Raw genomic sequence first — 57,671 nt, forward strand, 5'->3', positions numbered from 1 at the left:
ATCCGCGACCTCGCCACCGACGAGGTCCGGTGGACGGCCACCTCGGTCGACCTGATCTTCGGCTCCAACTCGCAGCTGCGAGCGCTGTCGGAGGTCTACGGCAGCGAGGACGCCCGCGAGAAGTTCGCGACCGACTTCGTGGCGGCCTGGACCAAGGTCATGGAGCTCGACCGCTTCGACCTCGCCTGAGCACGAGTACTACCGCCTGACCGGAGCCCGGTCGACCCGCACGGGTCGACCGGGCTCCGTCGTGCTCGGCCCCGGTGTGGCGTGGCACACCAATCCGTACCGCACCTGGTGGCGAATCACCTCTTGACAAAGGCGCTCGACCGAGCGTCCTTCCCAGTCGAAGGAAGTGCTCCCATGCGCACCAACGCAAGCCCGTTCAAGCGCAGCCTCGCCGGCGTCGCCGGCCTCGCCCTGCTCGCCGTCCCGCTCGTCGCCTGCGGTTCCGACGACTCCGGCTCCGACTCGTCGAGCTCCTCCAGCTCCTCCAGCGCCAAGCCCCAGGCCGTGGCCGCGATCGAGGAGCTGACCGGCAAGGAGACCGCGATCGCCCTCGACAAGGGCTTCACCGACGCCCTCGCCGCGCTGAAGCTGACCCCCGGCGTGACCGGTACGGCCAAGCTCGAGGACGGCTCGCTCATCTTCCCGATCAGCGGCGGCAACGTCAGCGTCTTCGAGCCGGACGCCGTCGACCCCTACGTGATCGGCCAGGTCCAGCACGAGGGCTCCGGCCTGTCCCTGACCGCCGGCGACACCACCGTCCAGCTGGTCAACTTCAACGTCGACCCCGGCGTCTCCCGGGTCTACGGCGACGTGACCGTCAACGGCGAGGTCGCCGCCACCAGCGCCTTCCTCTTCCAGCTCGACGGCCGCACCCTGAAGCCGCTCCAGACCGAGGGGAGCACGGCGATCCTCGAGGGCACCGAGGTCAAGATCTCCGACGTCGCGGCACCGCTGCTCAACGACACCTTCGGCACCGACAAGGTCAAGCCCGGCCTGCTGGTCGGCGTCGCCAAGATCACCGTCGACGTCCCTGCCTGACGGAGGCACCCACGCCCCTGATCGAGCGCCGAACCGGCGCGACCCAGCCGGCCGGACCACGGTCCGGCCGGCTGTCGTCGATCAGGCCCCGGAACCGGCGCGGGTCCTGTCTGGTGCCCAGGGCCCGCGCCACCGGGAGCCGCTCAGTCGAGGCGGCTCCGGGCCGCGGCCTCGGCGGCCGGGATGCGTTCGATCAGGTACGGCGCCAGCGTGCGCACGAAGGTCGTCGTGAGGTGGTCGCTGTTGCGGTAGACCACGACGTTGCCGATGACGGGCAGGCACTGGTCGCCCACGCACATCAGGTCGCGCAGGTCGAGCATCGCGCTCCCGGGGGTCTGCCGGACGGCCTTGCGCACCGCGTCGAACGCGACGATCGCCTCGTCCCGGGGGCGTGAGCACTGCTCTGCGGCGTCGTCGGGGTGCAGCTCGACGCACTGCGCGACGTCGGAGCGACCGTGGGGCCAGTCCCGGATGGCCACCACGGCGCTGCCGCGCTCGATCTGCGAGGCCCACGCCTCCGAGAGCCCCGCGATCGTGGCCTCGCGAGCGGTCTCGCCGGCGCGGGGCACCGCCAGGAACCCGGCCTGGTCGCTGATCGTGAGGATCAGGTCGTAGGGCTCGGAGTCCGCGAGGTGCTCGGCGATGTTCTCCTTCCACCGGCTGCACTCGGCGCCGATGGTCTCGCTGCGCCCCTCCTGCGGGCGGGCGCCCCAGGAGCAGCCGGCCCGCCCGGCGACGTCGATGCGCCAGCCCCGCTGGTCGGCGAGCTCCTCGTAGGCGGCGAGCAAGGTGTTGTTGTGGGAGTCGCCGACGGCGAAGACCCGTCGTGCCCCGGGATCGTCGGGTCCGACGGTGCAGACGTGGGCGTCGGTGACGCCGAAGGTGGCCCAGCACTCGGTGCGGTTGTACAGGTCGAGCGGCGCGGTCGACGGCGGTGGGAGCAGCACGTCGCCGAGGTCCTCGCACCCCGTCACGCTCGGGTCGAGCGCGGCGGCGCCGAGGCAGCGCACGTCGCCACCGGCCACTCGGGCCTGCGCCTCGGCGAGCAACCGCTCCTGCTGGTCGATCGAGGCCCGCGCGCCGAGCGCGGCGCTGCCGGCGACGAGCACGCTCGCGGCGACCGCCCAGGCGGCCACGACCCGGCTGCGCCGGCCGCCCAGCAGCCGCGGTGAGTAGCGCACCGGGTTCTCGACCAGGTACGTCGACGCCAGGCTCAGCACCAGCGTCGCCGCCAGGACGAGCAGCTTGTCGACCGTCGTCAGCGGGTGGCCGGTGGCGTACGGCGTCAGGACGATCAGCGGCCAGTGCCAGAGGTAGACGGCGTAGGAGAGGTCCCCGAGCAGGGTGACGGGCCGCCACCGGCTCGCCCAGGCCAGCGGACCGGCGTCGCCGGCCGCGAGGACCAGCACGGCGCCCGCCACCGGGAGCAGCGCGGCGTACCCCGGGAACGGCGTGCGCTCGTCGAGGACGAACGTCGACGCCGCGATCACCGCGAGCCCGACCGTGCCCATCGCCGCGCGACCCGCGGCCCCGGGCCGCGCCGCCACGCACGCCAGGAGGGCGCCGGCGAGGAACTCCCAGGCCCGGGTGGCGGTGGAGAAGTAGGCGATGCCGGCGTCGGTGCGGGTGCTCAGGACCGACCAGACGAGGCTGGCGAGCGCGAGGACGGTCAGCACCGCCACCGGCAGCCGCAGCCTGCGTCCTGGTAGGCCGGAGCGCAGCGTGAGCAGGAAGAGCAGCAGCGGCAGCGCGACGTAGAGCTGTTCCTCGACCGAGAGGCTCCAGTAGTGCTGCACGGGCGAGGCGGCGTCGCCGAGGGCCTGGTAGTCGACGGCCTTGTCGGCGAGCACCCAGTTCTGCACGTAGAGGACCGAGCCGACCACCTCGTCGAGGAAGCCCTTGCGGGTGCTCAGCGGCGCGACGACGAGCGTGGCCACGGTGACGACCAGCAGCACGAGCAGCGACGCGGGCAGCAGCCGCTTGGCGCGGCGTACCCAGAACCTCCCCAGGCGGACCCGGCCGGTGTCGCGCACCTCGCCGAGCAGGTGCCCGCCGATGAGGAAGCCGGAGATCACGAAGAACACGTCGACGCCGGCGAAGCCGCCGGGGAGGCGGTTCGGCCACAGGTGGTAGAGCAGGACCACGCCGACGGCGACCGCCCGCAGTCCCTGGATGTCGGCGCGCAGCGCGCTGCGGTCGGGGACGCCGCCCGCGGTCGCGGCGTTCTCTGCGATGTCGTCCTCCACGCGGTCGGTCAGGTCCCCGGGGCGTCGGTCGGGCCCGGGGACGCCAGGGACGGTACTGCACGAGGTGTCGCCGGGCGGGGGTGACCGGCCGGGCTCAGCCGGGCAGGACGAACAGGGTGCGCGCGTCCCAGGTGCCGGACCAGGTGGTGCCACGGGGCCCGACCGCCGCGCCCGACGGGGCGCCGCGCCGCCACCGGGTCGAGTGCAGCGTGCCGTCGGGCGTGGCCCAGTACAGCGACGCGCCGGCGACGAACATCCCCCGCACGGCGGCGAGGTCGAGACCGGGAGCGGGCGCGACCAGGCGCTGGGCACCGACGACGCCGCTCTGCGGGGAGAAGTAGCGGTAGTACAGCCGCGAGGAGCCGGCGCGGGTGAAGTAGATCCGCCCCTGGTCGAAGAACATCCCGGTGGCCGCGCGCACGTCGTCCGCCCAGGCGTCGAGGCCGACCAGCTGGTCGGAGGTCGCGACGGCGGTGGGGGCGCCGTAGGTCTCGCCGTCGAACGTGCGGACGGTGAAGGTGCCGTCGTCGTGGCCGAGGTAGAGCCGGCGACCCACCATGAACGCGCCGCGCACGGTGCGCCAGTCGAGGCCCCCGTCGCGTGCGCCGCTCGTGGGTCCGGCGGTGGTGCCGGAGAACCGGCGCTGCTGCAGGACGCCGAGCGGGGTGCCGTCCGGGCCCTTGCGCAGCGGACCGCCGAGGAAGACGGTGCCGGGCAGCCGGGTGGCCCGCACCGCCGGGAGCGCCGCTCCGCCGGCGGGGAACCGGGCGACCCGCTCCCTGGTCTGGTCGCCGATCCGGGTGGTGTCGGAGACCGCCCACAGCCCGGCGCCGGTGAGCAGGAAGTCGAAGACGCCGACGCCGAGGTCGCGGCCGGGGTTCCAGGTGAGCGGCAGGCCGTTGAGGGGGTCGAGCGCCGCGATGCCGGGGCGGGGTACGGCGCCGGGCCCGGGCTCGTTGCTCGCGAAGGGGTTGTTCCACCACCGCTGGTGCCCGCCGACGTAGACCGCCGAGGCGGTGGCCTCGACGGCGTAGCTGGTGTCGCCGCCGGTGTGGTCGACCCACGACGGCGCCACGCGTCCGGTGGCGCCGAGCTCGAAGCGGGCCACCGAGTCGCACGCCGCGCGCGGCCCGCCGTAGCCGCCGGTGGTGGAGACCACGAACCACCTGCCGTCGGGGGAGACGTCGACGTCGCGCATCGTCGCGTCGAACCGGCGCGAGCAGGGCGAGGTGTAGAAGCCCGTGGTGAAGCGGGTGAGGGCGGCGCGGCGGCCGCCGGTGCCGAGCACCACGAGCTGGTGGCGCTTCGCGCCGCCCACGGTGGCGAAGTTGCCGACGGCGACCAGGCGGGAACCGTTGCGGGTGAGCGAGATCTTGAGGACCTGGGTCACGCCGCGGTTGTGGTTGCCGCGCAGTGGCAGGCGCATGAAGCGGTCGTACTTCCCGGTCCGCGCGTCCACCGTGGCCAGCGCCTTCTGCGGGCGACCGCCGAGGTGGGTGAACGCCCCGGCCACCCACAGCCGGCCCCGGCTGAGGGCGACGTCCTTGACCTCCCCGGTGACCCGGCCCGGCTTGAACGACGCGACCAGGGACCCGTCGGAAATCCGGACGCGGGCGAGCTTGGCGCGTCGCTTGCCGGCGATGGCGGTGAACGCGCCGCCGACGTAGACGGAGCGTCCGTCGGCGGCGGGCCGCACCACCTGCACGGCACCGCGCGGGTCGGGCGCGAACCGGCGCGACACCCGACCGGTGACGGCGTCGAAGGCGACGAGCCCGCGGCGCACGAGCGGCTGGGTCCGGCCGTCCTCGCGCACCCGGGTGAAGGTGCCGCCCAGCACGATCGTGCGGCCGACCTGGGTCACGGAGTACACGCGCCCGTCGAGCACGTGGGGTGTGCGCGGCGCCGGCACCTCCGAGACCAGCCGGCCCGCCGGGGCGTCGCCGCCCGAGCCGGTCGGTGCGGCTGCCGCCGCGGCCGGTGAGGTGGCGGGCAGGTGGAGGAGGGCGGCGACCAGGCACCCGAGCAGGGCGAGGACGGTGACGCGAGGACGCATGGGTGGGGAGCACCTGACAGATGGAGGAAGACGTGCGGGCGTGACTCGGACACCACGCTAGGTGCTCGACCCCACTGTCCGGGGCCGGATGGGCCAACGTCCCCACGATCGGGGACGGCGTACGCGCCCTAGGCTCGCGCGGTGGACACGCTGCGCAGCACCGCCCTGTTCGTCGCGGCCGCGATCGCCGAGATCGGCGGTGCGTGGCTGGTCTGGCAGGGCGTGCGGGAGCACCGCGGCTGGCTGTGGATCGGGGCGGGGGTCGTCGCGCTCGGCGTCTACGGCTTCGTGGCCACGCTGCAGCCCGACGCCCACTTCGGGCGGATCCTCGCGGCGTACGGGGGCGTGTTCGTCGCCGGGTCCCTGGCCTGGGGCATGGCCCTCGACGGCTTCCGCCCCGACCGCTACGACGTGACCGGCGCGCTGATCTGCCTGGTCGGCGTCGCCGTCATCATGTACGCCCCCGGCCGCACCGCCTGAGCCTCACCCGCAGGTCGCGCCGCCGCCCGTGGCGCCGGCCGAACCGATGCTGAGGAGCTGGGGCGCCGGGGCGCAGCACCCGCCGTCGTCCTCTGCGGGCGCGCCGTCGAACTGGCCCGACCCGCCGCAGACCCCCGACTCGGGGAGGACGAGCTCGACCCGGGCCGCCGCGTCGTGGTCGCCGGCGATGGCGGCGACGATGCTGCGGGTCTGCTCGAACCCGGTCAGGGCGAGGAACGAGGGCGCGCGGCCGTAGGACTTCATGCCGGCCAGGTAGAGCCCCGGCTCGGGCTGGGCGAGCTCGGCGGCGCCGTGGGGGTAGACGGTGCCGCAGGAGTGGACGTTGGGGTCGATGAGCGGCGCGAGCCGGGCGGGGGCCGACAGCACGGGATCGAGGTCGAGCCGCACCTCGCCGAGCCAGCCGAGGTCGGGCCGGAAGCCGGTGACGACCACGACCTCGTCGACCGCCTCGACGGTCGCGCCGTCGATGCTGGTGAGCCGCAGGGCGCCGGGGGAGTGCGGGTCGTCGTCGACGGCGGCGGTGCGGAACGACGTCACGACCGCGACGCCGGACTCCACGACCCGCCGGGCCCGCTCGCCGAGGGCACCGCGCGCCTCGAGCTGGTCGTCGGCTCCGCCGCCGAAGGCGTCGTCGGTGCCGGCGCGGCGTACGAGCCAGGAGACCCGGGCCGGGTCGGCCCCGGCCAGGGCGACCAGGACGTTCTGGGCCGAGGCGCCGCTGCCGGCCACCGCGACGTGCCGTCCGGCGTAGCGGGCGCGGGTGGCGGGGTCGGTGAGGTCGGGGATGCCGTAGGTGATGCGGTCGGCGTGGGCCCGCTCGCCGAGCGCGGGCAGCCCGTCGCCGCCGAGCGGGTTGGCGCCCGACCAGGTGCCGGAGGCGTCGACGACGGCCGAGGCGGTGAGGCGCTGCGCGCCGTCGGGGGTCTCGACGTGGACCGTGAACGGCGCCTCGTCGCGGCCGGAGTCGACCAGGCGGTCGCGTCCCTGGCGGGCCACGCCCACGACGCGGGCGTGGAGGCGGACGTCGACCTCGGCGGTGCCGGCGAGCGCCTCGGCGAGCGGCTCGAGGTAGGCGGTGACCCAGTCGTGGCCGGTGGGGTAGGCGGCGGGGTCGGGTCGGGTCCAGCCGGTCGCCGCCAGCAGCGTCGCGGCCACGGGGTCGACGAGCTCGCTCCAGGGCGAGAACAGCCGGACGTGTCCCCACTCCCGGACGGCGGCGCCGGCGCCGCGGCCGGACTCGAGGACGATCGTGCGCAGACCGCGGGACTGGGCGTGCGCGGCGGCGGCCAGACCGATCGGTCCGGCACCGACGACGACGACGGGGTGGTTCACGAGGGACTCCTCCGGGGTGCGAGACATCGACGGGGTTCGATGGATGGACAGTATCGATCCAGATCGATGAATGCAACATCGATGTTGATCGATGTAGGCTGGCGGCATGACGACCGACGTGAGCGGCCCGGACCTGTCGTGCGGCCCGCCGGTCGCGGACGGCGGCGCCACGCTGGCGCGCGAGTCGGCGGAGACCTACGCGCGGTGGTTCTCCACGCTGTCCGACCCCACGCGGGTGCGGCTGCTGCACGCCGTCTCGACCTGGCCGTCGGGCCGGGTCCGGGTCGGCGACCTCGCCGTCAGCCTCGGCATCGGCCAGCCGACGGCCACCCACCACGTCAAGCGGCTGGCCGAGGACGGCTTCGTCACGGTCGAGCGCGTCGGCACCGCGGCGCTGGTGAGCGTCAACCCCGCGTGCTGCACGGGCCTGCCGCACGCGGCCGACGTCGTGATGGGCACGCTGGCCGCGGCGCCGTGCTGCCCCGACGACCTCCCGGCCGACGTGACCACCCGCGCGCTGGCCCCCGGCGACCTCGGGGCGGTCCGCGACATCTACGCCGAGGGCGTCGCCACCCGCAACGCGACCTTCGAGACCGTCGTCCCCCCGGCCGAGGCCCTGGTCGACAGGTGGCTCCCCGGGCACCGGTGGGTCGCCGAGCTCGACGGCCGGGTCGTCGGGTGGGCCGCGGTGAGCCCGGTCTCCGCCCGTGAGTGCTACGCCGGGGTGGGGGAGTCCTCGGTCTACGTCACCGAGGCCGCGCGCGGCCGCGGGGTGGGCAAGACGCTGCTGCACCGCCAGGTCACCGAGGCCGACGCCGCTGGGCTGTGGACCCTGCAGACCGCGATCTTCCCCGAGAACCGCGCCTCGATCGCGCTGCACCACTCCGCCGGCTACCGCACCCTGGCGGTGCGCAGCCGGATCGCGCGGCTCGACGGCGTGTGGCGCGACACCGTGCTCCTCGAGCGACGCCGCGACGACACGGAGCGGTGACCGGGCGTCGTACCCGCGGTTGGACAAGAGACATCGACGACCGTCACTATCGACACATGTCGAAGTCCTCCGCCGGTGAGCCCGATGCGCTCGCCTGCTGCGTCCCCCTGGTCCGCGAGCCGATCGGGGTCGAGCAGGCGACCACGATCGCCGGCACGCTCAAGGCGCTGGCCGACCCGGTGCGGCTGCGGCTGATGTCGCTGGTGCTCTCGCACGAGGGCGGCGAGGCGTGCGTGTGCGACCTGCTGCCGGCCTTCGAGCTCTCCCAGCCGACCATCAGCCACCACCTCAAGGTGCTCCACGACGCCGGGCTGCTGGGCCGCGAGAAGCGCGGGGTGTGGGTCTACTACCAGGCGCGGCCCGAGGCGCTCGAGGCGCTGACCACCCTGTTCGCGCCGGCCGGGGCCACCGCATGAGCGACCTCACGCAGGAGGCGGCGACCGGCCCCGACGACGCGCCGGTCCTGCAGCGGCTCTCGACCCTCGACCGGTTCCTGCCGGTCTGGATCGTCGCGGCCATGCTGCTGGGCCTGCTCCTGGGCCGCACCGTCGACGGCCTGGACGACGTCCTCTCGGCCGTCGAGGTCGGCTCGGTCTCGCTCCCGATCGCCCTCGGCCTGCTGGTGATGATGTACCCGGTGCTGGCCAAGGTCCGCTACGACCAGGTCGGCATCGTCACCAGCGACCGCCGCCTGCTGGGCGCGTCGATCCTGCTCAACTGGGTCGTCGGGCCGGCGCTGATGTTCGCCCTGGCCTGGCTGATGCTGCCCGACCTCCCGGAGTACCGCACCGGCCTGATCATCGTCGGCCTCGCCCGCTGCATCGCCATGGTGCTGATCTGGAACGACCTCGCCTGCGGCGACCGCGAGGCGGCCGCGATCCTGGTCGCGATCAACTCGGTGTTCCAGATCGTCGCCTTCGCCGGGCTCGGCTACTTCTACCTCGAGGTGCTGCCCGGCTGGCTCGGGCTGTCGCAGACCTCGCTCGAGGTCTCGGTCTGGGAGATCGCCCGCTCGGTGCTGGTCTTCCTCGGCATCCCGCTGGTCGCGGGTTTCCTGACCCGCTACCTGGGCGAGCGGGCGAAGGGCCGCGAGTGGTACGAGTCGACCCTCCTGCCCCGCATCGGCCCGGTCGCCCTCTACGGCCTGCTGTTCACGATCGTGGTGCTCTTCGCGCTCCAGGGCGACACCATCACCGGGCAGCCGCTCGACGTCGCCCGAATCGCGCTGCCGCTGCTGGCCTACTTCGCGCTGATGTGGGGCGGCTCGTTCTACCTCGCCTACCGCCTGCGGATGAGCTACGAGCGCTCCACCACGCTGGCCTTCACCGCCGCCGGCAACAACTTCGAGCTGGCCATCGCGGTGGCCATCGGCGTCTTCGGTGTCACGTCGGGCCAGGCGCTCGCCGGCGTCGTCGGGCCGCTGATCGAGGTGCCGGTCCTGGTGGGCCTGGTCTACGTCGCCCTCTGGGCCCGCCGCCGCTTCTACCCGACGTCCGTCCCGTCCGTCCCGTCCGTCCCGTCCGAGAGGCCCGCGCCGTGAGCACCCACCGACCCCAGGTCGTCTTCGCCTGCCGCAAGAACGGCGGCCGCTCCGTGATCTCCCGGCTGCTCACCGAGCACTACGCCGGCGACGCCGTCACCGCGCTGTCGGCCGGCACCGAGCCCGGCGACCACGTCCACCCCGATGTCGTCCGCGTCCTCACCGAGCTCGGCCTCGACACCTCCCGCGAGACGCCCAAGGCGCTGACCCGCGAGATGATCGCCGCGAGCGACTACGCGATCACCCTCGGCTGCGGCGAGGAGTGCCCCTACGTGCCCGGCGTCCGCTACGTCGACTGGCCCGTCGATGACCCCAAGGAGCAGGACGACGCCACCGTCCGCCGCATCGTCGCCGACCTCGACACCCGCGTCCGCGCCCTGATCACCGAGCTGGTCCCCGACCACCCGCTCCCGGCGTCCGTCCTGGCCTGAGGCCTCGTTTTCGACTGCTGAGAATGACAATCAATAGCGTTTAGCGTTACGGTGCGGTCGCCGGGTGCATCCAGTGCCGGCCCTGACCGGAAAGCGCTGCCGCCGTGACCCCACCGCCGTCCCTCCCTGCCCGCCGCGGGGTACGTCGTCCCCGTCGGACCTTCCTCGCGACCGCCATCGCGTCCGCCCTCGCCCTCGCCGCGACCCTGGTCGGCCCGGCCGCCACGGCCACGACCTCGGCGCCGGTAGGGGTGGCCGTGACCGACCCGTCGGGCACCCCCCTCGGCCTCACCGGGGTGGAGGCGACGTACCAGCCCGGCGACGTGCTGCGGGCCCGGGTCTCCGGGCACACGCTCGGGGACGGCGAGACCTACCGCTGGCTGATCCGCCCGGTCGGTGTCGCCGGCAGCTACGTGTTCTCCGGCACCGGCGACGAGGCGGCCCTCGGTCGTGTCGAGCAGCGGGTGGACCCGTCGTACGACGGCTACGAGCTCAGCGCCGCCGTACGCCGCGGCGGGGCCACCGTCGCCCAGACGCCCTGGGTGCCGCTCGACGTCGCCAACGCGGTCGAGCCGGTCCAGGGCGCGTTCCGCGAGACCGGTCTGCGCGTCGGCGACGACGTCGCGATCGACCTCGAGGGGCAGGCCCTGGCCGAGGGGGAGTCGCTGCGGCTCGTGCAGCGCAGTGCCAGCCCCTGGTTCGAGGCCGACTGGTTCGCCGAGCTGGTCGACGACGACACCTTCGCCCTCTACCCGCCGTCCGGCATGACCGGCATGCAGTGGGCGGTCCAGGTCGTCCGCGACGGACTCGTCGTCGCGCAGGGGACGCCGTTCGCGGGCGACGTCGCCGACCGCGAGGTGCTGGTCGAGGGCCTGCGGCCGGTCTACCGCGTCGGCCAGACGCTGCGTGCCACCGCGACCGTCTTCCCGCTCCGCGAGGGTCTGGTGTTCCGCTGGTTCTACTACGACGAGGCGACGGCCGACTTCGTGACGCTGCAGGAGGGGAGCGACGCCGCCGCGCTGACCCTCGAGCTGCCCGCGACCATGGCACTCGACGACGTGCCCCTCTACTTCGCGGCCGAGTGGGACTACGGCCCGCACGTCGCCACCGCGGCCACCAGCATCACCGTGCTCCAGGTCTCCGACAGCGACCCGTCGACCCAGCTGCTCTTCCTGTCCGGCCTCGCCGGGCACTACCACCAGGGTGGTCCGATCAACCTCGAGGTCGTCGCCGACCCCGGCCTGGCCGCCGGCGACACCCTCGACTGGTCGTGGCGCTGGCCCGGTGGCGCCTGGGCGCCGCTGCCCGGCGCCTCCGGCGCCAGCCACGCCATGACCGCCGAGCAGGCCCTCGAGGGCGTCGAGGTGCGGGCGACCCTCACCTTCGCCTCCGACGGCTCGCGGCTGGCCTCCGAGCCGGTCACCGTCCACGTCGACGACCACGGGTCGCCCGCGCGCCAGGTCCTCACGGTGTCCGGCGCCGTATCGACGGTCGAGGGCGCCCCCGTGACCCTCACCGCCGGGCTCGCCAGCCCGAGCCTGCTCGACACCTACCAGTGGCAGCGGCAGGCCGTCGGTGAGGAGGGCTACTCCGTCGTCGCCGGCGCCGACGGACCGGAGCTCACCCTCCCGGCCGCGCTCGCGGACGACGGCGCCCGCTACCGCGTCGCGCTGCTCGCGCCCACCGGCGACGTCGCCTACGGCCCGTCGGAGCCGGTGACCCTTCAGGTCACCCCTGCACCGCCGCTCACCGCCACGACGGTCTCTGCCGACCCCGTCCGCCAGGTCTACGGGCGCCCGGCGACCGTCCGGGTCACCGTGTCCGAGCGCGCCTTCGGGCCCGTGTCCCTCCGCGTCGGCGGCCAGGCCGTCACCGGTGCCGCCCGCGACGGCGTGGCCCTCCTCCGGCTGCCCGCCCGCACGCGGGCCCCCGGCGCGCACCGCCTGACGCTGCGGTACGCCGGGACACCCGGTCGGTTCCGGCCCTCCACCGGCGCGGCCCGCCTCGTCGTCGGCAGGGCCCGCCCGTCGCTCCAGGTCGCGGTGCGCCAGGCGACCCAGGGCCGGGTCGCCGTCCGGGTGCGGGTCCGGGCGGCGGGCGTCACGCCGACCGGCACGGTCGCCGTCAGCGTCGCCGGCGAGGTCGGCCTTGCCCGCCTCGACGGCCGGGGCCGGGCGCGCGTCGTACTCACGCCAGCGCCGCAGCGCCTCGCCCGTGCGTCCCGTGTGCACGTCGCTTACCGCGGCGACCGGTTCGTCGTCCCGTCGCGATCGTCACGGCGGCTGTAGGCGCGCCCGAGAGCCCCGTCGGTGGGACTCGAGGGGTCGTGGCGCGATCGGCAACACACCCGGACGAGCGGCCAGTCCCTGGTTTGAGAAGCCTGCAAGCGGGTACCTGCGCCATGGCCGTCCGACCCGGACGACCGTGGGGGGAGTCCGGGTCAGCGAGGCCGCACCCTCCCTCCTCGCGGTGACGCGGGAGGGAGGGTTCCCCCGACCGAGTCCGGGTCCGAGACCATCTCGCCGGCCGCGTAACACGAGCGCGGGTACGCGGCAGGTACCAGGTGAAGCCGGTCGCAGGGTCGGCTCCAGACCGGCGACGCTCGATCCGGCGGGTCGGGCGTCGTCGTCCCCCCACGGCCGCCCCACCCCTACCCCCCGGCGGGGTGGGGCGGTGTCTGGGGTGGGCGCGCGACAGGTGTGACGCGCACCGGCACAGTCCTCTCAGGACGCGCTACCGGGCGGTGTCGGAGCCGCGAACCAGATGGTGCGGTGGCTCCAGTCGCCCGGGCCGCGGCGGCGGCCGGAGCAGACCAGGATGGCGAGCTGGTGCGCGCCGGCGGATGCGTAGTAGGCGTTCATCAGTGCGCGGGCACCGACCTGCACCTTCTTCACCACGCGGTAGCACTGGCGGGCTCCCGATCTCCCGGTCGCCACGATCCTGGCGCCCTCGTGCAGCCGGCTCAGGAGCCGGTTGCCCAGCGCCGACCCGTAGACGCCGCTCCTCGGGTAGGTGTGGGCGGTCAGCCGGACGACGCCGTGCCGGGCGCTGGCGCGGACCGTCCCGTCCCACGCGAGCTGCCACTTCCCGCGGTCGGTCAGCGGCGGCGGGATCGGCACGCCGCGGCGGTCCCGGCCGCGGGGCAGCACCCGGGTCGGGCCCACGACGCCGGGGATGCTCAGCTGCGACGGCCGGAAGCCCCGGCCGACCTCAGGACACCCCGCCTGGCGCGGCGTGGACGCCTTCGTGGACACAGCCGTGGACGTGGACGCCGACGTGGACGTGCCGCCCGCCGGGGCCGCGCCGGGTGCGGCAAGCACAGCACCCAGCACGACCCCGGTGGCCAGACCGATCCGGTACCTCATGATCCTGCGATCAGCCTCTGCCGGAAACCGGTGGAGGGCAGCGGCGGGGGAGGGGGCGGTGCGCTCACCCGGATGCCGGCCTTGTCCCGGTTGTTGGTGGCCTTGCTGTCTCCCAGCGCCGTGGCCGACGCGACGTTGCGCACCTGGCCGCCGATGGCCGCCTTGGTCGCGGTCGCGACCACGAACACCGGTGGCGCCTTCCGGTCCGGGTGGAGGGACGCGGTGCGTACGCAGGTGGCGACGTCGGCGCCCTTGCGGACCGTGCACCTCCATCCCTTCCCGGACGCGGAGAGGAGCTGCAGGCCCCGCGGCAGCGGGTCGGTCACGGTGATCGGGCCCGGCGCGGCGTCCGGCCCCTTGTTGGTGACCACCAGCCGGTAGCGCACCCGGTCGCCTACCTGCACGGCGCGATCGCTGACGACGGCCTTGTCGAGGTCGAGGTCGAAGCGGCTGACCGGGTTGCACGTCGAGCTGGCGGATCCGACGCACTGTCGCGGCGGGGTCTGCCCGGCGTCGAGCAGCCAGTTGCCGAGCCGGTGGTTGCCCTGCCGGCTCCAGGGCTTGACGCGGACGGTGTACCGGACGGTCACCGTCTGGTCCGGTTGCAGCGTGCCGGTGATCGTCATCTGCGCGCTCTGCGGACCGGTGACCGTCAGCGCCCCGTCGGACACGGTCGGGCGCGAGACCATCGTGGCGTCGTCGAGGACGTCGGCCAGGTGGTCCACCTCGTCGACGGCGCCGGGCGCGGTGCCGTCGTTGGTGAGGGTGAGCGTGTAGGTGAGCTCGCGGCCGGTGGCCACCTTGGTGCCCGATCCCGGCCGGACCGACTTCGCGCCCACGATGCGGGGCACCCGGTTGACCGTGCAGTCCGGGTCGCCGTCCTGGCACGTCGCCGGGGGCAGCTCGCCGTCATCGACCAGCACGTTGCCGAGGACGTCGTTGCCCTCCTGCGCCCGCCGGTCGTCGGTCTTGACCTCCACCGTGTAGGACACGGTGACCACCTGGGTGGCGGCCAGGGTCCCGGTGACCGAGATCCGGCCGCCCGACATCGTCGCCGTGAGCGCCGGGTCGGACGACGTCGGACCGGTCACCAGGGCCGCGTCGTCGAGCACGTCGGTCAGCACGTCGTCGCGGTCGACCTGGCCTGGCACCGTCCCGGTGTTGCTGAACGACAGCTCGTAGGTCAGCCGGTCACCGGCGACGACGGTGGTGCCGTCGGCGGGGGTCACCGACTTCGAGTCCACGACCCGCGGCAGCCCGAACGCGTGCTCGGCGCAGGGCTGACCCGTGGTGGGGTCGGTCCCGTCGGCCGTCGGCGGGTCGCAGACCGGCGCGGTGCCGGGGCCGCCCCACGCGACGTTGCGGACCGCGAGGTCGCCCGCACCGGTGAGGGTGACCGAGTAGGTCAGCGTGACGGTGTCGTCGACGCCCAGCGCTCCCTCCCAGCGGATCACCGGCTCGGTGTAGCCCAGCGCGCCCGGCTGGTCGGCCACCGCGTCGCCCGCGTACGTCGCGTCGTCCAGGACGCCGACGAGCGTGTCCCGCAGCAGCGCCGGGTCGGTGAGCGTGTAGTCGGCCTCGCCGATGTTGGTCGCCGTCACGGTGTACTCGACCGTGTCGCCGATCTCGGTGTCGGCGGTGCGGGTCGAGCTCTTGTCGACGTCGAGTGCCCGCACGGGGTGCTCGGTCTCGTCGGGCTGGCAGGTCGGCGGGTCGCCGGCCTGGCACTGCAGGGCGTTGCGCAGCACGTGGTCGCCCTGGTCGGCGAAGGGCAGCACCCGCACCCGGTAGGTGACCTCGAGCTCGCCGTCGACCGGCACCGAGCCGGTGACGACGATCCGCTCGTCCGGGCCGTCGTACGTCGCGGTGAGCCCGGCGTCGGCGTCGATGCTGCCGACGACGAAGACGGCGTCGTCGAGCACACCCGCGAGGTCGTCGGAGGTGTCGACCGACGCTGCGGTCTGACCGGTGTTGGTGAACCGCAGCGTGAAGGTGACCTCGTCGCCCACCTCGACCGCGGTGCCGGACGCGGGGCTCGCGACCTTGTCGGTGTCGAGCCCCGAGCCGGGGACGTCGACCGAGGCGCACGCGTCCTGCGGGTCCTGGGCCTCCTCGACGGGCACGCAGGCGTTGTTGGTCAGGAGGTCGTCGCCGGCGCCGGTGTAGGTCAGCGTGTAGGTGATGGTGGCGGAGTCGCCGGCGTCGAGCACGCCCTCCCAGGAGAGCTCGGGGGAGTCGAAGTCCGGCTCGCCCACGTCCGCGCCGATCGAGTCGACGTCCATGGTGGCGTCGTCGAGCACGTCCGACAGGTCGTCGGTCATGCTCGCCGGAGCGGTTGCGGTGTAGTCACCCGGTCCGGCGTTGGTCACGGTGACCGTGTAGGTCACCGGCTGCCCGACGGCCGGCAGCTCGGTCCGGTTCGAGGTCTTGCGGACCGTCAGCTTCGGCAGCTCGAACTTGGCCTCGGCGCACACCCGGCCGGTGTCGGGGTCGACGCCGCCGACCGGCGGGTCGCACTCGGGCGTGCCCGGGTCGCAGGTGGCGTCGGTCGGGTCGCACTGTGCGAAGGCGACGTTGCGGACCGTGCCGTCGCCGCCGCCCCTCACGGTGACGTCGTACTCGATCGTGACCGTCTCGTCGACCTCGAGCGCGCCGGCCCAGCTCAGGTAGGGGCTGGCGAAGACCGGTGCGCCACCGACGTCGGCGGTGGCGCCGCCGGCGTACGTCGCGTCGTCCAGCACGCCGGTGAGGTCGTCCCGCACTCGCGCCGGGTTGGTCGCGGTGTAGGCGCGGTCGCCGACGTTGGTGGCGGTGACGGTGTAGGTCACGGTGTCGCCGGGGCGGGTGTCGGCGGTCGCGGTGGAGGTCTTCGCGATCTCGAGCTCGGTGGCACCGACGAGCACGACGTGGTCCTCGACCTCGCCGCCGGCGGCGGGCCCGACGGGTGAGGCGTCGGCGGGCGCCACGGTGCCCGAGAACAACCGGAACCGGGCGAACGTGCCGGCCGTGACGGTCCCTGCCGGGAAGACCAGGTCGTAGTCATCGGCGCCGGAACCGGCAGGTACGGCGACGATGACCCGCTCGGCCGCACCGAACGTGCCGTTGCCGTCGAGGTCGATCCAGCCGACGAGGGTGGCCGGCTGCGTGGTGTCGTTGGTCGCCGAGACGGTGACGGTGGTCGGCTGACCGGTGGTCAGCTCGATCGGGCCTGCGACCGCGTCCTCGTCGTCCACGTCGACGCCGTCGTCACCGTCGGCGGGACCCGGGACCCCGTCGTTCTCGATGTCGATGGCCGTACCCAGCATCAGGTCGGCCGTGTTGGCGGTGGCGTCGTAGCCCAGCACGTCGTGGCGGGGGCCGTTTCCGGCCAGCGCGGTGCCGTACGACGCGGGCGCGTCGCCGAGGTCGGTGCACTGGACCCCGAGGGTGATGTCGTCGAGGAAGTTGCCGACCGCGAGACCGATGCCACCGGCCGCGGCGATGGCCCGGAACTGCACCCGGGTCACGAACTGGCCCGCCGGGATGGTGTAGCTGCCGGAGTAGACCTGCCAGCCGGTGTTGCCGGTGGTGGCGTCCTGGGTGAAGTTGGGCGTGAACGTGCCGCTAGCGGCCGGCACCGCGCCCAGCAGCAGCCGGACGGTGTCCTGCCCGAGCCGCCCGCGGTGTGCGAAGCGCCAGTTGAGCGTGGTGCCGGGGATGGTGGCGATGTCCTGGAAGTAGCCTCCGCCGAACTCGGCGAACTGCTCCCCGCGGTAGGCCGGCACGGCGGGCAGGCCGTCGAAGACGGTCCCGTCGTGCCAGATCTCGACCACGCCCGAGGCGTCGTTCCAGCCCGGGACGTACTCGTCGTCGTAGGTCTTGATGTTCGGGCCGAACTGCGCGATGAACGGCGTGTTGCCGTGCACGTCGGGTAACTCGAAGCCGGGGTTGATCAGGCCGGCGCCGCAGGCGTCGGGCACCGGGGTGGCGATGTAGAGCTGGTAGTCCTCGACCTCGCCATCCGGGGCCGCCCCGCCCGGCGTGATCGCCTGACCGGCTGCCGTCGTGTACCGGAAGCGGGCGTAGGTGGAGCCGTGCCGGACGGTCGTCGGCACCGTCAACGGCAACGTGTTGGCACCGGCCGTGACCGCTACGTCGGCTGCGAAGCGCTCACCCGGGTCGGCGAAGTCGCCGTCGCCGTTGAAGTCGACCCAACCGTTGACGAAGCCGGCGGTGCTGGCCTCGACGGCGATCTGGTTGGCGACGCCGTCCTGGATCAGGTTGATCCCGCCGGCCACGCCGAGCGCGGGGTTGAAGTCCACCCCGTCCTCGTCGTCGTCGCCGGTCGTGTCGTCGCCGTCGGCGCCGGGAGTCGGCTGGCCGTCGACCTCGACGTCGGACGCGGCGCCGAGGCGCGGGCCGGCCGGGGCGTGGGACGGCCCGTTGGCGGCGAGCGTGGTGCCGTAGCTGTTCGGCGCGTCGCCCATGTCGGACCCGGCGGGTCGGACCGCCTGGCAGGCGTCGTCCTCGTTGTTGGCCGGGAGCCGGTCGTACATCGGTCCGGTGATCGCCGCTGCGACGCAGACCGGGGTCGCGCTGACCGTCGTCGGCGTGACGTCGAGCACCAGCGGCTCGGACTGGGCGACGTCCAGGGTGCGGACGGCGCCGGCGCCGTCGACCGGCACACACGTCAGGGTCGTCGGTCCGCCGACGGGCGCCGGCGCACCGCCGGGAGCGGTGCACGAGAAGCCGGCCGGGGTGAGGTCGTCGACGCGGAGGCCGGCCGGGACGTCGAGGGTCACGGTCGCACCGGCGTCGGGGCTGGGCCCGTGGTTGACGACGGTGAACGGGATCGTGGTCGCCTGGCCGACCGTCCACGGTGTCAGGGTGCCGGCGGTGACGGCCAGGTCGGCCTCGGCGAGGGTGACGCAGACCGGCAGCGGCTCGACGGGCAGGGTCGCGTTGGAGTCGACGGCGGCGGTGTTGCAGGCCACCTCACCGGCCGAGGCGCCGGGCGCCACGGCCGCGAGGAAGACCACCTGCCGTGACGTGTTGGCAGCGAGGTCGCCGTCGATCCGGATCCGTAGCGCCTTCGTGCCGGGCGCGCCCGGGCCCCAGTCGTCGACCGCCCCGGGGGCGCCGGGGTAGACCTCCGGGCGCGCCGGGTTGGTCGACGCCGAGTAGGCCAGCGAGACGCCGGGCGAGGTCGACTCGATCGAGGCCAGGTTCATCGAGAACTCCGACCCGCGCGGCGATGCGCTGGGCAGCAGGCTGGTGTCGCCGGGGTAGGGCAGCACGTCGTAGGCGACGACGTCGCGCAGGACCGTGTTGCCGGTGTTGCGCACCGTGACGCGGTACTTCACGTCGGTGGCGTCGACCGGCACGCCGGCCATCTGGGAGGAGTCCGAGACCCAGTTGCAGCCGTCGGCCGCGCCGGTGTCGGGGACGCACAGCTCCTTGACGACGCGGATGCCGTCGGTGGCCGCCACGATCACGCCGGCGCTGTCGGTGGCCGCGAACGACTCGGCGACGTCGCCGTCACCGTCGACGTCCGGTGCGTCGGTCACGCCTGCGGCGAGGGCGCGGAAATTGGTCGGGTTCGTGACGTAGAAGTTCTGCGTGGCGGCGCGCCAGGCGCCGGTGTCGTCGCCGGCCCACACCTGGGCGAGGACGGGTGTGCCCGGCACGGCCGCGCTCGTCGGAGTTGCCTTCACCGACAGCGTCGGCCAGTTCTCGGTGACCGTCGGGCTGGGGGTGACCACGCCGGGCCAGGTCGCCACCACGACCTGGCGCGCGACCCCGGCGATGGTCCGGGTCGCGTACTCGAAGGTGGTGCCGGGCGGGGCGGTGGTGGTCTCGCCCTGGCCGTTCGAGGTGAACTGCGCCGAACCGGGCACGATGTCCCAGCCCGCGGGCGCCACGAACACCAGCTGCGGCTGGATCTGGGTGCCGGGCCACACGGTCTCGGTGCGAGCGCGCATCGAGTAGGTGACCTCGGTGCCGATCCGTGGGTTGCCGCCGCCGGCAACGACCGGGGCGCTGGTGAAGTGCGGGACCAGGGCGGGCGTCGGCTTGGTGTAGAGGGCAGTGCGCACCGCGTTGCCGGACAGCGACCGGGTCGGCAGCGGCTGGCCCTGCAGGTTCCGGTAGGCGTCCGCGACGCCGTCACCGTCCGCGTCATCGGGGTAGGTGATCGTCACCGGGGCGGTGTTGGTGATCTCCGTGCCGATGGGCGCCTGGTCGCTGATGCGGAAGCGGTAGCCCACCTGGATCGTCTTCTGGGTGGCGTCCGACGGCAGGATGCGCCCGGCGCCGATCGGAGCCGAGGCACGCGCGCTGACGAACCAGCGGCCGGCTGCGGCCTCGACGAACTGGTTGGCGGCGAGCTCGGCGGTGCCGGTCGCGCCGGTGTTGTCCACCCAGTCGACCGTTGTCCGCCAGCTCGCCGGTGCGCCGGTGTAGGTGTAGGCGTAGATGCGGTAGACCGTGAGACCCGCGTGGGTCAGGTCGGGCTCGTCGACCACAGCGGTGCCATCGACATTGCCGCGGTTGTGGACCTGGACGCGCCACTCCCGGTCGTCGGTGTCGGTCTCGCCGGGCGCGGTGACGTTGAGGGCGAAGCGGTTGCCGCTGAGGTCGCCATCACCCTGCAGGGACTGGCTGTCGAGGCCGAACGCGATCAGCTTGTCGGCGGCCAGGCCGCCGAACGGGGTGGTGCAGGCGACGCGGGCGTTCATGCTGCGGTCCAGCGTGCGCTCGGTGCGAGCCGTGTCGAGGTAGTTGACGGTCACGTCGAGGTTGCTGGTGACCGTCGTGGCGAAGTTGCAGCCGTCCTCGTCCGCCTCCGGGAAGTTCTCGCCCGGGTAGACGATCGTGATGTCTCGGTTCGTGAAGAAGGCGTCGTCCTCGTCACCGACCAGGTTGTTGTTCACCAACGCCCCGAAGCTGTTGAAGCCGCCGAACTGGGCCGGGCCGAACCCACCGCGGGCACCGTAGGACGGGTCGGCCAGGGACCCCTTGGTCCACGTGACGGTGTGGTTGACGTTGTCGATGACCCCGCCGTGCGACGCGGACTGGATCACGGCCTGCGGCGGCAGGTTGTAGACGATCTGGTAGTTGCCAGGTGCCACCAGGCTGGCGCTGCCGGCCGCGTTGGCCGCCGGGTTGAACACGATGTTGCCGGGGTTGACCGCGACGGAGTAGGTCACCGGGACGTCGGCGGTGATGCTGCCGTTGTTCGGCGCCAGCGCCGCGGTCGGCCCGGTCGGGGTCCCGATGTGCCAGGTCACGTCGTCAGCGGTCGCGGCGACCGGTGCGACCGCGGTCGGTGAGGAGATCTCGGCCGACATGCCGATCTCGAACCCCTCGGGGTAGAACGAGCCGTTGGGGATCTCCCGGTTGCGCGTCGCCTGGTAGCCGTAGGTGACCGAGAACGTGCCCGAGGTGCCGGCCGGCAGGTTGCCGAGGTTGATCAGCTTGCCGGTGATGTCGGTGCCGGCGATGGTCCCGCCGGTGGCCGGCGGCACCCAGGTGGCGTACTCCAGGATCCACTCACCGTCCGGCAGCAGGCCGTGCGGGTCCGGCGGGGCCGGCGACATCTGCACCCGGGTGCCGTCGCACGCTGCGGTGGTGCAGGAGTACTGCACCCGGTAGCTGATCTGGTTGTTGTTGGTGCCGTTCGACGCATCGGTGATGACCGCGCCGTTGGTCAGGTTGACCGGCGTCAGCTCGAGGTTCAGCACGCCATCGCCCGCTGCCGCAGCCACGGCCTGGCGGGGCTTCGCGGCGCCCGCAGGACCGCCGGGCTCGACCGGGCCCGATGAGCCTTCCTGCGCCGACTCAGGGCGGGACCCCGTTGTGCTGGAGGCGCTCGGATCAGTCGTCGTCGGCGGATCATCGGCCGCCGTCGCTGGCGCCGGGGCGGATAGCCCGGTGACCAGCAGGACAACTGCGACGAGGATGAGAAATGTCGACCGGAGGGAGAGCCGAGAGATGCGCATGGTGCCTCATATTCAGTCCGAGTGGCGTGCGGGGGGTCACGCCGATCGCGACACTAGACGGCAATTGGGTATTTAGCGAGGAATTGGCGCAAGGGGTGATGTGCAAGCGAATATCGCGTTGCCTCGGGCCCTGTCGCGGCGGCTCGGAGCCCGTCGCGCCGCCGGTCAGGCGCGGTATTTCCTCGTTACCGGACGTCGCGCTTCTCGTCGTACTGGTCACACCGCACATCGACGTGTGAGGGACTAGCGCGCCCGGTCGCCCGCCGAGAACACGCCCGTGACGTGCGTATGTGCTTGCTGAGCCGAATGAGCGAAATATTGAGTCGTACCCATGATCACGAATTCAATGCATTCCGGGTGTGGGCCGTGGGCGGACCACACGATGGACCAACTCGCGGACCAATTTGCGGACCAATTTGCGGACCAATTTGCGGACCAAGCGACGGACCAAACATCCGGCTCGCGGCCATGCGCGCGGGACGAGAGGGAGCGTGATCAGCGGCGGGTGCGTGCGGCGCTGGCGGCCTTCTTGGCGCTGGCCCGCGCCCGCGGCGGCACGGGAGCGCTGTGCGGCTGGGAGGCCTGCTTCCTCCGGCGGAGCCAGAGCACCGACCCGGCGGCGGCGAGGACCGCGACGGCCAGGACCACGCCGACGATGACCGGGCCGCTGGAGTCCTCGTCCTCGACGTCGTCGGAGCGCTCGACCAGGCCCGGGGGGCCGGGGTCGGCGGCGTCGGCCTCGGGGGTGGCGGCCGACCCGGGCCCGCCGACGTAGAACCCGAGCCGTCCGGTGACGGCGTGACCGTCGGCGGAGGTGGCGTCGTACTCGAGGGTGTAGAGCCCCGGCGCCCCGCCCTGGTCGCTGAGGCGTTGGATCAGGGTGTCGGACGAGACGATGGTGGTGCCGGTGTGCAGCGGGGCGCCGTCCGGGCCCATCACCGTCACCGTGGCGCCGGCCTCGGCATCGAGCTCGCCCGAGAACTTCAGCGTGGCCCCGGGAGGCATCGCCTCGAGCGTCTCGCCCTCGGCGGGCGTCGAGGAGACCAGTGAGACGTGGGCCCAGGCGGCCGGCGCCGCCAGCCAGCCCAAGGAAATCAGGACGACGACCGCGGCCATCGCCGCCGGGACGACGCGGCGACCAGCGACCCCGACGCGGCGGTGGTGGGCCCCGTGGTGCTGCTCCCTGTCCAAGCGACGCACTGTCCGTCCTCCCGCTGCCGTCATCGGGACGCTCCGGCGCCTCCGGCTGCAACCTATACGCGCCCGTCGCCCCGTGCTCTCGACCGGTGCGTCCACGGCGAGGCCTCGCAGCTCCCAGGAGCTCGTCGTGACCCGTCGGGCGACCTGACGGTGGACCTCACGCCCGGTCTGGCACGTCGGGCGGGGTGGGCGGCCCGCTGCCGGCCTCGGCGCGGTCCATCGTCTGGAGGTCCACGGACCTTCGCAGCCGGATGAGGGCGTCGCGGATCCGGGTCTTGACCGTGCCGAGGGGTACGTCGAGCAGCTCGGCGACCTCGCGGTAGGTGAAGCCGTCCAGGTAGGCCAGCTCCAGCGTCTGGCGCTGCCGAGGGGTGAGGTCCGCGAGGGCGGCACGGACGAGGCGCGCCTCGTGCGAGGCGTGGACGTGGTCGTGGGTGGGGTCGTGGACGGCGTCGCTGCCGACGCGTTGGAGGTCGCTGGTCTCGCGGGTGTAGCGGTCCTCCCGGGTCGATCGGGACTCGCTGGACCGGACGTGGTCGACCGCGGTGCGGTGGACGATCATCAGGATCCAGCCGAGGCTGTTGCCCTTGTGGGGGTCGAAGTCCGCGGCCTTGCGCCAGATCGTCGAGTAGGCGTCCTGGACGGCGTCCTCGGCGAGATCCTGGTTGCGCAGCACCCGGACGGAGAGACCGAAGGCGCGGGATGCCGTCTCGTCGTACAGGCCCTCGAACGCGGCGGTGTCGCCGGTCGCGGACTGCTCGAGGAGCGTGTCGAGCCTGGTGACGACGGCAGGACGAGCGGTGGTTCTCTTCAAGGTCGGGACCCCCATCTCGCGCGGAATGCCTCGCGCAGCCGGGGTCTGGGGCCGACACTCAGTGGACGTGACACTAGTGGTGCTCGGACGGGCGTCGCCACACCCCGGTCGGTGGCAGCCTGCGTGGCCCCCGACCTCGCCAGCCACGCCCCGCCGCGATGGTGAGCCCGCTGCTGACGACGTCGCTCGCGCATCCGCGGTAGCCGGCGCGGGTGACCGGGTCGGTCCCGAGCGCGGCCGGCCGGTGACCAGCAGGGGTTGCTGCCACCCGGGAAGTGCGGGAACCGGCTCTGGCTACGCCGCGACCACGTCGAGCAGGCGGCGCGCTCGCTCCGCGGGGGATGTCCTTCCCGTTGCATCGAGCACCCGGATCTGGTCCGATTCGCAGGAACGCTGGCTGACCTCGAGCGAGAGACCCCCACCGATGGCGCGCACCGAGTTCCACGAGACGCTCACCGAGTTCCTGCTGGCTCGCATCGCGGACGACGAGGAGGCGGCCGCGACCGCGAGCCAGGTCGCCTACGACCCTGTTGACTGGGATGGCGGCGGGTCGGGCCTGATCGGCGTGGTCGACGGCCGCACGGGTGCGGTGCTGCCCATCATCGCCCCCGCCCGCGTGCTGGTCGAGTGCATGGCGAAACGAACCATCATCGAGGAAGAGATGGGACGCCTGAAGGTGATCGATCCGTCGCAGTCACCAGAGTCGTCACGAACTCTTCGGGTGCTCGCGGCCATCTACGCCGGCCACCCGGACTACAGCGACAGCTGGCGGCCCTGACCTGACGCGGGCATCGCCGGACCCGGATGCCGCGTTCGCGACGCCGGTCCACGCCGCGCGCCCCCTCCCACCCCGTGGTTCGGGATGGAAGGACGCGCGACTTCGTCAGGGTTCCAGCCGTGCAGGCGGCTCGGGGGGACCCGTCTGAATCTCTGTCCGGTGTCCACGTCGCTTCGCGACATGCGGTCGCGGAAGACAAGAATCCGCCTCGATCACCGTTTGGGGCGAGGCTCGATCGATGGAGCGGTGCCACCCTGGCGCCATGGACGACGGACCCGGGGACAAGAGCATCTCGTCCTGGATGGCCGAAGCCGCCCGGGACCTCGAGGTCCAGCAGAACCCGGAGGACACCTACGAGATGGCCGTCTCGTTGGCCCTGAACCACATCCCTGGGTGCGACGTCGCCGGCCTGACCATCGCGCGTCGTCGCGGTCAGGTCGAGTCCCACGCCCCGAGTGATCCCGCGGTGGTGGTGGCCGACGACCTGCAGCAGGAGCTCCAGGAAGGCCCGGTCCTGGACGCGTTGTGGGACCGGACGACGATCTACAGCCCCAGCCTCGCCCAGGACCACCGCTGGCCGGCCTGGGGTCCCCGGGTGGTTGCCGAGACGGGCCTGCACAGCGCCCTGTCGTTCCAGCTGTTCACCCACAAGGACATCCTCGGGGTGCTCAACCTGTTCTCACGTCAGGAGGACGCCTTCGACGAGGAGGACCGGCTCGACGGTCTTTCCCTCGCCGCCCACATGGCGATCGCGGTGACCGCGGTGCACAAGGCCGACCACCTGGGCTCCGCCCTGGCCTCGCGCACCCTCCTGGGCCAGGCCACCGGGATCGTCATGGAGCGCTACGGACTCCCGCCGGATCGCGCCTTCGCCGTGCTGGTGCGGATCGCGAACTCGACCGAGACCAAGGTTCGCGACGTCGCCCTGGCGCTGATCACCGACGACACGCTCCCCGGGCTGTCGAAGCCGTCGAAGCCCGCGACCGCGGGTAGCGACTGAGCCACGGCTCGAGGGGCGGGGTGTGACCTGCGTCGGAGGACGTGCCCCAGGCAGGAGTCGAACCTGCGACCTTTCGCTTAGGAGGCGGCTGCTCTATCCGCTGAGCTACTGGGGCGTGCGCGGCCAATCGTGTCACGGGCGGGCCGCTCCGGGAGAACGGGTTCCGCGGGCGGGCGGGCCGCCAGGCTGTGGATGCTGATTTGGGCCGACCCGTGGCCGTGACGCACCATGGGAAGCTCCGACCACGACCCCCAGGTGACATGCCCGACGCGATCCCCGAGCCCCCTGAGCACGACGCCGTCTCCAGCGACGACCCCGCCGCCACCGGCGCGAGGACCCGACCCAAGCGACGCGGCCGCAGCAAGAAGCGACACCAGCTCCTGCTCGTGCTCACCGCCTCGGTGACGGCGGTCGCGCTCGCGGTCGGCCTCGGCTCGGTCTACTTCCTGCGCCACCTCGACGACAACGTCGAGTACCGCGACTACGACGCGCAGCTGACCGACCGGCCGGCCAAGGTCGCGGTGTCCACCGGGCCGCAGGAGCCGCTCAACATCCTGGTGATGGGCTCCGACACCCGCGACGGCGCGGGCAACAACATCGACGGGCTCACCGGCGACGGCGAGCGGTCCGACACCACGATCATGTTCCACCTCTCGGCCGACCGCACCTTCGCCTACGGCATCAGCATCCCGCGCGACAGCCTGGTCGACCGTCCCGACTGCGTCGGCGACGACGGGGATGCCATCCCCGGCGAGGACGACGTGATGTGGAACGAGGCGTTCGCGGTCGGTGGCCCGGCCTGCACGATGCAGCAGTTCGAGCAGCTCACCGGCGTCCGTCTCGACCACTACGTCAAGGTCGACTTCAACGGCTTCAAGAACATGGTCGACGCGATCGGGGGCGTCGAGGTCTGCATCCCCGAGGACATCTCCGACCCCGCCCACGGCATCGACATCCCGGCCGGCACCCGCCAGATCGAGGGTCAGGAGGCGCTGAGCTACGTCCGCGCCCGGTACACCCTCGGCGACGGCTCCGACCTGGGCCGGATCAAGCGGCAGCAGGCGTTCCTGGCCGCGATGGCCGGCGAGGTCGTCTCGGCGGGCACTCTGACCCGGGTCGACCGGCTGCTCGGTTTCCTCAACGCCGCCACCGCCTCGCTGCAGACCGACTTCGACTCGGTGCGTGCGATGGGCCAGGTCGGCCAGTCCTTCCGCAGCATCGGCCTCGACAAGATCGCCTTCGTCACCGTGCCGTGGCAGTACTCACCCGCCGACCCCAACCGCGTCGAGTGGCTGCCCGAGGCCGAGAAGCTGTGGCAGAAGGTCGTCGAGGACAAGCCGCTGACCAAGAAGGTCGCCTCCGACGGCGTGATCAGCGCCGGCGACGACGTCGAGGGACGCGCGCCGGCGACCAACCGCAAGCGCGCGGTCACCTCCGAGGCGCGCGAGTCGGCCGGGCTCTGCGCGTGAGCGAGCCCGCGCCGCCGTCCGAGACCCGCGAGGAGCGCCGACGCCGCCTGGCGGCGGTCTTCGGCGACGTCCTGCCCGACACCACGAGCGACGAGCGCGACCCGGACCCGTCCGCGGGCGGGACGACGTCGGAGGAGTGGCTCAAGGACCAGGTGCCGCCGCACCACGGGTGAGCCTCCGGCTGTGTGCCCTACCTCACCGGGGTCTCGACTCGGGCTCGCTGGCGCTCGCCCGGCTCGACCAGCGTGGGTCGCCGACGGTGGTCGAGCCGCGGGGACGAAGTCTCCGCGAGTCGAGACCCCCGCAAGGTGCCCACCCCGCCGGGTTCGACTCGGGCTCGCTGGCGCGCGCCCGGCTCGACCAGCGTGGGTCCGACGGTGGTCGAGCCGCGGGGACGAAGTCACCGCGAGTCGAGACCCCCGCAGGGTGCCTACCTCGCCGGGTCTCGACTCGGGCTCGCTGGCGCTCGCCCCGTTCGTCCAGCGTGGGTCACCGACGGTGGTCGAGCGGCGGGGACGAAGTCTCTGCGAGTCGAGACCCCCGCAGGGTGCGTACCTCGCCGGGTCTCGACTCGGGCTCGCTGGCGCTCGCCCGGCTCGACCAGCGTCGGTCGCCGTGGGGTGGTCGGCCAGCGTCGGTCCGTCAGAGGTGCTTGGGGGCGCCGCCGGCGAGGGAGTCGCGGATCTCGCGGAGCAGCTCGATGTCCTCGGGGGTGCCGGGGGGCGGGCTGGGGAAGAACCGCTCCTTGGCCTTGATGTAGGGCATCACCACGAGGAAGTAGACGACGGCGGCGAGGATCACGAACGCGATCACCGCGTTCATGAACCGCCCGAAGTACGACGTCGTGCTGAACACGTCGTCCAGCGACGTGGGGAGCAGGCTGGTGAGCCAGGCGGTGAAGGCGGTGACGACGGCGCCGAACGCCGTCCCGATGATGACCGCGACGGCCAGGTCGACGAGGTTGCCGCGGAAGAGGAAGTTCTTGAACCCGTCCATGGGCGTGCTCCTGGGGGAGAGGGGGAGGGCCAGACGCTAGCGGGTCGACCACGTGAAGGTCACCAGCGAGCGCGCCACGGCGTCGGCCAGCGGTGGCACCTCGGCGTCGGCGACGCCGAGCACCACCAGCCGCCCGGGGAGACCGGTGGGTCCGGTGGCCTCGTCGGCCGTCGGGAGGGCCAGCACGGTCGCGCCGCTCGCGACCGTCTCGGTGTCGCCGGCCTGCGGGTCGGTGGCGACGAGGTCGACCTCGTCGCCCACCCGCAGCAGCGCGACCGCGCCGGCGTCGGGCAGGCGCACGGGTACGGCGCGCAGGTCGCCGCGGTCGCCGGTCATCGCCGGCCCCACCAGCCCGACCTCGGTCAGCGGCTGGCCCCGCGGCACAGGTGCGGCGAGCACCCGGCCGGCCGGCTCGCCGGCGAGACCGTCGGGCACCGAGCCTCGGGCGAACGCCGTCGTGGTCAGGTCGCCCTCGCCGAGCACCTCACCGGCCGGCAGGTCGCGGGCGGCCACCACCACCTCGACCGTGGCGGGCGGGGGTGCCGAGGTCGCTGCCAGCCCCGACCCCACGGCCACCGCGACGAGCCCCGCGGCCAACGGACGGCGTCGACGCAGCACCTGGCGCCGGGTGGCGGCGAGGACGCGGACGTGACGGCGTTGACGAGACGGGTCGCGGGGCATCCCGCGACGCTAGGCGAGCAGCGGCGGTCGTGCCGCCGCTCTCCACAGGGGGCGCGGAGGCCTCAGGTCGTGGCGGCCGGCGCCGGCTTGGAGTCGGACTTCTTCTCGGTCTTGGTATCGTTCTTCTTCTCGCCCTTGCTCTCGCCGGTCGCCTTGGTCTCCGACGAGGACGACGAGGACGAGCCCTCCGGCTTGCGGCTGTCGGTGCGGTAGAAGCCCGAGCCCTTGAACACCACGCCCACCGCGTTGAACAGCTTGCGCAGCCGGCCCTGGCACTCGGGGCAGGTGGTCAGCGAGTCGTCCGAGAAGGACTGGACCTGCTCGAAGGCGTGGCCGCACTCGGTGCAGGCGTACTGGTAGGTCGGCACGGCAGGGCTCCTCGGGGACTTGGCGGCGGTCGGGCGGAGGTGTTGGCACTCGCGCCCCACGAGTGCCAATGCTACGGCACGGCAGAATGTTCCGCACGATGACGGTCACCACCGATGCGAGCGCCGGCAGTCCCGGCACGCCCCCGGACCCGCCCCAGGACCCGCCCGCGCCGCGCGGGCCCCAGTGGTGGCGCCGGTTCCGGCTGCTGCCGCGCTCGCTGCGCGTGACGACGTACGTCGTGGGCGCGCTGGTCCTGCTGCTGGTCGCCGGCCTGCTCACCGGGGTCGTGCTGGTGCGCCGGTCGTTCCCCCAGACCTCCGGCGAGCTCGAGCTCCCCGGCCTGGTCGGCGAGGTGGAGGTGGTCCGCGACGACCACGGCATCCCGCAGCTCTACGCCGACACCACCGAGGACCTGATGCGCGCGCAGGGCTTCGTGCACGCCCAGGAGCGGTTCTTCGAGATGGACGTCCGCCGGCACGCCACCGCCGGGCGGCTGGCCGAGCTGTTCGGTGAGGACGCCGTGGAGACCGACGTCTACGTGCGGACGATGGGGTGGCGCCGCGTCGCCGAGGCCGAGCTGCCGCTGCTCGACCCCGACACCCGGGTCGCGCTCGACGCCTACGCCGCCGGCGTCAACGCCTACCTCGAGGAGCGCGACCCGAGCGAGCTCGCGCTGGAGTACACGCTGCTCAACGCCCAGGGCCTCGGCTACTCCCCGGAGCCGTGGACCGCGGTCGACTCGCTGGCCTGGCTCAAGGCGATGGCGTGGGACCTGCGCGGCAACATGGTCGACGAGATCGACCGCACCCTCACCGCCGCCGCGGTCGGGGAGGAGCGGGCGGCGCAGCTGTGGCCGGCGTACCCGCTCGACGAGCACGCACCGATCGTCGGCCAGGGCGCGGTGGTCGACGAGGTCTTCGAGCAGGACGCCGAGACGGGCGCGACCCGCAACCCGGTGCGCCCGCCGCCGTTCGGGGCGGTGGCCGACGACCTGCGCCGCCTGGCGGGTGCCACCGAGCGGATGCCGGCCTGGCTCGGCCGCGGCGACGGGGTGGGCAGCAACTCGTGGGTCGTCTCCGGCGAGCACACCGACACCGGCGCACCCCTCCTGGCCAACGACCCGCACCTCGGCGCCTCGCTGCCGGGGGTGTGGATGCAGGTCGGCCTGCACTGCCGCACCGTGTCCGAGGCGTGCCCCTACGACGTCGCGGGGTTCTCCTTCTCAGGCGTCCCCGGCGTGATCATCGGCCACAACGCCGACATCGCCTGGGGGTTCACCAACCTCGGCCCCGACGTGACCGACCTCTACGTCGAGCGCATCGTCGGCGACCGGTGGAGCCACGACGGCGACCTGCTGCCGATCGAGACCCGCGAGGAGCAGATCGAGGTCGCCGGCGGCGACGACGTCTCGATCACGGTCCGCTCCACCGACCACGGACCGATCGTCAGCGACGTCGACGACGTCCTCGCCGACGTGGGCGAGTCGGCCGACGTCTCCCGCAACGGCGGGCCTGACGACGTCGACCCCGACGAGGTGGAGTACGCCGTCTCGCTCGCGTGGACCGCGCTGGAGCCGTCGCCGACCGCCGACGCGATCCTCGCCCTCGACCGCGCGTCGGACTGGCCGTCGTTCCGGGCGGCGCTGTCCGACTTCGCCGTCCCGTCCCAGAACGTCGTCTACGCCGACCGCGACGGCCACATCGGCTACCAGGCACCGGGCCGCATCCCGATCCGCAAGTCGGGCAACGACGGGCTCGCCCCGGTCGCCGGCTGGCGGGCCGAGAACGACTGGACCGGCGAGTACGTGCCCTACGACGGCCTGCCCAGCGTGCTCGACCCCGACGAGGGGTTCGTGGTCACCGCCAACCAGGCCGTGGTCGGGCCCGACTACCCCTACTACCTCAGCGACGACGTCGACCGCGGCTACCGGTCCCAGCGCATCCGCGACCTCCTCGAGTCTCAGCTCGACGGTGGCGGCACGGTGTCGCTCGACGACGTGCTCGCCACCCAGGTCGACGACCGCAACCCGCTCGCCCCGGTGCTGCTGCCCCACCTGCTCGAGCAACGGCTCGACGAGCGGTACGACGACGACGGCCAGGAGCTGCTGGAGACCTGGGACCTGACCCAGCCGGCGTCGGGTCGCCAGAGCGCGGCGGCGGCGTACTTCAACGCCGTGTGGCGGGCGCTGCTCGAGCTGACCTTCCACGACGAGCTCCCCACCGACCAGCGCCCCGACGGCGGCCAGCGGTGGATGGGCGCGGTGACCAAGCTGCTGCAGAAGCCGCAGGACCCGTGGTGGGACGACGTCAGCACCGACGAGGTCGTCGAGTCGCGCGACGACGTCGTCCGCGCGGCGCTGCTGCGGGCCCGCGACGACCTCACCTCCGCGATCTCGCCCGACGCGGACGAGTGGACGTGGGGGGCGCTCCACGAGCTGCGCCTGGAGTCCTCGTCCCTGGGCCAGTCGGGCATCGGGGCGGTCGAGCGGCTGTTCAACCGCGGCGGATGGGAGGCCGCGGGCGGCGGCTCGCTGGTCAACGCGACGTACTGGGACGCCCGCGAGGGCTTCGAGGTGGTCAACGCCCCGTCCATGCGGATGGTCGTCTCCCTCGAGGACCTCGACGAGTCGCGCTGGATCAACCTCACCGGCGTCTCCGGCCACGCCTTCCACCCGCACTACACCGACCAGACCGACTTGATGGTCGACGGCGAGACCCTGCCGTGGGCGTTCTCGCGCGACGCCGTCGCCGACGCCGGCGAGGACGTGCTGACGCTGGTGCCGGCGCAGGAGTGACTCACGCTGGTCGAGCCGCGGGGACGAAGTCACCGCGAGTCGAGACCCCCGCAGGGTGCCTTCCCTCGCCGGGTCTCGACTCGGGCTCGCTGGCGCTCGCCCGGCTCGACCAGCGTCAGTGGTCGTCGTACGACGGGCGGTCGCCGACGGTGGTCGTCGTACGACGGGCGGTCGCCGACGGTGGTCGTCGTACGACGGGCGGTCGCCGACGGTGGTCGAGCCGCGGGGACGAAGTCTCCGCGAGTCGAGACTCCCGCAGGGTGCCTTCCCTCGCCGGGTCTCGACTCGGGCTCGCTGGCGCTCGCCCGGCTCGACCAGCGTCCGTGGTCGTCGTACGACGGGCGGTCGCCGACGGTGGTCGAGCCGCGGGGACGAAGTCTCCGCGAGTCGAGACCCCCGCAGGGCGGTCATCTCGCCGGGTTCCGACTCAGGCTCGACCAGCGTGGGTCACCGTCGGAAGCGGCGCAGGCCCGAGGGGGTGACGGCGGCGGTGACGGCGCGGTCGTGGGGCTCGACGGGGACGGGGCGGTCGAGCTCGCCGTCGTAGAGGACGACGCAGGTGAAGGTGCCCACCGGGACCCGGCCGAGCGCGCGGTCGTAGGACCCGCCGCCGCGGCCCAGGCGGAGTCCGGTCGGGGAGACCGCGAGCCCCGGGACGACGACGGCGTCGGCGGTGGCGATCGCGTCGGCGCCGAGGCGGCGGGAGGTGGGCTCGAGGAGGCCGTGGCGGGCCGGCGCCAGCCCCTGCTCGCCCTCGTACGCCGCCCAGTCGAGGTCGTCGTCGGGCAGCAGCACCGGCAGCACCACCCGCTTGCCGGCGGCGACGAGCCCGTCGAGCAGCCAGGAGGTGCCGGGCTCGGTGCCGACCGAGAGGTACGCCGCCACGGTGGCGGCCCGGCGTACCTCCTCGGCGGCGAGGAGGTGGCCGGCCACCGCACGGGCGAACAGGCCCAGCCGGGCGACCGGGAGCCGGTTGCGGGCGGTGGTCAGCTGGTCGCGCAGGGCGAGCTTGGCCGGGCCCTTGGAGGGGCCCGACGACGGGCTGGGTTGTGCGGACGCCACACCGTGAGCCTAGGCTCCATGACATGGGTAGTCCCGCACTCAAGAGGGCCCGCGAGAAGATGGCCGCCGCCGGCGTCGACGAGGTCGCGATCGACACCTTCTCCCACTACTTCCGGCTCCTCGAGCACGGGGAGACGGGGTTGGTCCCGGAGTCGACGATCGACCCGGTCGACATGCCGTCGCTGGCCGACGTCGAGGTCGGCGACGACGTCGCCACCGACGCGATCCGGCACACCGCGGTGATCAAGCTCAACGGCGGCCTCGGCACCTCGATGGGCATGAGCCGCGCCAAGTCGCTGCTGTGCGTGCGCCGCGGGTTGTCGTTCCTCGACATCATCGCCCGCCAGGTGCTGCACCTGCGCGCCCAGCACGACGCCCCGCTGCCGCTGATCTTCATGAACTCCTTCCGCACCTCGGCCGACACGATGGCCGCGCTCGGCCGCTACGACGACCTCGCGGTCGACGGCCTCCCGCTGGAGTTCCTGCAGAACAAGGAGCCCAAGCTCCACGCCAAGGACCTCGCGCCGGTCTCCTGGCCGGCCGACCCCGACCTCGAGTGGTGCCCGCCCGGCCATGGCGACCTCTACACCGCGATGCGCGGCACCGGCCTGATCGACCTGCTGCTCGAGCGTGGGTTCCGTCACGTCTTCGTCTCCAACTCCGACAACCTCGGCGCCGTGCCCGACCCGCGGGTCGCCGGCTGGTTCGCCTCCACGGGCGCGCCGTTCGCGATCGAGGCCGTACGCCGCACCCCGTCCGACCGCAAGGGCGGCCACTTCGCGCGCCGCAAGGCCGACGGCCGCTTGGTGCTGCGCGAGACCGCGCAGACCCCCCGGGAGGACCAGGCCGCCCTGGCCGACCTCGACCGGCACCGGTTCTGCTCGACCAACAACCTCTGGTTCGACCTGGCCGCGATGAAGCTCGCGCTCGACCAGCGGCAGGGCATCCTCGGGCTGCCGCTGATCCGCAACGTCAAGAACGTCGACCCCGGCGACCCCTCGACCCCCGAGGTGATCCAGGTCGAGACCGCCATGGGTGCCGCGATCGAGGTCTTCGAGGGCTCCCGGCTGATCGAGGTCGGCCGCGACCGCTTCGTGCCGGTCAAGACCACCAACGACCTGCTCGTGCTGCGCTCCGACGTCTACGGCATCGGCGCCGACTTCGTGCTCGACCAGGCCGCCGCCGAGATCCCGTACGTCGACCTCGACGTCGACCACTACAAGCTGGTCGGCGAGTTCGACAAGCGCTTCCCCGAGGGCGCGCCGTCGTTGGCCAGGGCCACGTCGCTGCGGGTCGAGGGCGACGTCACGTTCTGCCGTGGCGTGGAGGTGGTCGGCGACGTGACGGTGACGGCGCAGGGTGCCGACCGGATCTCGTCGGGCACCGTCCTGCAATCCGATGGGTGAGCTGCGCTCGGTCGACGAGCACCTGCGCGTGGTCCTCGAGGCGACGAGGCCGCTGCCCGACTTCGTCCAGCCGCTGATGGACGCGCTCGACCTGGCGTGCGCCGAGGACGTCCGCGCCCCGATCCGGCTGCCGCGCTTCGACAACTCCGCGATGGACGGCTACGCCGTGCACACCGCCGACGTCGCCGCCGCGAGCGCCGAGGCGCCGGTGCGGCTGCCGGTGATCGGCGAGATCGGAGCCGGGCAGACGCCCGGCGGGCCGGTCGACGAGCTGCCCCCCGGCACGGCCGCCAAGATCATGACCGGCGCCCCGGTGCCGGCCGGTGCCGACGCGGTCGTCCCCTACGAGTGGACCGACCGCGGTGTCGACGAGGTGCGGGTCGACCAGGCCCCGGGCCAGGGCCAGCACCTGCGCTACGCCGGCGAGGACGTCGCCGAGGGTGACCTCCTCGTCGAGTCCGGCACCGCCCTCGGGCCGCGCCACCTCGGGCTGCTGGCCTCGATCGGCCGGTCGTCGGTGCGGGTGCGGCCGCGCCCGCGCGTGGTCATCGTGTCCACGGGCTCCGAGCTGCGCGAGCCCGGCGCCCCGCTCCGGCCGGGCGCCGACGACGACGCGATCTACGACGGCAACTCCTACCTCCTCGCCGCCGCCGCCCGCCGGGCCGGCGCCGTGCCCTACCGGGTGGGCCTGGTGCCCGACCGCCCCGAGGCGTTCCTCGCCGCGCTCGACGACCAGGTCGGCCGCGCCGACGTGGTGGTCACCTCCGGCGGCATCTCGATGGGCGACTTCGACGTCGTCAAGGCGGCCCTCGCCCCGATCGGCACCGTGTGGTTCGGCGGCCTGGCGATGCAGCCCGGCAAGCCGCAGGGCTTCGGCCACCTCGTCGCCGGGTCGGCGTCGCAGGCGCGGCGGGTGCCGTTCTTCGCGCTGCCGGGCAACCCGGTGTCGTCGTACCTGTCGTTCGAGGTGTTCGTGCGGCCCGCGCTGCGCCGGATGATGGGCCTCACGCCGGAGTCGCGCCGGCCGGTCCGCGCCCGCCTGACCCACGCCGTACGGTCGCCGGCCGGGCGCCGCCAGTTCCTGCGCGGCGTGATCACCGTCGGCGACGACGGCTCCACCGTCACCGAGGTCGCCCCGGTGGGTGGCTCGGGCTCGCACCTGGTCGGCGACCTGGCGGCGTCCGACGCGCTGATCGTGGTGCCCGAGGACGTCACCGAGGTCGCGGCCGGCGAGACCGTGACCGTGATCCGGCTCGACCAGGACTGACGGCCGGCTGCGGCCGGTCTAGCCGGCCGGGGTGGAGGCGGTCCAGCCGAAGGACCCGAGGTCGGTGCTCCGCGCGGGCGGCGCGACCCGCACCGGCGCACCCGGGTCGGTCAGGGTCAGCGTCAGCGACCCGCCGTCGGCCCGCGCGGCGACCCCGGTGAGGCGGCCGGCGTCGTCGAGGTCGACGGTGACCGTCGCCCGGTCGGGCAGCTCGAGCGAGCCCAGCATCGACCCCAGGTCGGGCATGCCGGGCACCTCGATCGAGCCGGCCGCCATCGCCAGCAGGCCGGCCACCTCGCGCAGGTCGAGGACGGCGGTGTACGTCGTCCCGGACGCCGAGGTGTCCTGGTCGACGTCGGTCACGACGTCGCCGAGCTGCTCGGCGATGGCCTCGCGGCCGGGGTAGGAGACGCCCAGGCAGGGCGCCGGGCACTCGTCGGGCGACTGGCCGGACGCGCCGGAGCCACCGGGGCCGGCGAGGCCCGCGAGGTCGGGGAGCGGGACCCGCAGCCAGTCGGCGGGCAGGCCGCCGAAACCGACGAGACCGTAGGCGGTGCCGTCGACGACGCGCACCTCGCGGAGGCCGAGGTCGGCCGGGCGCACCTGCGCCCGCAGCGTGGGGGTCGGGGTGGTGACGTCGAGCGCGCCCGTGACGTCGACGCGCTGGGGGCCGCGGACGGCGAGCGCGAAGCGCGTGGTGGTGACCTGCTCGGCCGCGCCCTTCAGCGAGTCGACCAGGGCGACGAGGTCGGGGTCGACCTCGGGCTCGTCGACGTTCGCCACCGGCTGGGCGCCGTCGGTCGCGGCCGGCCGGGCGTCGCCGGCCGGGGCGCCGGCGCTGCCGCACCCGGTGAGGAGCAGCGTGGTCGAGAGGGCCGCCGACAGGGCGACGGCGAGCGAGGTGCGGGAGGGGCGACGCGACATGCGACCACGGTACGTCGTCCGACCACGCCGACTGGCATGATCGCCAGGTGAGTGACCGGCTGACCCACGTCGACGAGAGCGGCGCCGCGCGCATGGTCGACGTCTCCGCCAAGGACGTCACCGCCCGCACGGCCACCGCCTCCGGACGGGTGCTGGTGTCGCCCGCGGTGGTCGCGCTGCTGCGCGGGGAGGGCGTGCCCAAGGGCGACGCGCTCGCCGTCGCCCGGCTGGCCGGGATCATGGGCGCCAAGCAGACGCCGTCGCTGATCCCCCTGTGCCACCCGCTCGCGCTGTCGGCGGTCTCGGTCGACCTGGTCGTCACCGACGGCTCCGTCGACATCACCGCCTCGGTGCGCACCACCGACCGCACCGGTGTGGAGATGGAGGCGCTGACGGCGGTCTCGGTCGCCGCGCTCACCGTCGTCGACATGGTCAAGGCCGTCGACAAGGCCGCGGTGATCACCGACGTCCGGGTCGAGACCAAGACCGGCGGCAAGAGCGGCGACTTCCACCGGGGTGACGCATGAGGGCCGAGGTGGTGGTGGCCTCCAACCGCGCCGCCGCCGGCGTGTACGCCGACGAGACCGGCCCGCTCATCGTCTCCTTCCTCCAGGGCCTCGGGTTCGTGGTCGACGCGCCGGTCGTCGTACCCGACGGCGACCCGGTGGGCCACGCCATCCGCGCCGCCGTCGACGGCGGGGCGCGGGTCGTGCTCACCACCGGCGGCACCGGCCTCACCCCCACCGACCGCACTCCCGAGCAGACCCGGGCGCTGCTCGACCGCGAGGTGCCGGGCATCGCCGAGGCGATCCGCGCCCAGGGCGTGGCGGCCGGCGTCCCGACCGCGGTGCTCTCGCGCGGGCTGGCCGGCGTCGTCGGCGACTGCCTGGTGGTGAACCTGCCGGGCTCGCGCGGCGGGGTGAAGGACGGGCTCGGCGTGCTCGAGCCGATCCTGGTGCACGCGGTCGAGCAGGTCGTGGGGAGCGACCACTGACCCGCGGCCAGGGCCGGCAGCCGACCGGCTGGCCGGTGACCCTCTCCTCCGGGAGCGACCCGGTCGTGACGCTGCGTCCGCTGCGCGGCTCCGACATCGACGACTGGCGCGCGGTCCGGCACCGCAACGCCGCCTGGCTGGTGCGCTGGGACGCCACCGCCCCGCCCGGCTCGCCGTCCCGGCCGGTCACGTTCCGCGCGCTCGTACGCCGGCTCTCGGCGTCGGCGCGTCGGGGCGAGACGATGCCGTGGGCCGTCGAGGTCGACGGCGTCTTCTCCGGCCAGCTGACGGTGAGCAACATCGTGCGCGGCTCGGCCCAGTTCGGCTCGGTCGGCTACTGGCTCGACCGCGAGGTAGCCGGTCGCGGCGTCATCCCGCGCGCCGTCGCGATGGCGATCGACCACTGCTTCCAGGTGGCCGGCCTGCACCGCATCGAGGTCGCCATCCGCCCGGAGAACTCCAACTCCCTGCGTGTGGTGGAGAAGCTCGGCATCCGCGAGGTCGGCTACGCCCCCCGCTTCTTGCACATCGACGGCGAGTGGCGCGACCACCGCCTCTACGCGATCACCCAGGAAGAGGTCCCCCGCGGCCTCCTCCACCGCTACGAGCAACGCTGACCCGTCGCATCGTGGCGACGGGTCACCGACGAATTCGCGCTGACCCGTCGCATCGTGGCGACGGGTCAGCGCGGTGGATGAACCCCACCCGTCACACCAGCAAATCCCCGACACACCTGTTGACATCCGTCCCGGCGGGTGCTGGCGCTCCTAACCTCAGGACGTGGACCTGAGCGCGCTGATCTTCGTCGCCCTGGCGGTGGCCTGGGCCACCTACCTGATCCCGAAGGCGCTGCGCCACCACGAGGACAGCACCGCCTCGCGCACCGTCGACGGCTTCTCCGCGCGGCTGCGGGTGCTGGCCCGGCGCGAGCCGGTCGACGCCCGCTCGGCCCGCCTCGTGGTGACCCCCGGCAAGCCGGCGTCGGCCGCCGTCGTGGTCGAGGTCGAGGAGCGGCCGGTGCCCGTCGCCGTACGCCGGGACGCGGCGCGGCGGGCGGCCAAGCGCCGCCTGCGCGTGGTGCTGGCGATCCTGCTCGCCGGCGTCGCCGTCGGTGTCGCCGCCGCGCTCGGTCAGGTCTCGTGGACCTGGCTCGCCGCCCCCGGTGGCGTGCTGGTCGCCTGGCTGGTCGCCTGCCGGCTCATGGTCAAGAAGGAGCGCGCGGTCGGCACGTCCTCGGTCCGGCTGCCGCTGGTCGTCGAGGAGGCGCCCGAGGAGGCGCCCGACGACGACGCCGCCGACGACGACGCCGACCCGGTCACCGAGGAGATCGTCGCGGTCCAGGTCGACGTCGAGGTCGCCGCGGCGGAGCCCGTCGCGACGCCCGACCCTGAGCCGCAGCAGCCGGCCGGGTGGGACCCGGTGCCCGTCACGCTCCCGACGTACGTCGGCAAGGAGCAGGCGCAGCGCCGCACCGTGCGCACCATCGACCTCGACTCCACCGGCGTGTGGACCTCCGGCCGCAACGCCGCCGACTCCGCGCTGGCCCGCGAGGCCGACGCCGAGCGCAAGACCCGCAACGCCCAGGCCGACGAGCAGGCCCAGGCCGAGCGGAAGCGCCGCGCCGCCGGTTCCTGAAACTCGTCCGGACAGGTGTCCAGATCGACTAGCGTGCGCCCGTGGGCAAGGGGGCGTCGCTGGTCAGGGTGGGCCTCGCGTACGCCGTCGCGATCGCGGCCGGCGGGGCCTGGCTGGCCCTCGGGCCCGACACCGGCCGGCTCTGGCTCGACGGCCTGCTGGCCGACCTGGTCGCGACGCTGGTGATCTTCGGCGCGAGCCGGCTGCACCGCAACTCCAGCTTCTACGACGCCTGGTGGAGCGTGCTGCCGCCGTTGCTGGCGGCGTACTGGTGGGCGGCGGCAGGCCCTGACGTCGACGACACCCGCAGCTGGCTGGTGCTCGCCGTGGTGGTGTTCTGGGCGGTGCGACTGACCGCCAACTGGGTCTACGCGTTCCCCGGCCTGCACCACGAGGACTGGCGCTACCCGCTGCTGCGCGCGCGGGCCGGGCGCGCCGAGCTGCTCGTCGACCTGGTGGCCATCCACGTGGTGCCGACGCTCCAGGTCTTCCTCGGCATGCTCCCGGTCTACGTCGCCCTCACGACGTCCGGCCGCGACGTCGGCTGGCTCGATGCCGTCGCGGTGGCGGTGGGCGTCGGCGCGGTCGTGCTCGAGTGGGCCGCCGACGTGCAGATGTACCGCTTCGCCCGCACCAAGCAGCCCGGCCAGGTGCTGGACCGGGGGCTCTGGGGCTGGTCGCGGCACCCCAACTACGTCGGCGAGCTGGGCTTCTGGGTCTCGCTCGGGCTGTTCGGCCTGGCCGCCTCGCCGGGCGACTGGTGGTGGCTGTTCGTCGGCGCCGCCGCGATGCTCGCGATGTTCCTGGGCGCGAGCATCCCGATGATGGAGCAGCGCAGCCTCGAGCGCCGGCCGGGCTACCAGGACGTGATCGACCGGGTGCCGCGGTTCGTGCCGCGCCCGCCCCGGCGTACCGGGGTCACCACGTGAGCGCAGACCGCCCGCGGGTGGTCGTCGCCGGCCTGGGTGACAGCGGGCTCCTCGTCGCCCGCCACCTCGACCAGCGGCGCTTCGAGGTCGTCGGCATCTCGGCCAAGCCGATGCTGGTCAGCGGCCAGGAGCTCGGGCACCGCCTGGCGCGACCGGAGCAGTGGACCCGCGACTACCTCGTGGGGTTCGACCGCTACCGGCGACTCGACGGCGTGCGCACCGTGCACGGCGAGCTCACCGGCCTCGACCTCGACGCGCGGTCCGTCGAGGTACGGCTCGCCGACGGCACCCCGGCCCGCGAGCGCTACGACGTGCTGGTGATCTCCACCGGCGTGACCAACGGGTTCTGGCGGCGTCCCGACCTGCAGAGCGCCGAGGAGGTCGAGGACGCCGTCCGCGCCGACCACGAGCGTCTCGCCCGGGCGCGCTCGATCGCCGTCGTCGGCGGCGGTGCCGCGGCGGTGAGCAGCGCGGTCAACCTGGCGCAGGTGTTCCCCACGACCCAGGTGGGCCTGTGGTTCCCCGGAGAGCGGCCGCTCCCGATGCACCACGACAAGGTCTGGGACGACGTCGCCGGGCGCGCGCGGGCCGCCGGCGTGCGGCTGCACCCGGGCCACCGGGCCGTCGTACCGGACGGGTTCGGGCTCGACCGGATCACCGACGGCCCGGTCACGTGGAGCACCGGGCAGGACCCGGCCGAGGCCGACGCGGTGGTCTGGGCGATCGGGCGGGTGCGGCCCAACACCGGCTGGCTGCCCGCCTTGCTCCTCGACGACGACGGCTACGTGCGCTCGGGCCGCGACCTGCGGGTGCCCGGCCACGACGGGCTCTTCGCCGTCGGCGACTGCGCCGCCACCGACCCGCTGCGTTCCTCGGCCCGCAACCGCGCCGACAAGCAGGTGGCCCACAACATCGCCGCCCACCTCGACGGCAGACCGCTCAAGCGCTTTCCCGCCACCCGTCGGCGCTGGGGCGCCGTCCTCGGCCGCCAGCCCGACGGCGTCGTCATCTACACGCCGCGCGGCGGCCGGTTCCGCTTCCCCCGCGCCACCGTCGACCCGCTGATGGTCTCGCTGATCACCCGGCGCGTGATCTACGGCGGCATCCGCCGCCCCTGACCCGCTGCGGGCGCGGACGGCGTCCGACCACCGTGGGTGCCTTCCCTCGCCGGGTCTCGACTCGGGCTCGCTGGCGCTCGCCCGGCTCGACCAGCGTCAGTGGACGTCGTACGACGACCGATCACCGTCGGGGGCGCGTACGACGACCGATCACCGACGGTGGTCGAGCCGCGGGGACGAAGTCTCTGCGAGTCGAGACCCCCGCAGGGTGCGCATCTCGCCGGGTCTCGACTCGGGCTCGCTGGCGCTCGCCCGGCTCGACCAGCGTGGGTCACCGACGGTGGTTGAGGAGGTTGCGCTAGCAACCGTCTCGAAACCACCCCCAGTCGAGACCTGCGTCGGGCCTCCTCGACCAGCGTGGGTCGCCGCGGTCGCGTCAGCCGACGCTGGCCTCGCCGCCGCTGACCGGGAAGTCGAGGGTGGTCGCCGGGGTCTCGGTCTCGGTGGTGCGCAGGGAGACCACGAGCTCCCAGGTGCCGGGGGAGGGGAGGACGACGTCGGCCTCGTAGGTGCCGGGGGCGACGGAGACGACGGGCACGGCCCCGAGGTCGACCTGCTCGGAGGTGAGGGCGGCGAGGGGGGCGGCGTAGCCCTCGGTGGGCGAGCCGGTGGGGTCGAGCAGCTCGAGGGTCACGGTGTTGGGGCCGGTGGCCTGGCTCGAGAGCGTGGCCTGCACCCGGATCGGGCCGAGCAGGGCCGACCGGACGACGGGTCGGCTCGTGTCGAGGCCGCCGGCGACCTGGGCGTCGAGGTCGGGGGTGCGGTCGACGAGCAACCCGGTGACCAGCAGCACCACCACGAGCACGCCGGCCTCGGCGGTGACGGTGCGGGCGACCAGCCCGGCGCCGCTGCGCCGGTCGCGGCGGCGTACGGCCTGCTGCAGCCCGGGCAGGAGCCGGAAACGGTTCCAAGCGGCGATGCCCACCACGACCAGGGCGGCGACGACCTTGACCAGCAGCAGCCGGCCGTACGTCGTCTCGACCAGGGCGTCCCAGGAGCCGACGATCCGCCAGGCCAGCAGGGAGCCGGTGACGACCAGGGCGACCAGGACGCCGGCGCCGGCCGCGGAGAAGCGGGCCAGCACCTCGACGCCGACCGAGCCGCGCCCGGCCAGGTCGCGCAGCACCAGGGTGAGCGCCACCAGGCCGCCGAGCCAGACCGAGCCGGCCAGCAGGTGCAGCATGTCGGCGCCGACCGCGAGCGCCTCGGGCGTGGCGGCGCGGGTGTGGCCGGTCAGCGCCGGGGCGCAGGTCGCCACGACGGCGGCGGCGACGGCCGCGCCCGCGCGGCGCCGGCCGGGCAGGCCGTTCCCGAGCAGGACGACAGCCGCGACCACGCCCGCGGCGACCGCGGCGGCCACGGCGTACTCGACGGCCGGCAGGGCCGACCAGGTGGCGCCGTCGTCCAGCGACCCGAGCCCGGCGCCCCGCTGGTAGGCCGCGGTGACCGGCAGCCCGACCAGCCAGGCGAGCGCGGCCGCGCCCGCGCCGACCCGGGCGGTGGTCACCAGCCGCCGGCGCGCCTGCTCGGTGCCCCGGTCGAGGGGCAGCAGGAGCAGGACGAAGCCGGTGAGCCCGGCGGCCAGGAACAGGCCGAGGTAGCCGACCCAGCGCACCACGCTCAGCCGGAGCGGTGCCGGCGCCGCTCCGGTGGCGACCGAGGGGGGCGCGACGACCGACGTGCTGGGGGCGCCGATGGAGAAGCTGAGCGACCCGCCCGTGGGGTGGCCGTCGCGCGAGACGACGCGCCAGACCACGATCAGGGTGCCGTCGCCGACCTCCTCGTCGAGGGAGACCTCGAGGGCCGACCCGCTCACGCTCGCCGACGACGCCACCGTCTCGCCCTCGGCGTCGTAGACCTCGACGCCGTCGGGCACCTCGGCCACGGTCTCGCTGAACGTGAACCGCACCTGCTCGGGCGCCGCCGCCAGCACCACGCCCTCGCCGGGGTCGGTGGCCACCAGGCTGGCGTGGGCCCGCGCGGGGGCGGCGGAACCGAGCACCAGGGCCGCGACGAGGGCGAGCAGGGCCAGGACGGGGACGAGCCGGGCGGGCGGGCGACGGACAAGAGCGTGACCCACGTCACCACTCAATCAAGCACGGGAACTGGTGTCAAGGATGTGAACCACCGACCCGTCCGCTAGCCTGTGATTCACATCACCGAACACAGGTCGCGCACGTGGACACGCTCGTGGTCCGGCGCGGTCGAGACGAGAGGACCCCCATGCCCAACATCACCGTCGAGCTCCTCAAGGGCCGCACCGTGGAGCAGCGCCGCGACTTCGCCGCCGCGGTCGCCGACAGCGCCGTGGAGATCCTGGGCGCCCGCCGCCAGGACGTCCGCATGGTGTTCAGCGAGATCACCCCCGACATCGTCGCCAACGGCGGTGTGCTGGCGAGCGAGGACGACAGCCGTGCCGGCGTGGTCGCCGCGCTGGCCGACCAGGGCTGACCAGGGCTGACCAGCACCACCCACGACGACGCGGGCCCGGAGGACGATGTCCTCCGGGCCCGCGTCGTTCGCGTGCCGGCGCTAGCGCCGGACCTTCATCACCACGCGCTTGGACACGCCCGTGGTCAGGGCGCTGCCGCGGAAGGAGACCGTGACGGCGACCGACCCGCGCCGCGGCGCCTTGGGCAGCGCGAACGTCACGCGGCCGTCGCGGACGGTGCCGCTGATCGTCCGGCCGCCGACCTTGGCGGTGGCCGTGCCGTCGACGGGTACGCCGCCGGCCGCCCGCAGCAGGGCCGTGAGGGTGACCCGCTGGCCCGGCCGCACCTGCTGGGGGGCCAGCAGCTGCATCGTCGGCGTGGCCTTGCGGACGGTGACCTCCACCGTCGTCGTCGACGCCGCGTGGGAGTCGTCACCGACGTAGCCCACGGTGAGCGTGTGCGTGCCGGGTCGCAACGACCGCGCCGGCAGGACGACCGACGCCTGACCCTCGCTCAGGTCGGCCGAGGCGACCACCCGGGAGCCGAGGAGCACCTCGACCTCGCCCGTCGCCGCGTCCGGTGCGACCGCGACCGACACCGTGCTGCGCTGCCCGTAGGTGTACGACGGCGCGGTCGCCGCGGCGACCGCCGTCGCCGCCGGCGGCAGCTCGTCGACCGCGATGGTCACCGTGGTCAGGCCGGAGTCGAGCGTCCCGTCGTCGACGCGGTAGATGAAGGTGTCGTAGCCGCTGAACCCGGCGTCGGGGGTGTAGGTGAACGACCCGTCCGGCTCGAGGCTGACCTCGCCGTCGGCCGGCTGGCGCACCGTGGTGGCGGTGAGCTCGTCACCGTCGGGGTCGACGTCGTTGGCGAGCACGCCCGGTGCGTCGACCTCGAGGACCTGGCCCTCCACGCTCAGGTAGACGTCGGCCACGGCGGTCGGCGCCTCGTTGCCCGGCGAGCCCCCGCCCTCCTCCACCGTGATCGTCACCGTCGCCGGGGCCGAGGAGACGGTCCCGTCGGAGGCGTGGTAGGTGAAGGTGTCGACGCCGGTGTACCCGTCGTCCGGCGTGTAGACGAGCCGGCCGCTGGCCGAGAGCGTGACGTCCCCGTGTGTCGGCTGGGTGGCCACCGCGGCCGTCAGTGCGTCGTCGTCGGCGTCGGCGTCGTTGCCCAGGACACCCGGCGCCGCCACGACGAGGACCTCGTCCTCGTCGGTGACGAAGGTGTCGTCGACGGCGACCGGGGCGGTGTTGCCCGGGCCCGTGACCTCCTCGACCGTGATGGTCACCGTCGTCGCGGCCGAGTCGGCCGTCCCGTCGTTGGCCCGGTAGGTGAAGGTGTCGGTGCCGACGTAGCCGGCGTCGGGGGTGTAGGTGAACGACCCGTTCGCCGCCAGCGTCACGTCGCCGTGGGCCGGCTGGGTGACGCCGGTCGCGGTGAGGTCGTCGTCCTCGGCGTCGGTGTCGTTGGCCAGGACGCCGGGCGCCGCGATCGTGAGGACCTCGTCCTCGTCGGTCGTGTAGGAGTCGGCGACCCCGACGGGGGCGGCCCCCGCCGGCTCGTCCTCGAACAGCTCGGTGACCTGCTCCGCGGACAGCTCGTAGCCGTACATCCGGAAGTCGTCGACCAGCCCGTCGAAGCGCGGGTCGGGCCAGCTGGTGCCGCCGATGAAGTTGGCGGTGGTCACCCCGCCGACCCCGACGTCGGCGATGCCGAGGGTGAAGTCGGTCCGGGTCGCCTGCAGCTCGCCGTCGAAGTAGATCCTCCCGGTGCCGCCGCTCATCGTGAACACGACGTGCGTCCACTCGGCGAGCGGCAGGTCGTTGCCGCCTCCGAGCGTCAGCCGCTCCTGGGCGCTGCCCGGGGTGCCGGGTGCCTTGAACGTGGCCGCGAACCCGGTGGGGCCGTTGGCCTGCGTGGCGGACTGCAACAGGAAGAACGTGTCGGTGCTGTCGCCGATCTGGACCAGCGGCACCCAGTTGGGCAGGGCGTCCGGGCGGGCCCAGACGGAGACGGTGAACTCCTCGTCCATGCCGGCCTGGATGTTGTCGGGCAGCTCGACGTGGTTGCCCGACGAGCTGCTGCCGCCGGGCAGCTCGACGCCGTCGTCGTAGACGCCGTCGGGTGTCCAGGTCGTCGCGCCGCCGAGCACCGCTGCGCCGACCGACGGGTCGTTGCCGGAGTTGACCGAGGTGGTGCCGGTGCCCTCGTCGAACTTGTAGTGGATCGGCACGCCCTCACCCGGCGGCGGCCGCTCGACGGTGTGGGTCACCGAGGCGGTGGAGTCGCGGAACCCGGCGTCGGCCAGGAAGCGCACCTCGATGTCGTGCTCACCGGGGGAGAGGTTGAGGTCGGGGAACGTGACCGTCCCGGCGGCCACCTCGACCGGCTCGCCCACGCGGGCGCCGTCGACCCAGAGCTCGGCGCTGCCGGAGGCCGGCTGGCCCCCGTCGTCGTCGATCTCGGCGGTGACGGTGAGCGGCTCGGCGAACGGCGACGGCGACGCCGGGTCGACCGTGACGGTCGTCGTGGTGCGCTTGGCCGTGCCGTCGGCGTACATCGAGGCGACGTCGGCCGAGGTCAGCGCCGAGGTGTAGATGCGCACGTCGTCCATCAGGCCGTCGTAGGCAGGGTCGGGGAACCCGTTGCGCCCCAGCCAGTTGTTGGTCGTCGGGCCGACGTCGGTCATGTCGATCGTCAGGTCGGCGCGGGACGCGACCTGCTCACCGTTGAGGTAGAGCGTGCCGGTGGCGCCGTCGCGGGTGAAGACCACGTGGTTCCACTGGTTGGCGGTCACGTCGCGGGTCGGGGCGGCGTACACGCGTTCCTGCAGCGGCCCGTTCTTGGCCTTGAACGTCGCCGCGAGCCCGGTGTTGCCGGCGGCCTGCGTCTGCATCTGGATCTGGAAGAAGCTGCCGGCGCCCTCCAGGCCGTCGCCGATGTGGAACATCCCGATCCAGTTGCCCTTGGTGTCGGGGCGCGCCCAGAACGAGGTCGTGAAGCTCTCCTCGCCCTGCAGCAGGTTGTCGGGCAGGTCGACCGCGTTGGCGTTGGAGCCGCCGGGCAGGTCGATCGCGCCGCCGAACACGCCGTCGGGTGACCAGGTGGTCGCGCCGGTGAGGGTGGCGGCCCCGACGCCGGTGTCGGTGCCGGTGTTGGCGGCCGTGGTGCCGGTGCCCTCCTCGAACTCGTAGTGCACCGGTACGTCGCTGGTGCCGGGATCGGCGGCGATGACGACGAGGTCGTCGACCATCAGGCCGGGACCCGACCCGGGTGCGGTGAGCGAGAGCGTCTCGGAGCGCGAGTCGGCGGTGAAGGTGCCGACGTAGGAGCCGTAGGTGACCGCCGATCCGCTCTGCGACGGGTTGGCGGTCGTCGCGGTCAGCGTGGCGTCGAGCGAGCCGACCTGCAGCCGGGCCGTGGCCGGCGCGGTGCCGGTCGAGCGGCTGTCGCGGGCCAGGCGCAGCGAGACGCGGTACTCACGACCGGGGTCGAGGTCCTCGAGGGTGCGCTCGATGTTGCCCGCGCTGCCGAGCGCGAGCTGGTAGCCGGTGAGGCCGAGGCCCCCCTGGCTGGCGACGGTGCCGCGGACCAGCTGGACCGGGCCCTCGACGGTCCACGGGGCCATCCGGCCGTTGCCGGGAGCGACGTCGATGACGGCCGGCGGGTTGGCGCCGCGCCACTCGACGGGCAGGCGGGGGTACTCGAACTGGTCGACGACCTTCGGGGTGCGCACGTCCATCTCGACCTCGGGGTCGACGTCGACCATCGAGGCGACCGAGGGGGTGCCGTCCTCGTCGAAGACGTAGAGCATGTAGGAGCCCGGCGGGGCGTAGGTGCCGTCCTGGGGCGCGGTGACGGTGACGCCGCCGGCCGACGCGGTGAAGTCCAGCTCCTGGAAGCTCTGGTCGTTGTTGAACCCGTGGGTCACCGAGCCGTTGCGGACCAGGGTGACCCGCGAGACGGTGCTCGAGGTCGCGACCTGGAAGGTGCCGTCGTACCCGATCTTCTTCGCGACGTTGGTGATCGTCGGCCGGGTGGCCGGCTGGTCGTCCTCGAAGAGGTACGCCGGGGAGTAGTACTCGACGTCGGTGTAGTTGCGCGGGCCGGGGGCGCCGCCGCCGCCGACCATGACGCGGCCGTCGGGCAGCAGCAGGGCGGTGGAGTGGTAGAGGCGGGCGTGCTCGTGGGGCACCTCGACCTCGGTCCAGTCACCGGTCTCGGGGTCCCAGATCTCGGGGTTGGTGACGGTGTCGTCGCGGCCGTTGTTCTCGCGGCCGCCGCCGGTGATCAGCACGCGGCCGTCGGGCAGCAGGGTGCCGGTCGGCCAGTGGCGCTGGTACTTCATCGGCTCGGTGGGGGTGACGACCGGGGCGTCCGTGCCGCCGGTGATGTCGACGGTGAAGCCCGCACGGGCGCCGTCGCCGCCGCCGCCGTTGGACCAGGCGCCGCCGCCGACCTGCAGGATCTTGCCGGGGGCGTACATGACGGCGGTCGAGGTGGCGCCGACCGGGTTGCCGTTGGCGCCCTGGTTGGCCGCCGCGGGCGGCACCGGGCCGCGCAGGGTGAGCGCGCCGTCACCGTCGTTGCCGGCGGGGTCGAGCTCGTACATCTGGGTGCCGCTGATGTTGAACAGCGTGCCGCTGCCGGGCGCCACGAAGGCGCGGGGGTACCACCAGCGGTTCTCGTCCTGGCTGCCGTCGCCGTAGGCGGCGTTGCTGGTCGCGCCCTCGAGCAGCTTCCAGCCGGTGCCCTCGTCGGGGGTGAAGATCTCCGGGGTCAGCACGCCGGGACCGCCCGGGCCGCCGCGGAGGCTGCCGCCCTGCACGACGATCGAGCCGTCGGGCATCGTCGTCCCGGTCGGGTACCACCGCGGGATGTTCATGGGCGCCTCGTTCTGCAGCCCGTTGTTGGTGGTGTAGCTGGTGACGCCGATCGCGGCGTCGTTGGGGGCGTTGCCGCCCAGCCCGTCGTCACCGCCGACGGTCATCGTCGCGCCGTTGTGGGGGCTCTGCACCTGCATCGAGCAGAACAGGTCGGTGTAGGTGGTGTTGGACAGGATGCCCGCGCGGAGGTTGGCCATGGTGCGCGGCGTCGAGGGGTCCCAGATGTCGACCTCCATCTGCCCGCCCTGGGTGATCGAGCTGTCGCCGGTCCAGTCGTACGGCGTGGTGTCGTTGCCCCAGCCGCCGACGCTGCCGAAGGACTGCACCTTGCCGTCGGAGGTGAGCGCGACGTTGATGGGCATCAGCGGCCACGGGGTGACGCCGCTCCAGGAGCCCTGCTCGTCCTTGGCCGGCGGGGAGCAGTCGGCGGCGAGCAGGCCGGCGCCGTAGGCGATGCCGTGGCGCAGCTGGGTGCGGATGTTCGGCTCGGCGTAGTGCGCGACGTCGTGGCCCATGCCGGTGTACCAGGACCGGCCGGTGTCGATCTGCTGGCACCAGGTGATCGGGTGCGTGGTGCCCTGGCGGCCGCCGGTGGCGTCGGTGGCGTACGTCGACTCGTCGGCCTCGAGCAGGGTGTGCACGTTCTGCGCGGGGTTGACCAGCCAGTCGTACCACTCGTCGGTGCGGGTGAAGGAGGCCGGGAGCCCCTGCGTCAGCGGGCTGGCCGGGTCGGAGACGACCACGCGGCCCTGCCGCTGGGCCGGGCCCTCGGGGTGGCCCTCGGAGGAGGCACCGACGAGCCGCTGGTAGAACGGGTTGACGTCGTGCTCGCTCTGCCCGACCGACCAGCCGGCGTAGTGGATGCCGACGTAGCCACCGCCGCCGCGGATGTAGGCCTCGAGCGCGGCGCGCTGCTCGGTGTTGAACAGCACCCCGCCGGTCTGGGCGAAGACCGCCACGTCGACGGTGGCCAGGTTGGCGGTGCTGAACGCCGCGGGGTCCTGGGTCTCCTGGACCTGGAGCGTCTCGCCGTACTGGGTGGCGAGCTCGGCGGACAGGTCGCGCACGGCCTGGCGGGCCTGGACGTGGGAGGCGTGGAAGTTGTCCTTGTAGAACAGCAGGACCTTCAGGACCCCGTCGTCGGGGGCCGCGGCCGTGGCCGGGGCGGTGGTGGCGGCGGCGAGGGCCGGCAGCGCGACCCCCAGACCCACGACCAGCACCAGCAGGCGCCGCAGCAGCCCTGCGGCCCCGGTGGTGAGACGCGTGCGGACAGATCGGCGAAGCAGGTTCATCTGGATCCCTTGGCTCGACATCGTGGTCGGCGCGAGGGCCGGCTCCCGACGGCGCGGCGTCCTCGTGTGACGTCCGACACTAAGAGCGGAGATCGTCCAGGGTCAAGAACCGATGACAGATTTGTGAACTAAAGGGTCGTTCTGTTCACGTGCGTGAACTATCGGGCGTGGGTCGCCTCGAGCCGGGCCTTCACGCTGAGCAGCGTCTCGATGATGAAGTCCTCCCGGCCGCCGCCCAGCCGGCTGATCGGCACCGCGACGCTGAGCGCGTCGCTGGAGGTACGGGAGAACGGCAGGGAGACCCCGAAGCACCGCACGCCCATGCAGGACTCCTCGCTCTCCATCGCGTAGCCCACGGTCGCGGCCCGGTCGATGATCGCCAGCACGGCGTCGCGGTCGGTCGTGGTGTTGGGGGTGATCGCGGGGATGTCGTGGGGCACCAGCTGGTCGCGGACGTCCTGCGGCTGGTCGGCGAGGATCGCCCGCCCCAGCGAGGTGGAGTACGCCGGCAGCCGCCGTCCGACCGCGGAGTGCATCCGCAGCGGGTGCAGCGACTCGCGCTTGGCGGTGTAGATGACGTTGACGCCGTCGAGCCGGCCGAGGTGGACGGTCTCCTCGGTCGCGGCGGCGACCTCGTCGAGGACGGTCGCGGCCCGGGCCAGCACCGGGTCGCCGTCGAGGTAGGCCGAGCTGACCACGAGCGAGTGGATGCCGAGCTGGTAGACGCTGCCGGTGGGGTCGGTCTCGAGCCAGCCGCGGTCGGTCATGGTGCGCAGCAGCGCGTGCAGGCTGCTCTTGGGGATGCTGAGTCGCTGGGACAGCTGCAGCTGGGTGCCGGGGCCGTGGGCGGCGATCTCGTCGAGCAGGTCGAGGGCCCGCGCCGCGGACTTCACCGGCCCGGCGACCGAGGCGCCGTTGCTCGTCGGGGGCAGCGGGGCGGTGACCGTGCCGATGGTGGTGCTCGTGAACTGATCCGGCATGCGCCGTGCCTCCTTGAGTGGTGAACGGACCCGAGGCCGTCTCGGTACCCAGCCTAGCGCCGTTTCACATATATGGACTAGTTTCAGGCTCTTGACCCGTGACAGAGGTCACGTGTACGGTCCCGGTTCACATAGCGGAACGTAGTTCACAAGACCGAGGAGCGGCCCAACGTGATTCAGGTGCGATATTCCACCTCGCCGGCGAGCGTGGACACAGCCCACGCCGCCGACCTGCGCGACAACTTCCTCGTCGAGGACCTGTTCGTGGACGGCGAGGTGCGCGGGGTCTACACCCACGACGACCGGCTGGTCGTCGGCGGCGCGGTCCCCGGCGGCGAGCAGCTCGCCCTGCCGGCGTGGGAGGACGTCCTCGGCGGCGCGTCGCACCTCGAGCGGCGCGAGCTCGGCGTGATCAACGTCGGCGAGCCGGGCCACGTGCTCGTCGACGGCGAGAAGTTCGAGCTCGAGCACCTCGACGGGCTCTTCGTCGGTCGCGGCAGCGAGGTCGTCTTCGCCGGCCCCGAGGCGGCCTTCTACTTCGTCTCCGCGCCGGCCCACGCGACGTACCCGACGACGGCGCTGAGCCACGCGGCCGTCGAGCCGCTCGCCCTGGGCAGCCCGGCGTCCGCCAACGAGCGCAGCCTCTACCGCTACGCCTGGGGCCAGGAGCTCCAGACCGCGGCCCTGCAGTTCGGCGTCACGGTGATCGCCGACGGCTCGGTGTGGAACACCTTCCCGCCGCACCTGCACGACCGGCGCACCGAGGTCTACTGCTACGTCGACCTCGCGCCCGACGACCGCGTCTTCCACTTCATGGGCCAGCCCGGCTCGACCCGCCACCTCGTCGTGGCCGACCGGCAGGCCGTCATCTCGCCGCCCTGGTCGATCCACAGCGGCGCCGGCACCGGCTCCTACGCCTTCATCTGGGCGATGACCGGGGAGAACAACTGCTACACCGACCTCACCCCGGTCGCGGTGGAGGACCTGTGAGCAGCGCGCCGTTCGACCTGCACGGCCAGACCGCCGTCGTCACCGGCGCGGGCCGCGGGCTCGGCCAGGGCGTCGCCCTCGGCCTGGCCGGCGCCGGGGCCGACCTCGTCCTGGTCGGCCTGGCCGGCAGCCAGGAGGAGACCGAGAAGATGGTCGTTGACCTGGGCCGCCAGGTGCAGGTGGTCGACCTCGACATGTCCGACCACGACGCCGTCAACCGCGTCGGGGCCGAGATCGCCGCCGACCGCCGGGTCGACATCCTGGTCAGCAACGCCGGCATCATCGAGCGCGCCGACACCGTCGAGCTCGAGCCCGACTCCTGGCACCGGGTCGTCGACATCAACCTGTCCGGGCTGTTCTTCCTGACCCAGCAGCTCGGCAAGCCGATGGTCGAGCGCGGCAGCGGCAAGATCGTCAGCATCGCCAGCCTGCTCGCCTTCCAGGGCGGCATCCGGGTCGTCTCCTACGCCGCCAGCAAGCACGGCGTCGCCGGCCTCACCAAGGCGCTGGCCAACGAGTGGGGCCCGCACGGCGTCCAGGTCAACGCGATCGCCCCCGGCTACATGGCCACCGACAACACCACGGCGCTGCGCGAGGACCCCGAGCGGGCCCGGTCGATCCTCGACCGGATCCCCGCCGGCCGCTGGGGCACACCCGCCGACGTCGCCGGCGCGGCCGTCTTCCTCGCCTCCCCGGCCGCCGACTACGTCAACGGCCACGTCCTGGTCGTCGACGGCGGCTGGATGGCCCGCTAGCAGCACCACCCCGTACCCCACACCCGCACCGCACCTGCACCGCACCCACACCACCGGCTCCACCGCACCACCCGGTCGCGCCCGCGGCCACATCACCACCTCTCGGGTCCACACCCGCCGGTATCCCTGGCGCCAAGAAAACGAGGATCGACGATGACCTTGAAGTCCCGCCCCGCCGTTGTGCTGGCCAGTCTCGCCCTGGCCGCGATCGCCCTGACTGGCTGCAGCGAGGAGGCCGCCGGTGGCGACGGCAACGACGGCGGAGGCGGCGGCGACGCCGCCGCCTGCGAGAAGTCCGACGTCAAGCTGGTCGGCCAGGTCCGCAACGAGTCCAACCCGTACGAGGCCTCGTGGCTCGACGGCGGCGACGCGTTCGCGGAGTCGGTCGGCCTCGAGCAGGAGCGCCTGACCTACGACGCCGACTCGACCCGCCAGCAGGAGCAGATCAGCCAGCTCCTCGCCGGTGACACCCAGTGCCTGGTCATGAACGTGCTGCCCAACGGCGACGCCGACACCCAGCCGATCGTCGAGGGCGTGGAGAACACCGACGCCTACGTCGTCACGCAGTGGAACAAGCCGGCCGACATGGACGTCGCCGAGTACGACCGCTGGATCACCCACCTGACCTACAACGGCAAGGAGTCCGGCAAGCAGATCGGCGACGCGCTGATCGAGGCGATCGGCGGCTCCGGCGGCATCATCGCCCTCCAGGGCGCGCTCGACGCCGCTGCGGCCCAGGACCGGTTCGCCGGCCTCGAGGAGTCGCTCGCCGAGAACCCCGAGGTCACCCTGCTCGACGACCAGACGGCCAACTTCGCCCGCGACCAAGCGCTCGAGGTCACCCGCACGCTGCTCACCAAGCACGGCGACGAGATCAAGGGCATCTGGACCGCCAACGACGACATGGCGCTCGGCGCGCTCGAGGCGCTCGAGCAGGCCGGCCGTGACGACGTCGCCGTCGTCGGCATCGACGCCGTGCCCGACGCGCTCGCCGCGATCGAGGACGGCAGCATGACCGCGACGGTCTCCAGCGACGGTCCGTGGCAGGGCGGCATCGGCCTGGCCATCGGCTACTGCGTCGCCACCGGTGAGCTCTCCGTCGACGACATCCCCGACGAGGACCGTGCCTGGTACGCCGAGCAGTTCCTGATCAACGCCGACAACGTCGCCGACTTCTCCAGCCCGGAGACCAGCCCGGCCGACTTCGAGTGCGACAACGTCTTCGAGCGGTCGCAGGGCCCGATCTCGTGACCGTGACATCCCCCGCCGAGGACGTCGAGGTCGTCGCGAAGCGCCCCCAGCCTCGGCGGGGGGTGTCGCTCCGGGACGCCGGTCCGCCGATCGCGCTGGTCGTCATCTTCGCCGCGTTCGCGACGTGGAGCTCGGACTTCCGCACCTTCGGCAACGTCCAGAACATCATGGACACCGCCGCCGTCCTCGCCGTCGTCACGTGCGGCATCACGTTCGTGCTCATGATGGGCTCGATCGATCTCTCGGCCCCGGGCGTGATGGGCGCGGCCTCGATCACGGTCGCGCTGCTCGTGGCCAACAACCGCAACGACAACGACCTGGGCCTGATCGGCGTGCTGATCGCGGTGCTCCTCGCCGCCGGCCTCGGCTGTCTCAGCGGGCTGGCGTTGGTGCTGCTCAAGGTGCCGTCGTTCATGACCACGCTGGGCGTCTCGGCCATCGGGCTCGGCGTGGCGACGCTGCTCTTCAACGGGGTGCAGCCCAACATCCCCGACGCCGCGCTCAAGCAGCTCGCCATCGACCGGTTCCTCGGCTTCTCCCACCTCACCTGGATCGCGGTCGGCTGCGTCCTGGTCGGCTACCTCATCCAGCGCTACTCCCGGCTGGGCCGCTACGCCTTCGCCATCGGCGGTGCGGAGGAGGTGCTGAGCCTGTCCGGGGTCCGGGTCGCGCCCTACAAGGTCGCGGTGTTCACGCTGGCCGGTGCCTTCTACGGGCTCGGCGGCGTGATGGTCACCAGCCAGCTCGGAGCCGGGCTCGTCCAGGCCGGCAAGGGCTACGACTTCGCCGCGATCACCGCGGCCGTGGTCGGGGGCACCCTGCTGACCGGCGGTCGCGGCGGTGTCCTGCACTCGGCCGTCGGCGTCCTGCTGATCACGGTGCTCACCACGGGCCTGGTCCAGGTCGGGGTCGACCCGCTCTGGCAGGGCGGGGTGCAGGGCCTCATCGTCGTCGCCGCGGTCGCCGCCGCGGTCATCCCGCAGCGCAGAAGGAACCAGGTGACCAAGTGAGCGCGGACATCCAGCACGCGGCAGAGCCCTCGGTCACCGGGCGGTCGCCCGCGCTCGAGGTCCGTGGCCTCGTCAAGCACTACCCGGGCGTCAAGGCCCTCGACGGCGTCGACCTGGTCGTGCACCAGCACGAGGTGCTCGGCCTGGCCGGCGAGAACGGCGCCGGCAAGTCCACGCTGCTCAAGGCGCTGGTCGGGCTGGTCCGTCCCGACGCGGGCGACATCTACGTCCGCGGCGAGAAGGTCAAGCTGCGCAGCGTCGTCGAGGCGGCCAACCACGGCATCGGCATGGTCTTCCAGGAGCAGTCGCTGGTGCCCAACCTGACGGCCGCCGAGAACATCGTGCTCGGCTCGGAGGGGCGGGGCGTCCGCGGCGGCATCTACCGCTGGGAGACGATGCGCACGCTGGCCCAGGAGCAGCTCGACAAGATCGGCTCCCACATCAACCCGCTCGCGCGCACCGACACCCTCACCTTCGCCGAGCGGCAGATGGTCGAGATCGCCAAGGTGCTGCGCATCGAGCAGCGCAGCCAGCACGCGCCGGTGATCATCCTCGACGAGCCCACCTCGGTGCTGGAGTCCAAGGAGATCGAGACCCTCTTCGCCCAGGTACGCCGGTTGCGCGAGTTCGCCTCGGTGGTCTTCGTCTCGCACCGCCTCGACGAGGTGCTCGACGTCTGCGACCGGGTCACCGTGCTGCGCGGTGGCCGGTCGGTGGGGGAGGTCGCGACCGCCGGCGCCGCCCCGGCCGAGCTGCACCGGATGATGATCGGCACGACCGGCTCCGACGACCACTACCACGACCACCAGTCCCGCCGCCCCGACGAGCCGCTAGAGCCGATGCTGAGCGTGAAGGGGCTGTCGGGCAAGACGTTCCGCGACGTCGACCTCGACGTCCGCACGGGCGAGATCGTCGGCATCGTCGGCGTCCACGGCTCGGGTCGCGAGGACGTCTGCCGGGCGCTCTTCGGCGCCGAGCCGACCTCGGCCGGCAAGGTGACCCTCGACGGCAAGAAGCTCGACCTGTCCACGACCCGCGCCGCGTGCGCCGCGGGCATCGGCTACGTACCGGCCGAGCGCAAGGTCGAGGGCATGGTCGGACCGATGTCGGTCGCCGAGAACATGACCCTGGCCAAGCAGGCCTCGCGCTGCAGCGGGCCCCTCGTCGCCCCCAAGAAGCAGGCGTCGCTCGTCGACGGCTGGATCGAGCGGCTGTCGATCCGGACGCCGCACCGCGGCACCGCGATCCAGCGGCTGTCGGGTGGCAACCAGCAGAAGGTCGTCCTGGCCCGCTGGCTGGTGGGCGGCGACGTCAAGCTGCTCCTCCTCGACCACCCCACGCGCGGGCTCGATGTCGGCGCGCGCTCGGAGGTCTACCGGCTGATGCGCGAGCTGGCCGGCAACGGCGTGGCCATCGTGCTGCTCGCCGACAGCCTCGAGGAGGCGATCGGGATGTCCGACCGGATCGTCGTGATGAGCGACGGGAAGGTCGCCCAGGAGGTGGCCTGCCCCTCCGGCGCCAAGCCCACCCCCCTCGACCTCGTCAAGGAGATGGTCTAGCCGTGTCCACCCCCGTCATCACCAAGCCGGTGCCCGACGCGGTCGCCAAGGCCGGTCCCACCCTCGGCCAGCGGATCACGTCGTTCATGCCGCTGATCGCGCTCGCCGCGCTGCTCGCCGCGCTGTCCATCGCCGACCCGGACTTCCTCACCCAGAGCAGCCTCACCGCCGTCGTCCGGACGTCGGCACCCCTGGTGGTGCTCGCCGTCGGTGCGACGCTGGTCGTGCTGTGCGGCGGGATCGACCTGTCGATCGCGGCGATGTGCTCGCTGTCGACGGTGTTCTTCGCGATGTGGCTGCCCGACCTCGGCGGCCTCACCGCGATCGCCGTCGTCGCCGCCGCCGCGGCGCTCGGCGCGGTCCAGGGCCTCGCCCACGTGCTGCTGCGCATCCCGTCGTTCATCGTGACGCTGGGCGGGATGAGCATCTTCTCTGCCGTCGCCCTGGTCATCTCCGACGCCGGCCCCATCCGGATCATCGACCGGGACGCCACGACCTGGCTCACGACGTACGTCGGCGGCTACGTGCCGATGTCGTTCTTCGTGGCCCTGATCGTGGTCGCGGTGATCTCGCTCGTCCTCAGGCTCACGCCCCTGCAGAGCTGGATCACCGGGACCGGCTACTCCGAGTCGGCGGCCCGGCTGGCCGGTGCCCCGGTCGACCTGGTCAAGGTCGGTGCGTTCGCCGTCTCGGGTGCCTGCGCCGGCCTGGCCGCGGTCATGCTGGTCTCGCGCAACTTCAGCGGCAGCCCGACCATGGCCGACAACCTGCTGCTGCCCGCCGTCGCCGCGATCGTCGTCGGCGGCACCGCGATCACCGGTGGCCACGGCAGCGTCTGGCGCTCGCTGGTGGGCGCCCTCGTCATCACCCTGCTCCGGGTCGGGCTGCCGATCGTCGGCGTCCCGTCGGCCTACGAGCAGATCCTCTACGGCGCGATCATCGTCGCCGCCGTCGCCCTGACCCTCGACCGCTCAAAGGTGCTGATCATCAAGTAGCGAGCGACACCGACCACCCCCGCACCCCGATCAACCGATCAACCCACGTCATCTGGAAGGCCCACCCATGACCGTCACCACTGACCGCACCGACCTCCTGCCCGCCGTCCGCGAGTTCCTCTCCTCCCCGAAGCAGCTGCTCATCGGCGGGGAGTGGGTCGACGCGGCCGACGGCAAGCGCTTCGACACCGTCAACCCCGCCACCGAGGAGGTCCTGGTCCAGGTCGCCCAGGCCTCCGCCGTCGACGCCGACCGCGCCGTCCAGGCGGCCCGCAAGGCGTTCGAGTCCCCGTCCCCGTGGTCGCGGTTCACCCCGCGCGAGCGCTCGCACCTGCTGTGGCGCATCGGCGACCTGATCGACGAGCAGTCCGAGGAGTTCGCCCAGCTCGAGTCGCTCGACAACGGCAAGAGCCTGGAGTCGGCGCGGGGCGACGTCGGGGTCGCGGCCGAGCTGTTCCGCTACTTCGCGGGGTGGGCCACCAAGATGGAGGGCACCACCATCCCGATGTCGGTGCCCGGCCGTGAGTTCCACGCCTACACCCGCCGCGAGGCGATCGGCGTCGTCGCCGGCATCGTGCCGTGGAACTTCCCGCTGAC

General features: G+C 73.2%; 44 protein-coding genes and 1 tRNA gene (2 of these 45 only partly in view). 29 read left to right on the forward strand and 16 right to left on the reverse strand.

The window, feature by feature from the left end; all coding sequences use genetic code 11:
- Together katG and AC4MBH_RS10045 are read left to right on the forward strand one after the other, a co-directional pair.
- Window positions 1-189, forward strand: the end of a protein-coding gene (katG, locus tag AC4MBH_RS10040; protein ID WP_491794712.1) for a catalase/peroxidase HPI. The gene continues 2,082 nt to the left of window position 1, outside the view; the window shows 189 of its 2,271 coding nt (coding positions 2,083-2,271); its start codon lies beyond the left edge, outside the window; it ends in the stop codon at window positions 187-189.
- Between the two features lie 174 nt (window positions 190-363).
- Entirely contained in the window at window positions 364-1,047 is a 684-nt protein-coding gene (locus tag AC4MBH_RS10045; protein ID WP_491794713.1) for a hypothetical protein, read from the forward strand.
- A gap of 143 nt (window positions 1,048-1,190) precedes the next feature.
- On the opposite strand, the gene AC4MBH_RS10050 is transcribed toward AC4MBH_RS10045, so the two are convergent.
- The gene (locus tag AC4MBH_RS10050; protein ID WP_491794714.1) at window positions 1,191-3,293 is read right to left on the reverse strand and encodes an acyltransferase family protein; all 2,103 of its coding nucleotides are present in this window, start codon (window positions 3,291-3,293) and stop codon (window positions 1,191-1,193) included.
- 94 nt (window positions 3,294-3,387) lie between these two features.
- Window positions 3,388-5,346 carry a hypothetical protein gene (locus AC4MBH_RS10055; protein ID WP_491794715.1) on the reverse strand — a complete coding sequence of 653 codons (1,959 nt, stop codon included), beginning with the start codon at window positions 5,344-5,346 and terminating at the stop codon, window positions 3,388-3,390.
- Window positions 5,347-5,487: 141 nt separating this feature from the next.
- Between AC4MBH_RS10055 and AC4MBH_RS10060 the strand changes: the two genes are divergently transcribed.
- Window positions 5,488-5,826: a YnfA family protein gene (locus tag AC4MBH_RS10060; RefSeq protein ID WP_491794716.1), complete on the forward strand. Its 339-nt coding sequence runs from the start codon at window positions 5,488-5,490 to the stop codon at window positions 5,824-5,826.
- Window positions 5,827-5,829: 3 nt separating this feature from the next.
- Here the strand turns inward: AC4MBH_RS10060 and AC4MBH_RS10065 are convergent, their stop codons facing one another.
- A complete protein-coding gene (locus AC4MBH_RS10065) occupies window positions 5,830-7,179 on the reverse strand; it encodes an NAD(P)-binding domain-containing protein (RefSeq protein WP_491794717.1) in 1,350 nt (449 codons plus the stop codon).
- Between the two features lie 106 nt (window positions 7,180-7,285).
- On the opposite strand from AC4MBH_RS10065, the gene AC4MBH_RS10070 reads away from it, so the two are divergent.
- The 5 genes from AC4MBH_RS10070 to AC4MBH_RS10090 all read left to right on the forward strand — a co-directional run bounded on the left by AC4MBH_RS10070 (window position 7,286) and on the right by AC4MBH_RS10090 (window position 12,429).
- Complete coding sequence (locus AC4MBH_RS10070) at window positions 7,286-8,170, forward strand: helix-turn-helix domain-containing GNAT family N-acetyltransferase (RefSeq protein WP_491794718.1); 885 nt, start codon at window positions 7,286-7,288, stop codon at window positions 8,168-8,170.
- A 56-nt stretch (window positions 8,171-8,226) separates the two neighbouring features.
- A complete protein-coding gene (locus tag AC4MBH_RS10075) occupies window positions 8,227-8,586 on the forward strand; it encodes a metalloregulator ArsR/SmtB family transcription factor (RefSeq protein ID WP_491794719.1) in 360 nt (119 codons plus the stop codon).
- Complete coding sequence (gene arsB, locus AC4MBH_RS10080) at window positions 8,583-9,710, forward strand: ACR3 family arsenite efflux transporter (RefSeq protein WP_491794720.1); 1,128 nt, start codon at window positions 8,583-8,585, stop codon at window positions 9,708-9,710. The genes AC4MBH_RS10075 and arsB overlap by 4 nt, the downstream gene beginning before the upstream one ends.
- Window positions 9,707-10,141 (forward strand): arsenate reductase/protein-tyrosine-phosphatase family protein, encoded by a 435-nt coding sequence (locus AC4MBH_RS10085; protein WP_491794721.1) that lies wholly within the window; start codon window positions 9,707-9,709, stop codon window positions 10,139-10,141. The genes arsB and AC4MBH_RS10085 overlap by 4 nt, the downstream gene beginning before the upstream one ends.
- A 257-nt stretch (window positions 10,142-10,398) precedes the next feature.
- Complete coding sequence (locus AC4MBH_RS10090; RefSeq protein ID WP_491794722.1) at window positions 10,399-12,429, forward strand: hypothetical protein; 2,031 nt, start codon at window positions 10,399-10,401, stop codon at window positions 12,427-12,429.
- A 435-nt stretch (window positions 12,430-12,864) separates the two neighbouring features.
- On the opposite strand, the gene AC4MBH_RS10095 is transcribed toward AC4MBH_RS10090, so the two are convergent.
- From AC4MBH_RS10095 to AC4MBH_RS10110, 4 genes are all read right to left on the reverse strand, one after another.
- Window positions 12,865-13,506: a class F sortase gene (locus AC4MBH_RS10095; protein WP_491794723.1), complete on the reverse strand. Its 642-nt coding sequence runs from the start codon at window positions 13,504-13,506 to the stop codon at window positions 12,865-12,867.
- Window positions 13,503-21,227, reverse strand: a complete 7,725-nt coding sequence (locus AC4MBH_RS10100) for a DUF7927 domain-containing protein (RefSeq protein ID WP_491794724.1) — start codon at window positions 21,225-21,227, stop codon at window positions 13,503-13,505. The genes AC4MBH_RS10095 and AC4MBH_RS10100 overlap by 4 nt, the downstream gene beginning before the upstream one ends.
- 753 nt (window positions 21,228-21,980) lie before the next feature.
- Window positions 21,981-22,676, reverse strand: a complete 696-nt coding sequence (locus AC4MBH_RS10105; protein WP_491794725.1) for a copper resistance CopC family protein — start codon at window positions 22,674-22,676, stop codon at window positions 21,981-21,983.
- A gap of 166 nt (window positions 22,677-22,842) precedes the next feature.
- Window positions 22,843-23,499 carry a sigma-70 family RNA polymerase sigma factor gene (locus AC4MBH_RS10110; protein ID WP_491794726.1) on the reverse strand — a complete coding sequence of 219 codons (657 nt, stop codon included), beginning with the start codon at window positions 23,497-23,499 and terminating at the stop codon, window positions 22,843-22,845.
- 424 nt (window positions 23,500-23,923) lie between these two features.
- On the opposite strand from AC4MBH_RS10110, the gene AC4MBH_RS10115 reads away from it, so the two are divergent.
- Complete coding sequence (locus AC4MBH_RS10115; protein ID WP_491794727.1) at window positions 23,924-24,277, forward strand: DUF6221 family protein; 354 nt, start codon at window positions 23,924-23,926, stop codon at window positions 24,275-24,277.
- 262 nt (window positions 24,278-24,539) lie between these two features.
- A complete protein-coding gene (locus AC4MBH_RS10120; protein WP_491794728.1) occupies window positions 24,540-25,277 on the forward strand; it encodes a GAF and ANTAR domain-containing protein in 738 nt (245 codons plus the stop codon).
- Window positions 25,278-25,319: 42 nt separating this feature from the next.
- Here the strand turns inward: AC4MBH_RS10120 and AC4MBH_RS10125 are convergent.
- Window positions 25,320-25,392, reverse strand: a tRNA-Arg gene (locus tag AC4MBH_RS10125).
- Window positions 25,393-25,537: 145 nt separating this feature from the next.
- Between AC4MBH_RS10125 and AC4MBH_RS10130 the strand changes: the two genes are divergently transcribed.
- Both AC4MBH_RS10130 and AC4MBH_RS10135 read left to right on the forward strand, forming a co-directional pair.
- Window positions 25,538-26,746 (forward strand): LCP family protein, encoded by a 1,209-nt coding sequence (locus AC4MBH_RS10130; protein ID WP_491794729.1) that lies wholly within the window; start codon window positions 25,538-25,540, stop codon window positions 26,744-26,746.
- Complete coding sequence (locus AC4MBH_RS10135; RefSeq protein WP_491794730.1) at window positions 26,743-26,919, forward strand: hypothetical protein; 177 nt, start codon at window positions 26,743-26,745, stop codon at window positions 26,917-26,919. Before AC4MBH_RS10130 ends, AC4MBH_RS10135 begins: the two co-directional genes overlap by 4 nt.
- 469 nt (window positions 26,920-27,388) lie before the next feature.
- On the opposite strand, the gene AC4MBH_RS10140 is transcribed toward AC4MBH_RS10135, so the two are convergent.
- From AC4MBH_RS10140 to AC4MBH_RS10150, 3 genes are all read right to left on the reverse strand, one after another.
- Window positions 27,389-27,742: an MscL family protein gene (locus tag AC4MBH_RS10140; protein ID WP_491794731.1), complete on the reverse strand. Its 354-nt coding sequence runs from the start codon at window positions 27,740-27,742 to the stop codon at window positions 27,389-27,391.
- Between the two features lie 36 nt (window positions 27,743-27,778).
- Complete coding sequence (locus AC4MBH_RS10145; protein ID WP_491794732.1) at window positions 27,779-28,423, reverse strand: SAF domain-containing protein; 645 nt, start codon at window positions 28,421-28,423, stop codon at window positions 27,779-27,781.
- 62 nt (window positions 28,424-28,485) lie between these two features.
- A complete protein-coding gene (locus AC4MBH_RS10150; RefSeq protein WP_491794733.1) occupies window positions 28,486-28,791 on the reverse strand; it encodes an FmdB family zinc ribbon protein in 306 nt (101 codons plus the stop codon).
- 98 nt (window positions 28,792-28,889) lie between these two features.
- Between AC4MBH_RS10150 and AC4MBH_RS10155 the strand changes: the two genes are divergently transcribed.
- Window positions 28,890-31,586: a penicillin acylase family protein gene (locus AC4MBH_RS10155; protein WP_491794734.1), complete on the forward strand. Its 2,697-nt coding sequence runs from the start codon at window positions 28,890-28,892 to the stop codon at window positions 31,584-31,586.
- 447 nt (window positions 31,587-32,033) lie between these two features.
- Here the strand turns inward: AC4MBH_RS10155 and AC4MBH_RS10160 are convergent, their stop codons facing one another.
- Window positions 32,034-32,648: a 5-formyltetrahydrofolate cyclo-ligase gene (locus AC4MBH_RS10160; protein WP_491794735.1), complete on the reverse strand. Its 615-nt coding sequence runs from the start codon at window positions 32,646-32,648 to the stop codon at window positions 32,034-32,036.
- Window positions 32,649-32,671: 23 nt separating this feature from the next.
- Between AC4MBH_RS10160 and AC4MBH_RS10165 the strand changes: the two genes are divergently transcribed.
- Both AC4MBH_RS10165 and glp read left to right on the forward strand, forming a co-directional pair.
- A complete protein-coding gene (locus AC4MBH_RS10165) occupies window positions 32,672-34,054 on the forward strand; it encodes a UTP--glucose-1-phosphate uridylyltransferase (RefSeq protein ID WP_491794736.1) in 1,383 nt (460 codons plus the stop codon).
- Window positions 34,047-35,321: a molybdotransferase-like divisome protein Glp gene (glp, locus tag AC4MBH_RS10170; RefSeq protein WP_491794737.1), complete on the forward strand. Its 1,275-nt coding sequence runs from the start codon at window positions 34,047-34,049 to the stop codon at window positions 35,319-35,321. Before AC4MBH_RS10165 ends, glp begins: the two co-directional genes overlap by 8 nt.
- 18 nt (window positions 35,322-35,339) lie before the next feature.
- On the opposite strand, the gene AC4MBH_RS10175 is transcribed toward glp, so the two are convergent.
- The gene (locus AC4MBH_RS10175; protein WP_491794738.1) at window positions 35,340-36,245 is read right to left on the reverse strand and encodes a hypothetical protein; all 906 of its coding nucleotides are present in this window, start codon (window positions 36,243-36,245) and stop codon (window positions 35,340-35,342) included.
- 47 nt (window positions 36,246-36,292) lie between these two features.
- On the opposite strand from AC4MBH_RS10175, the gene moaC reads away from it, so the two are divergent.
- The 6 genes from moaC to AC4MBH_RS10205 all read left to right on the forward strand — a co-directional run bounded on the left by moaC (window position 36,293) and on the right by AC4MBH_RS10205 (window position 40,921).
- Window positions 36,293-36,772 carry a cyclic pyranopterin monophosphate synthase MoaC gene (moaC, locus tag AC4MBH_RS10180; RefSeq protein WP_491794739.1) on the forward strand — a complete coding sequence of 160 codons (480 nt, stop codon included), beginning with the start codon at window positions 36,293-36,295 and terminating at the stop codon, window positions 36,770-36,772.
- Window positions 36,769-37,239, forward strand: a complete 471-nt coding sequence (locus AC4MBH_RS10185; protein WP_491794740.1) for a MogA/MoaB family molybdenum cofactor biosynthesis protein — start codon at window positions 36,769-36,771, stop codon at window positions 37,237-37,239. Before moaC ends, AC4MBH_RS10185 begins: the two co-directional genes overlap by 4 nt.
- A 35-nt stretch (window positions 37,240-37,274) precedes the next feature.
- Window positions 37,275-37,856, forward strand: coding sequence for a GNAT family N-acetyltransferase (locus tag AC4MBH_RS10190; RefSeq protein ID WP_491794741.1), 582 nt, complete (start codon window positions 37,275-37,277; stop codon window positions 37,854-37,856).
- Window positions 37,857-38,019: 163 nt separating this feature from the next.
- Window positions 38,020-38,874: a divisome protein SepX/GlpR gene (sepX, locus tag AC4MBH_RS10195; protein ID WP_491794742.1), complete on the forward strand. Its 855-nt coding sequence runs from the start codon at window positions 38,020-38,022 to the stop codon at window positions 38,872-38,874.
- Between the two features lie 41 nt (window positions 38,875-38,915).
- Entirely contained in the window at window positions 38,916-39,803 is an 888-nt protein-coding gene (locus AC4MBH_RS10200; RefSeq protein ID WP_491794743.1) for a DUF1295 domain-containing protein, read from the forward strand.
- Window positions 39,800-40,921, forward strand: coding sequence for an FAD-dependent oxidoreductase (locus tag AC4MBH_RS10205; RefSeq protein ID WP_491794744.1), 1,122 nt, complete (start codon window positions 39,800-39,802; stop codon window positions 40,919-40,921). Before AC4MBH_RS10200 ends, AC4MBH_RS10205 begins: the two co-directional genes overlap by 4 nt.
- A gap of 376 nt (window positions 40,922-41,297) precedes the next feature.
- Here the strand turns inward: AC4MBH_RS10205 and AC4MBH_RS10210 are convergent, their stop codons facing one another.
- Window positions 41,298-43,001: a copper resistance CopC/CopD family protein gene (locus AC4MBH_RS10210; protein WP_491794745.1), complete on the reverse strand. Its 1,704-nt coding sequence runs from the start codon at window positions 42,999-43,001 to the stop codon at window positions 41,298-41,300.
- A 143-nt stretch (window positions 43,002-43,144) separates the two neighbouring features.
- Between AC4MBH_RS10210 and AC4MBH_RS10215 the strand changes: the two genes are divergently transcribed.
- Window positions 43,145-43,372 carry a tautomerase family protein gene (locus AC4MBH_RS10215; RefSeq protein ID WP_491794746.1) on the forward strand — a complete coding sequence of 76 codons (228 nt, stop codon included), beginning with the start codon at window positions 43,145-43,147 and terminating at the stop codon, window positions 43,370-43,372.
- Between the two features lie 81 nt (window positions 43,373-43,453).
- On the opposite strand, the gene AC4MBH_RS10220 is transcribed toward AC4MBH_RS10215, so the two are convergent.
- Window positions 43,454-49,534 carry a cadherin-like domain-containing protein gene (locus AC4MBH_RS10220; protein WP_491794747.1) on the reverse strand — a complete coding sequence of 2,027 codons (6,081 nt, stop codon included), beginning with the start codon at window positions 49,532-49,534 and terminating at the stop codon, window positions 43,454-43,456.
- A 158-nt stretch (window positions 49,535-49,692) separates the two neighbouring features.
- Window positions 49,693-50,514 carry an IclR family transcriptional regulator gene (locus tag AC4MBH_RS10225; protein WP_491794748.1) on the reverse strand — a complete coding sequence of 274 codons (822 nt, stop codon included), beginning with the start codon at window positions 50,512-50,514 and terminating at the stop codon, window positions 49,693-49,695.
- A 207-nt stretch (window positions 50,515-50,721) separates the two neighbouring features.
- Between AC4MBH_RS10225 and kduI the strand changes: the two genes are divergently transcribed.
- The 7 genes from kduI to AC4MBH_RS10260 form a co-directional block, all read left to right on the forward strand.
- Window positions 50,722-51,504, forward strand: a complete 783-nt coding sequence (gene kduI, locus AC4MBH_RS10230) for a 5-dehydro-4-deoxy-D-glucuronate isomerase (RefSeq protein WP_491794749.1) — start codon at window positions 50,722-50,724, stop codon at window positions 51,502-51,504.
- Window positions 51,501-52,259 (forward strand): 2-dehydro-3-deoxy-D-gluconate 5-dehydrogenase KduD, encoded by a 759-nt coding sequence (kduD, locus tag AC4MBH_RS10235; protein WP_491794750.1) that lies wholly within the window; start codon window positions 51,501-51,503, stop codon window positions 52,257-52,259. The genes kduI and kduD overlap by 4 nt, the downstream gene beginning before the upstream one ends.
- 153 nt (window positions 52,260-52,412) lie before the next feature.
- On the forward strand, window positions 52,413-53,510 hold the full coding sequence (locus AC4MBH_RS10240) for a sugar ABC transporter substrate-binding protein (RefSeq protein ID WP_491794751.1): 1,098 nt from the start codon (window positions 52,413-52,415) through the stop codon (window positions 53,508-53,510).
- A complete protein-coding gene (locus AC4MBH_RS10245; protein WP_491794752.1) occupies window positions 53,507-54,520 on the forward strand; it encodes an ABC transporter permease in 1,014 nt (337 codons plus the stop codon). Before AC4MBH_RS10240 ends, AC4MBH_RS10245 begins: the two co-directional genes overlap by 4 nt.
- Window positions 54,517-56,079 carry a sugar ABC transporter ATP-binding protein gene (locus tag AC4MBH_RS10250; RefSeq protein ID WP_491794753.1) on the forward strand — a complete coding sequence of 521 codons (1,563 nt, stop codon included), beginning with the start codon at window positions 54,517-54,519 and terminating at the stop codon, window positions 56,077-56,079. The genes AC4MBH_RS10245 and AC4MBH_RS10250 overlap by 4 nt, the downstream gene beginning before the upstream one ends.
- A gap of 2 nt (window positions 56,080-56,081) precedes the next feature.
- Complete coding sequence (locus AC4MBH_RS10255; protein ID WP_491794754.1) at window positions 56,082-57,074, forward strand: ABC transporter permease; 993 nt, start codon at window positions 56,082-56,084, stop codon at window positions 57,072-57,074.
- Window positions 57,075-57,141: 67 nt separating this feature from the next.
- Window positions 57,142-57,671: the start of an aldehyde dehydrogenase family protein gene (locus AC4MBH_RS10260; RefSeq protein ID WP_491794755.1), read on the forward strand. It continues 970 nt past the right edge of the window; 530 of the gene's 1,500 nt are visible here — the first part of the coding sequence; the start codon lies at window positions 57,142-57,144; its stop codon lies beyond the right edge, outside the window.

This window comes from Nocardioides sp. WJ219 (genome assembly GCF_058559815.1).

Bases quoted from the DNA above. Each gene is read 5' to 3' on its own strand.
- AC4MBH_RS10045 (WP_491794713.1), top strand. From the start codon at position 364: ATGCGCACCAACGCAAGCCCGTTCAAGCGCAGCCTCGCCGGCGTCGCC.
- AC4MBH_RS10055 (WP_491794715.1), bottom strand. From the start codon at position 5,346: ATGCGTCCTCGCGTCACCGTCCTCGCCCTGCTCGGGTGCCTGGTCGCC.
- AC4MBH_RS10070 (WP_491794718.1), top strand. From the start codon at position 7,286: ATGACGACCGACGTGAGCGGCCCGGACCTGTCGTGCGGCCCGCCGGTC.
- AC4MBH_RS10075 (WP_491794719.1), top strand. From the start codon at position 8,227: ATGTCGAAGTCCTCCGCCGGTGAGCCCGATGCGCTCGCCTGCTGCGTC.
- arsB (WP_491794720.1), top strand. From the start codon at position 8,583: ATGAGCGACCTCACGCAGGAGGCGGCGACCGGCCCCGACGACGCGCCG.
- AC4MBH_RS10095 (WP_491794723.1), bottom strand. From the start codon at position 13,506: ATGAGGTACCGGATCGGTCTGGCCACCGGGGTCGTGCTGGGTGCTGTG.
- AC4MBH_RS10115 (WP_491794727.1), top strand. From the start codon at position 23,924: ATGGCGCGCACCGAGTTCCACGAGACGCTCACCGAGTTCCTGCTGGCT.
- AC4MBH_RS10120 (WP_491794728.1), top strand. From the start codon at position 24,540: ATGGACGACGGACCCGGGGACAAGAGCATCTCGTCCTGGATGGCCGAA.
- AC4MBH_RS10130 (WP_491794729.1), top strand. From the start codon at position 25,538: ATGCCCGACGCGATCCCCGAGCCCCCTGAGCACGACGCCGTCTCCAGC.
- AC4MBH_RS10140 (WP_491794731.1), bottom strand. From the start codon at position 27,742: ATGGACGGGTTCAAGAACTTCCTCTTCCGCGGCAACCTCGTCGACCTG.
- AC4MBH_RS10145 (WP_491794732.1), bottom strand. From the start codon at position 28,423: ATGCCCCGCGACCCGTCTCGTCAACGCCGTCACGTCCGCGTCCTCGCC.
- AC4MBH_RS10155 (WP_491794734.1), top strand. From the start codon at position 28,890: ATGACGGTCACCACCGATGCGAGCGCCGGCAGTCCCGGCACGCCCCCG.
- AC4MBH_RS10165 (WP_491794736.1), top strand. From the start codon at position 32,672: ATGGGTAGTCCCGCACTCAAGAGGGCCCGCGAGAAGATGGCCGCCGCC.
- glp (WP_491794737.1), top strand. From the start codon at position 34,047: ATGGGTGAGCTGCGCTCGGTCGACGAGCACCTGCGCGTGGTCCTCGAG.
- AC4MBH_RS10175 (WP_491794738.1), bottom strand. From the start codon at position 36,245: ATGTCGCGTCGCCCCTCCCGCACCTCGCTCGCCGTCGCCCTGTCGGCG.
- AC4MBH_RS10185 (WP_491794740.1), top strand. From the start codon at position 36,769: ATGAGGGCCGAGGTGGTGGTGGCCTCCAACCGCGCCGCCGCCGGCGTG.
- AC4MBH_RS10215 (WP_491794746.1), top strand. From the start codon at position 43,145: ATGCCCAACATCACCGTCGAGCTCCTCAAGGGCCGCACCGTGGAGCAG.
- AC4MBH_RS10220 (WP_491794747.1), bottom strand. From the start codon at position 49,534: ATGAACCTGCTTCGCCGATCTGTCCGCACGCGTCTCACCACCGGGGCC.
- AC4MBH_RS10225 (WP_491794748.1), bottom strand. From the start codon at position 50,514: ATGCCGGATCAGTTCACGAGCACCACCATCGGCACGGTCACCGCCCCG.
- AC4MBH_RS10240 (WP_491794751.1), top strand. From the start codon at position 52,413: ATGACCTTGAAGTCCCGCCCCGCCGTTGTGCTGGCCAGTCTCGCCCTG.